The 54,919-nt window shown below is 70.2% G+C and carries 54 protein-coding genes and 1 tRNA gene (2 of these 55 cut by a window edge); 21 read left to right on the top strand and 34 right to left on the bottom strand.

The annotated features are described in order from the left end of the window. The 3 genes from KAK03_RS17895 to KAK03_RS17885 all read right to left on the bottom strand — a co-directional run. Positions 1-308: the 5' portion of a hypothetical protein gene (locus KAK03_RS17895; protein ID WP_210855881.1), read on the bottom strand. The gene continues 91 nt to the left of window position 1, outside the view; only the first 308 of its 399 coding nucleotides appear in the window; it begins with the start codon at positions 306-308; its stop codon lies off the left edge, out of view. 99 nt (positions 309-407) lie between these two features. After that, entirely contained in the window at positions 408-1,442 is a 1,035-nt protein-coding gene (locus KAK03_RS17890) for a serine/threonine protein kinase (protein WP_210855879.1), read from the bottom strand. Positions 1,443-1,472: 30 nt separating this feature from the next. Further along, positions 1,473-2,165, bottom strand: coding sequence for a GNAT family N-acetyltransferase (locus tag KAK03_RS17885; protein WP_210855877.1), 693 nt, complete (start codon positions 2,163-2,165; stop codon positions 1,473-1,475). Between the two features lie 303 nt (positions 2,166-2,468). Between KAK03_RS17885 and rplM the strand changes: the two genes are divergently transcribed. The 5 genes from rplM (at position 2,469) to erpA (ending at position 4,935) form a co-directional block, all read left to right on the top strand. Next, positions 2,469-2,897 carry a 50S ribosomal protein L13 gene (gene rplM, locus KAK03_RS17880; protein ID WP_210800381.1) on the top strand — a complete coding sequence of 143 codons (429 nt, stop codon included), beginning with the start codon at positions 2,469-2,471 and terminating at the stop codon, positions 2,895-2,897. A gap of 11 nt (positions 2,898-2,908) precedes the next feature. Beyond that, positions 2,909-3,301 (top strand): 30S ribosomal protein S9, encoded by a 393-nt coding sequence (rpsI, locus tag KAK03_RS17875; protein WP_210855875.1) that lies wholly within the window; start codon positions 2,909-2,911, stop codon positions 3,299-3,301. 80 nt (positions 3,302-3,381) lie between these two features. Then, positions 3,382-4,098, top strand: a complete 717-nt coding sequence (locus KAK03_RS17870) for a DUF6776 family protein (protein WP_210855873.1) — start codon at positions 3,382-3,384, stop codon at positions 4,096-4,098. A gap of 31 nt (positions 4,099-4,129) precedes the next feature. After that, positions 4,130-4,531, top strand: a complete 402-nt coding sequence (locus KAK03_RS17865; RefSeq protein ID WP_210855872.1) for a bactofilin family protein — start codon at positions 4,130-4,132, stop codon at positions 4,529-4,531. Between the two features lie 29 nt (positions 4,532-4,560). After that, complete coding sequence (erpA, locus tag KAK03_RS17860; RefSeq protein WP_210855869.1) at positions 4,561-4,935, top strand: iron-sulfur cluster insertion protein ErpA; 375 nt, start codon at positions 4,561-4,563, stop codon at positions 4,933-4,935. A 126-nt stretch (positions 4,936-5,061) separates the two neighbouring features. On the opposite strand, the gene KAK03_RS17855 is transcribed toward erpA, so the two are convergent. Together KAK03_RS17855 and KAK03_RS17850 are read right to left on the bottom strand one after the other, a co-directional pair. Further along, positions 5,062-6,165 (bottom strand): anhydro-N-acetylmuramic acid kinase, encoded by a 1,104-nt coding sequence (locus tag KAK03_RS17855; protein ID WP_210855867.1) that lies wholly within the window; start codon positions 6,163-6,165, stop codon positions 5,062-5,064. A 12-nt stretch (positions 6,166-6,177) separates the two neighbouring features. Then, the gene (locus tag KAK03_RS17850; protein ID WP_210855865.1) at positions 6,178-7,557 is read right to left on the bottom strand and encodes a M23 family metallopeptidase; all 1,380 of its coding nucleotides are present in this window, start codon (positions 7,555-7,557) and stop codon (positions 6,178-6,180) included. A 201-nt stretch (positions 7,558-7,758) separates the two neighbouring features. On the opposite strand from KAK03_RS17850, the gene tyrS reads away from it, so the two are divergent. Both tyrS and KAK03_RS17840 read left to right on the top strand, forming a co-directional pair. Then, positions 7,759-8,985: a tyrosine--tRNA ligase gene (tyrS, locus tag KAK03_RS17845; protein ID WP_210855863.1), complete on the top strand. Its 1,227-nt coding sequence runs from the start codon at positions 7,759-7,761 to the stop codon at positions 8,983-8,985. Between the two features lie 23 nt (positions 8,986-9,008). Continuing rightward, a complete protein-coding gene (locus tag KAK03_RS17840) occupies positions 9,009-9,449 on the top strand; it encodes an FKBP-type peptidyl-prolyl cis-trans isomerase (RefSeq protein WP_210855861.1) in 441 nt (146 codons plus the stop codon). Here KAK03_RS17840 and KAK03_RS17835 read toward each other — a convergent pair whose 3' ends face one another. Both KAK03_RS17835 and KAK03_RS17830 read right to left on the bottom strand, forming a co-directional pair. Continuing rightward, entirely contained in the window at positions 9,450-10,409 is a 960-nt protein-coding gene (locus KAK03_RS17835) for a PA2778 family cysteine peptidase (protein WP_210855860.1), read from the bottom strand. A 13-nt stretch (positions 10,410-10,422) separates the two neighbouring features. Then, positions 10,423-10,830: a PA2779 family protein gene (locus KAK03_RS17830; RefSeq protein ID WP_210855858.1), complete on the bottom strand. Its 408-nt coding sequence runs from the start codon at positions 10,828-10,830 to the stop codon at positions 10,423-10,425. Between the two features lie 86 nt (positions 10,831-10,916). Here KAK03_RS17830 and KAK03_RS17825 point away from each other — a divergent pair, with 86 nt between their 5' ends. Both KAK03_RS17825 and dtd read left to right on the top strand, forming a co-directional pair. After that, the gene (locus tag KAK03_RS17825) at positions 10,917-11,807 is read left to right on the top strand and encodes a cation diffusion facilitator family transporter (protein ID WP_210855856.1); all 891 of its coding nucleotides are present in this window, start codon (positions 10,917-10,919) and stop codon (positions 11,805-11,807) included. Further along, the gene (dtd, locus tag KAK03_RS17820) at positions 11,804-12,262 is read left to right on the top strand and encodes a D-aminoacyl-tRNA deacylase (protein WP_210855854.1); all 459 of its coding nucleotides are present in this window, start codon (positions 11,804-11,806) and stop codon (positions 12,260-12,262) included. The genes KAK03_RS17825 and dtd overlap by 4 nt, the downstream gene beginning before the upstream one ends. A gap of 72 nt (positions 12,263-12,334) precedes the next feature. Here dtd and KAK03_RS17815 read toward each other — a convergent pair whose 3' ends face one another. Next, the gene (locus tag KAK03_RS17815) at positions 12,335-13,312 is read right to left on the bottom strand and encodes a tripartite tricarboxylate transporter substrate-binding protein (RefSeq protein ID WP_210855852.1); all 978 of its coding nucleotides are present in this window, start codon (positions 13,310-13,312) and stop codon (positions 12,335-12,337) included. A gap of 109 nt (positions 13,313-13,421) precedes the next feature. Between KAK03_RS17815 and KAK03_RS17810 the strand changes: the two genes are divergently transcribed. The 3 genes from KAK03_RS17810 to KAK03_RS17800 are packed head-to-tail and all read left to right on the top strand — an operon-like array spanning position 13,422 to position 17,293. After that, the gene (locus KAK03_RS17810; RefSeq protein WP_210855850.1) at positions 13,422-13,784 is read left to right on the top strand and encodes a cupin domain-containing protein; all 363 of its coding nucleotides are present in this window, start codon (positions 13,422-13,424) and stop codon (positions 13,782-13,784) included. Between the two features lie 52 nt (positions 13,785-13,836). Further along, entirely contained in the window at positions 13,837-15,579 is a 1,743-nt protein-coding gene (locus KAK03_RS17805; RefSeq protein ID WP_210855847.1) for a tetratricopeptide repeat protein, read from the top strand. A 34-nt stretch (positions 15,580-15,613) separates the two neighbouring features. Next, entirely contained in the window at positions 15,614-17,293 is a 1,680-nt protein-coding gene (locus KAK03_RS17800) for a toll/interleukin-1 receptor domain-containing protein (protein WP_210855845.1), read from the top strand. 3 nt (positions 17,294-17,296) lie between these two features. Here KAK03_RS17800 and KAK03_RS17795 read toward each other — a convergent pair whose 3' ends face one another. From KAK03_RS17795 to KAK03_RS17760, 8 genes are all read right to left on the bottom strand, one after another. Next, the gene (locus KAK03_RS17795) at positions 17,297-18,571 is read right to left on the bottom strand and encodes a phenylacetate--CoA ligase family protein (RefSeq protein ID WP_210855843.1); all 1,275 of its coding nucleotides are present in this window, start codon (positions 18,569-18,571) and stop codon (positions 17,297-17,299) included. Further along, on the bottom strand, positions 18,564-18,866 hold the full coding sequence (locus KAK03_RS17790; protein WP_210855841.1) for a hypothetical protein: 303 nt from the start codon (positions 18,864-18,866) through the stop codon (positions 18,564-18,566). Before KAK03_RS17790 ends, KAK03_RS17795 begins: the two co-directional genes overlap by 8 nt. A gap of 24 nt (positions 18,867-18,890) precedes the next feature. Then, the gene (locus KAK03_RS17785) at positions 18,891-19,697 is read right to left on the bottom strand and encodes an ABC transporter ATP-binding protein (protein WP_210855839.1); all 807 of its coding nucleotides are present in this window, start codon (positions 19,695-19,697) and stop codon (positions 18,891-18,893) included. A gap of 105 nt (positions 19,698-19,802) precedes the next feature. Beyond that, on the bottom strand, positions 19,803-21,131 hold the full coding sequence (locus tag KAK03_RS17780; protein ID WP_210855927.1) for an ABC transporter substrate-binding protein: 1,329 nt from the start codon (positions 21,129-21,131) through the stop codon (positions 19,803-19,805). A gap of 96 nt (positions 21,132-21,227) precedes the next feature. Next, positions 21,228-22,286: a branched-chain amino acid ABC transporter permease gene (locus KAK03_RS17775; RefSeq protein WP_210855837.1), complete on the bottom strand. Its 1,059-nt coding sequence runs from the start codon at positions 22,284-22,286 to the stop codon at positions 21,228-21,230. A gap of 25 nt (positions 22,287-22,311) precedes the next feature. After that, positions 22,312-23,241, bottom strand: a complete 930-nt coding sequence (locus tag KAK03_RS17770) for a branched-chain amino acid ABC transporter permease (RefSeq protein ID WP_210855835.1) — start codon at positions 23,239-23,241, stop codon at positions 22,312-22,314. A 20-nt stretch (positions 23,242-23,261) separates the two neighbouring features. After that, positions 23,262-24,047 (bottom strand): ABC transporter ATP-binding protein, encoded by a 786-nt coding sequence (locus KAK03_RS17765; RefSeq protein ID WP_210855833.1) that lies wholly within the window; start codon positions 24,045-24,047, stop codon positions 23,262-23,264. 1 nt (position 24,048) lies between these two features. Next, positions 24,049-25,998, bottom strand: a complete 1,950-nt coding sequence (locus KAK03_RS17760) for an AMP-dependent synthetase/ligase (RefSeq protein WP_210855831.1) — start codon at positions 25,996-25,998, stop codon at positions 24,049-24,051. A gap of 183 nt (positions 25,999-26,181) precedes the next feature. On the opposite strand from KAK03_RS17760, the gene KAK03_RS17755 reads away from it, so the two are divergent. Together KAK03_RS17755 and KAK03_RS17750 are read left to right on the top strand one after the other, a co-directional pair. Further along, a complete protein-coding gene (locus tag KAK03_RS17755; RefSeq protein ID WP_310738651.1) occupies positions 26,182-26,901 on the top strand; it encodes a Crp/Fnr family transcriptional regulator in 720 nt (239 codons plus the stop codon). A gap of 61 nt (positions 26,902-26,962) precedes the next feature. Next, entirely contained in the window at positions 26,963-27,721 is a 759-nt protein-coding gene (locus KAK03_RS17750) for an MgtC/SapB family protein (RefSeq protein WP_210855827.1), read from the top strand. A gap of 24 nt (positions 27,722-27,745) precedes the next feature. On the opposite strand, the gene msrQ is transcribed toward KAK03_RS17750, so the two are convergent. Both msrQ and msrP read right to left on the bottom strand, forming a co-directional pair. After that, a complete protein-coding gene (msrQ, locus tag KAK03_RS17745; protein ID WP_210855824.1) occupies positions 27,746-28,333 on the bottom strand; it encodes a protein-methionine-sulfoxide reductase heme-binding subunit MsrQ in 588 nt (195 codons plus the stop codon). Next, entirely contained in the window at positions 28,333-29,307 is a 975-nt protein-coding gene (gene msrP / locus KAK03_RS17740; RefSeq protein WP_210855823.1) for a protein-methionine-sulfoxide reductase catalytic subunit MsrP, read from the bottom strand. Before msrP ends, msrQ begins: the two co-directional genes overlap by 1 nt. A gap of 272 nt (positions 29,308-29,579) precedes the next feature. Here msrP and KAK03_RS17735 point away from each other — a divergent pair, with 272 nt between their 5' ends. Then, complete coding sequence (locus KAK03_RS17735; protein WP_210855821.1) at positions 29,580-31,889, top strand: S8 family serine peptidase; 2,310 nt, start codon at positions 29,580-29,582, stop codon at positions 31,887-31,889. 84 nt (positions 31,890-31,973) lie between these two features. Next, on the top strand, positions 31,974-34,487 hold the full coding sequence (locus KAK03_RS17730; RefSeq protein WP_210855820.1) for a putative bifunctional diguanylate cyclase/phosphodiesterase: 2,514 nt from the start codon (positions 31,974-31,976) through the stop codon (positions 34,485-34,487). A gap of 6 nt (positions 34,488-34,493) precedes the next feature. Here KAK03_RS17730 and KAK03_RS17725 read toward each other — a convergent pair whose 3' ends face one another. The 4 genes from KAK03_RS17725 to KAK03_RS17710 all read right to left on the bottom strand — a co-directional run bounded on the left by KAK03_RS17725 (position 34,494) and on the right by KAK03_RS17710 (position 39,044). Next, positions 34,494-34,814 (bottom strand): hypothetical protein, encoded by a 321-nt coding sequence (locus KAK03_RS17725; RefSeq protein WP_247661242.1) that lies wholly within the window; start codon positions 34,812-34,814, stop codon positions 34,494-34,496. A 45-nt stretch (positions 34,815-34,859) separates the two neighbouring features. Continuing rightward, complete coding sequence (gene ccsB / locus KAK03_RS17720) at positions 34,860-36,200, bottom strand: c-type cytochrome biogenesis protein CcsB (protein ID WP_210855818.1); 1,341 nt, start codon at positions 36,198-36,200, stop codon at positions 34,860-34,862. After that, positions 36,197-38,317, bottom strand: coding sequence for a cytochrome c biogenesis protein ResB (locus KAK03_RS17715; RefSeq protein ID WP_210855816.1), 2,121 nt, complete (start codon positions 38,315-38,317; stop codon positions 36,197-36,199). Before KAK03_RS17715 ends, ccsB begins: the two co-directional genes overlap by 4 nt. A 100-nt stretch (positions 38,318-38,417) precedes the next feature. Beyond that, positions 38,418-39,044: a c-type cytochrome gene (locus KAK03_RS17710; RefSeq protein ID WP_210855814.1), complete on the bottom strand. Its 627-nt coding sequence runs from the start codon at positions 39,042-39,044 to the stop codon at positions 38,418-38,420. A gap of 146 nt (positions 39,045-39,190) precedes the next feature. On the opposite strand from KAK03_RS17710, the gene yihA reads away from it, so the two are divergent. Then, positions 39,191-39,901: a ribosome biogenesis GTP-binding protein YihA/YsxC gene (yihA, locus tag KAK03_RS17705; RefSeq protein ID WP_210855812.1), complete on the top strand. Its 711-nt coding sequence runs from the start codon at positions 39,191-39,193 to the stop codon at positions 39,899-39,901. Further along, positions 39,894-40,772 carry an alpha/beta fold hydrolase gene (locus KAK03_RS17700; RefSeq protein WP_210855810.1) on the top strand — a complete coding sequence of 293 codons (879 nt, stop codon included), beginning with the start codon at positions 39,894-39,896 and terminating at the stop codon, positions 40,770-40,772. Before yihA ends, KAK03_RS17700 begins: the two co-directional genes overlap by 8 nt. A 157-nt stretch (positions 40,773-40,929) precedes the next feature. Here the strand turns inward: KAK03_RS17700 and KAK03_RS17695 are convergent, their stop codons facing one another. From KAK03_RS17695 to ispB, 12 genes are all read right to left on the bottom strand, one after another. Further along, on the bottom strand, positions 40,930-43,173 hold the full coding sequence (locus KAK03_RS17695) for a patatin-like phospholipase family protein (protein ID WP_310738650.1): 2,244 nt from the start codon (positions 43,171-43,173) through the stop codon (positions 40,930-40,932). After that, positions 43,170-44,546 carry a cytochrome P450 gene (locus KAK03_RS17690; protein ID WP_210855806.1) on the bottom strand — a complete coding sequence of 459 codons (1,377 nt, stop codon included), beginning with the start codon at positions 44,544-44,546 and terminating at the stop codon, positions 43,170-43,172. Before KAK03_RS17690 ends, KAK03_RS17695 begins: the two co-directional genes overlap by 4 nt. A gap of 164 nt (positions 44,547-44,710) precedes the next feature. After that, positions 44,711-46,354, bottom strand: a complete 1,644-nt coding sequence (groL, locus tag KAK03_RS17685; protein ID WP_210855804.1) for a chaperonin GroEL — start codon at positions 46,352-46,354, stop codon at positions 44,711-44,713. Between the two features lie 53 nt (positions 46,355-46,407). After that, entirely contained in the window at positions 46,408-46,698 is a 291-nt protein-coding gene (groES, locus tag KAK03_RS17680) for a co-chaperone GroES (RefSeq protein ID WP_210800418.1), read from the bottom strand. Positions 46,699-46,900: 202 nt separating this feature from the next. After that, a complete protein-coding gene (locus tag KAK03_RS17675; RefSeq protein WP_210855802.1) occupies positions 46,901-47,098 on the bottom strand; it encodes a DNA gyrase inhibitor YacG in 198 nt (65 codons plus the stop codon). A gap of 7 nt (positions 47,099-47,105) precedes the next feature. After that, complete coding sequence (zapD, locus tag KAK03_RS17670) at positions 47,106-47,861, bottom strand: cell division protein ZapD (protein ID WP_210855800.1); 756 nt, start codon at positions 47,859-47,861, stop codon at positions 47,106-47,108. Between the two features lie 40 nt (positions 47,862-47,901). Further along, entirely contained in the window at positions 47,902-48,525 is a 624-nt protein-coding gene (coaE, locus tag KAK03_RS17665) for a dephospho-CoA kinase (protein ID WP_210855798.1), read from the bottom strand. After that, complete coding sequence (locus KAK03_RS17660; RefSeq protein WP_210855796.1) at positions 48,525-49,451, bottom strand: prepilin peptidase; 927 nt, start codon at positions 49,449-49,451, stop codon at positions 48,525-48,527. The genes coaE and KAK03_RS17660 overlap by 1 nt, the downstream gene beginning before the upstream one ends. Positions 49,452-49,457: 6 nt before the next feature. Beyond that, positions 49,458-50,681 (bottom strand): type II secretion system F family protein, encoded by a 1,224-nt coding sequence (locus tag KAK03_RS17655; RefSeq protein WP_210855795.1) that lies wholly within the window; start codon positions 50,679-50,681, stop codon positions 49,458-49,460. Positions 50,682-50,713: 32 nt separating this feature from the next. Next, on the bottom strand, positions 50,714-52,432 hold the full coding sequence (pilB, locus tag KAK03_RS17650; protein WP_210855793.1) for a type IV-A pilus assembly ATPase PilB: 1,719 nt from the start codon (positions 52,430-52,432) through the stop codon (positions 50,714-50,716). A 228-nt stretch (positions 52,433-52,660) separates the two neighbouring features. Then, a tRNA-Pro gene (locus KAK03_RS17645) sits at positions 52,661-52,737 on the bottom strand. Between the two features lie 24 nt (positions 52,738-52,761). Further along, on the bottom strand, positions 52,762-53,703 hold the full coding sequence (gene ispB, locus KAK03_RS17640) for an octaprenyl diphosphate synthase (protein WP_210855923.1): 942 nt from the start codon (positions 53,701-53,703) through the stop codon (positions 52,762-52,764). Between the two features lie 337 nt (positions 53,704-54,040). On the opposite strand from ispB, the gene rplU reads away from it, so the two are divergent. From rplU to cgtA, 3 genes are all read left to right on the top strand, one after another. Continuing rightward, positions 54,041-54,352, top strand: a complete 312-nt coding sequence (rplU, locus tag KAK03_RS17635) for a 50S ribosomal protein L21 (RefSeq protein ID WP_210855791.1) — start codon at positions 54,041-54,043, stop codon at positions 54,350-54,352. Between the two features lie 26 nt (positions 54,353-54,378). Further along, a complete protein-coding gene (rpmA, locus tag KAK03_RS17630) occupies positions 54,379-54,636 on the top strand; it encodes a 50S ribosomal protein L27 (protein WP_210800428.1) in 258 nt (85 codons plus the stop codon). 106 nt (positions 54,637-54,742) lie between these two features. Then, positions 54,743-54,919 carry the 5' end (the start) of an Obg family GTPase CgtA gene (cgtA, locus tag KAK03_RS25070; RefSeq protein WP_247661241.1) on the top strand. Its footprint extends 1,182 nt past the window's final position, so only the first 177 of its 1,359 coding nucleotides appear in the window; its start codon is at positions 54,743-54,745; its stop codon lies beyond the right edge, outside the window.

Genomic DNA, 54,919 nt, shown 5'->3' with positions numbered 1-54,919 from the left:
CCATTCTTGCCAGCCAGGCCGTACAGGCACATTGGCTCGACGCCGAACAATGGGAACCGCACATCGGTCATGCCGGCGCCGTAGCAGGTATAGCGGCCACCGGTCGTGTCCGAGCCATCGGCCAGCGTGAAGGCGCCATTGGGACCGAAGGTGGCGGTGTAGCTGACACTGCTCCAGCCATTGCTGAAATTCAAGGTCAGGCACTGGGTCCGGCCGGCCAGGGCTTGGCAGGTGTCGGTTTGTGCCTGGACGGCGATGGTCGTCAGCGCGAAGAACGCCGTGGCGAAGAGTCGGGTGCAGCTGTGCATGTTCTGGATCCCTGAGTGATCGTGGTGTGACAGACGCCGCGCAGTACGGGCGCCGCTGTTCAATATACCGAAACAAGCGGGCCCGCCCGTGCCAGTTGCTCAGCCACCCTGCATGCGCTCGATCTGCTCGTCCAGCTCGGTGGCCTGCTGGGCCCAGTAGCTGGGCGAGGCGAACCAGGGGAAGGCGGCCGGGAAGGCCGGGTCGTTCCAGCGCTCGGCGATCCAGGCGCTGTGGTGGACCATGCGCAGCGTGCGCAGCGGCTCGATCAGCCGCAGCTCGCGGTCGTCGAAGTCAGCGAAGTCGGCGTAGGCGTCCAGCAGCGCCCACTGGGCCGCCTGCACCGCGTCGCGCTCGCCGGGCAGCAGCATCCACAGGTCCTGGATCGCCGGGCCGGTGCAGCAGTCGTCGAAGTCGACGAAGTTGGGGCCGGCGAACGCGCCCTCGTCGCGCCACAGCACGTTGCCCGGGTGGCAGTCGCCATGCAGGCGCAGCGTGGCCAGCGGGCCGTGGCGCGCGAAGGCGGCGTCCACCAGGGCCAGCGCGCGCTCGCTGCTGTGGATCCAGCGGCCGGCGGTCTCGGGGCTGACCAGGCCGCTGTCGATCAGGCGCTGGCGCGGCGCGTGGCCGAAGGTCTGCACATCCAGCCGGCGCCGGTGCTCGAAGTGCCCGCGCCGGCCCACGGTGTGCAGCCGGCCCATCAGCCGGCCCAGCCAGGCCAGGGTGTCGGGGTGTTCCAGCTCGGGGGCGCGGCCCACGCGGCGCTCGGTCACGGCCAGGCGGAACTCGCCGCCCTCGGGGCAGCGCCAGTGGGCCAGCGTGGGGGTCAGGGCGGACAGGCGCAGCTCGTCGGCCACGCCGTCGCGCGGCTGCAAGGGCAGCGGCGCCACCACCGGCAGGTCGGCCTCGGCCAGTTCGGCACAGAAGGCATGCTCCTCGGCGATCTGGGCATCGCTCCAGCGGCCGGGGCGGTAGAACTTGGCGACCACGACGCGGCCGTCGTCCAGATGGGCCTGGACGACGCGGTTTTCGTAGGAATTGAGCTGCAGCAGCCGGCCGTCGGGCTCCAGGCCGGCCAGGAACAGGGCCTGCAGGATCCCTGCGGGATCGAGCGTCGCATAGGGGGCGTCGGTCATCGGGGCATGGTACGCCCCGTGTCCGCAGCGCTACTCGATCGTGCTGCGGCGCACGCGGGCGATGCCGTCCTTGACGTCCTGGATCAGGCCCAGCAGCGCATCCACCGTGCGAGCACCCTGCTTCAGGCCGTAGTTCAGCTCGGCCGCCTGCTCCTCGATCAGTTCCTCGAAGTGCGAACCCACGGTCTCGGAGGGCAGCTTCAGGCGCGCCTCGGCCTCGCCGCCCTCGCGCTCCAGCGTGGCGCCGGCATTGCGGGCGATGCGCAGCATGGCGGTGTTCTCGCTCAGCGCGTGGATGATCAGGGTGTCGATGTGGCGGTTGCGGGCGTGCAGCACCGCGTGGTCAAAGAGGCGCGCGCCGAAGCCGCGGCCGCGGGCCTGGGGCGAGACCGAGACGCCGAACTCCGCCATCGGCCGCTCGCCCGGCACGTCGGGCAGGTAGGCCAGGTGGGCCATCGCGATCAACTCGAGGCGGCGGTTGAAGACGCCGAAGACCTCGTCGCGGCGGAAATCCAGCAGGTCGACATAGCGGCCGATCTGGGCGTCGTTGGCGGCGTAGCCGAAGCGCAGGTAGCGGTCGTGTCCCTCCAGGCCCAGCAGGTGGGTCAGCACGCGCGGCCGCTGCCGCTCGGACAGCGAGCGGATCGGCACCCAGCGGAAGGCCGGGGCGTGGGCCTCGGGCCGGGTGGCCGGCTCGGGCGGGGGAAACACGGGGTCGCTCATGGAGGGGCGCTCCGGTGACTAAGGGATAACCCGCACTGTACACAGATCCATCCCGTCACGGTGAGGAGGAGACCCTGTATTTCCGGTCAGATGACCGCCTGGTGTGGTTCCGGTGCCTGTGTTATGATCCGCGGCTTCGCCCGTTTTCGGCTGGGGTGAGGTTCACAACTGCGGTGCCTTTTTGGGCGGTTGCAGGCGTGAATGCCGGTGCCACACCGGGGGGCCTGAGAGGCTGCAGCAAGCAGCACCGATGGTGCCCGGAGCCCGGTTCACAGCCGTTTCTTCTCACTCAAGAGATCCCTCATGAAGACCTTCAGCGCCAAGCCGGCCGAGGTGACGCACGAGTGGTTTGTGATTGACGCCACCGATAAGGTGCTCGGACGTGTCGCCAGCGAAGTGGCACTCCGTCTGCGCGGCAAGCACAAGGCCATCTACACGCCTCACGTCGATACCGGTGACTTCATCGTCATCGTCAACGCCGACAAGCTCCGTGTCACCGGCAACAAGGCCAACGACAAGATCTACTACCGTCACTCGGGCTTCCCCGGCGGCATCTACGCCACGAAGTTCAAGGACATGCAAGCCAAGCACCCCGGCCGCGCGCTGGAGAAGGCCGTCAAGGGCATGCTGCCCAAGGGCCCGCTTGGCTACGCCATGATCAAGAAGCTGAAGGTGTACGCCGGTGCCGAGCACCCGCACGCCGCCCAGGCCCCCAAGGCCCTGGAAATCTGAGGAGCGGTTGAATGATCGGTAACTGGAACTATGGCACCGGCCGTCGCAAGTCGTCGGTCGCCCGGGTCTTCCTGAAGAAGGGCACCGGCCAGATCGTCGTCAACGGCAAGCCCGTCGACAAGTACTTCGGCCGCCAGACCTCCATCATGGTGGTCCGTCAGCCCCTGGTGCTGACCGAGAACAACGAAGCCTTCGACGTGCAGGTCAACGTGCACGGCGGCGGCGAGTCCGGCCAGGCCGGTGCGGTCCGCCACGGCATCACCCGCGCCCTGATCGACTACGACGCGGCCCTCAAGCCCGCCCTGAGCAGCGCCGGCTACGTCACCCGTGACGCCCGCGAAGTCGAGCGCAAGAAGGTCGGTCTGCACGGCGCCCGTCGTCGGAAGCAGTTCAGCAAGCGCTGATCGATCACCCGGTTTTTGCGGGTATCCACGGAAGGCCGCCGCAAGCGGCCTTTCGCGTCTTCGGGCCACACTGCCGCACCATGCGCTGGAAGCTCCTTCGCCGCCGCTTCTCGATCTCCGCCCCGCGGATGATCGTGCGCAGCCACCTGCCCTGGCCGCTGCGCTGGGCGGTGGCGGCGCTGGCGCTGGGCTTCTCGGCGGCGATCGCGCTGTGGGCCTTCGAATTCGGCAAGGACCTGGCGGGCCTGGACAAGGACGCCAAGGTCGAGCTCGAGCAGCTGCGCGCCGAGGTGCGCACGCTGCGTGACGACAAGGACAAGGCGCAGTCCATCGCCAACACGGCCGAGAGCCTGCTCAAGGCCGAGAAGGTCGCGCAGGAGCGGCTGGCGGTGCAGTTGCGCCAGGTCGAGGCCGACAACCTGCAGCTCAAGGCCGACCTGGGCTTCTTCGAGCGCCTGCTCCCAGCCGCCGGCCAGAATGGCGACGCGCCCCAGGTGCGCGCCTTCCAGGTCGAGGCCGACGGCCCGGGCAAGCTGCACTACCAGGTGCTGGTGATGAGTCCGGCGCGCGTGGCCGCGCCCAGCGAGGGGCGCTACGAGCTGACGCTGTCGGGCACGCAGGACGGCAAGCCCTGGACGCAGCCCATGCCCGGCGGGCCGCAGCCCTTCCAGCTGCGCCAGTACCTGCGCCTGGAGGGCCATCTGGACCATCCGCCTGCGGCGGTGGTAAAACTCGTGCAGTTGCGGGTGCTGGACGCCCGCGGCGCCGTGCTGGCCAGCCAGACGGCTCGCCTGTGACAACAACGTTGGGAACCTGGAGACGATCACCATGTGGTTCAGCCGCAAGAAGCAACCCCCGATCCGCAGCCTGATCGGCGAGGGCACCGCCGTGCATGGCGAGCTGCGTTTCAGCGAAGGCCTGCGCGTGGATGGCGAGGTCATCGGCGACGTCATCGCCGCCGGTGACGGCGCCAGCCTGGTGGTGATCTCCGAGAATGCCCGCATCATGGGCAAGGTGATCGCCGGCCATGTGATCATCAACGGCGAAGTGCACGGCCCGGTGGCCTCGAGCGAGCTGCTGGAGCTGCAGCCCAAGGCGCGCATCGTCGGCGACGTGCACTACCACGCCCTGGAAATGCACCAGGGCGCCAAGATCGACGGCGAACTGCGCCACGCCAGCGCCACTGACGACAAGCCGACGCTCAAGCTGGCGGCGTCGAACGACCACTGACCCCTTCCATTGCCTCAAAGGACCGATCCATGAACGCCGTGACCGAGAACCTGGCCCCCGCCGCCGGCGAGATGCCCGCACCGCTGGTCTTCACAGACAGCGCCGCCGCCAAGGTGGCCGATCTGGTCGCCGAGGAGGGCAATCCCGAGCTGAAGCTGCGCGTCTTCGTGCAGGGCGGCGGCTGCTCGGGCTTCCAGTACGGCTTCACCTTCGACGAAGTCGTCAACGAAGACGACACGCAGATGAGCAAGAACGGCGTGACGCTGCTGATCGACGCGATGAGCCTGCAGTACCTGGTCGGCGCCGAGATCGACTACAAGGAAGACCTGCAGGGCGCGCAGTTCGTGATCCGCAACCCGAACGCCACCACCACCTGCGGCTGCGGCTCGAGCTTCTCGGTGTAAGTGTCTGCACCCGGCTGCGGGCTCCGCAGCCACCCTTCAGGAGAGGGTGCGCCGGCCGCTGCGGAGCGGCCGACACCGACCAGCCGCCCACGGGCGGCTTTTTCACGCCTGCAGCGACCGGACCGATCAGGCCGGGTAGAGCGCGCCCAGCACGCGCGGTCCGCGCGCCCCGGTGACCGCCGGCAGGTTGGCGGGCTGGCGCATCAGGTGCGCCCCGGCCAGCCAGGCAAAGGCGGTGGCTTCGACCTGCATCGGCGGCAGGCCCTCGGCCGCGGTGCTGCGCACGCGCACGCCAGGCAGCAGCCGCGTCAGGCGCTGCATCAGGTCGGCGTTGAGCGCGCCACCACCGCAGACCAGCAGATCGGTGGTCTGCGGGGCGTGGCGATGCAGCGCCTCGGTGGCGGCCCGGGCGGTGAACTCGGCCAGCGTGGCCTGCACATCCTGGGGCGACACGCCCGCGCAGCGCTGCAACTGCGCTACCAGCCAATCGGCGTGGAACAGGTCGCGCCCAGTGCTCTTGGGCGGCGCCTCGGCCAGATAGGGCTCGGCCATCAGCCCGCCCAGCAGCGCCCCGTGCACCTGACCACTCGCGGCCCACTGGCCATCGGCATCGAAATCCTGGCCGAGGTGCTGCTGCACCCACAGGTCCAGCAGGGCATTGCCCGGGCCGCAATCGAATCCCGAGACCGGCGCCCCACCCGCCGGCAGCAGCGTCAGGTTGCCGATGCCGCCGAGGTTCAGCACCGCGCGGGCCTGGTCCGTCCGCCCGAAGACCTGGGCATGGAAGGCGGGCACCAGCGGCGCCCCCTGGCCGCCGGCGGCCACGTCGCGGCTGCGGAAGTCCGCCACCACGTCAATGCCGCAGCGCTCGGCCAGCAGCGCGGGCTGGTTGAGCTGCCAGGTGTAGCCGGTGCCGTCGACCGCGCCGGGCCGGTGGCGCACGGTCTGGCCATGCGAGCCCACCGCGCGCACGTCGGCGGCGCTCAGACCGCTGTGCGCCAGCAGGGCCTGCACCACCTCGGCCTGCGCCTCGGCCAGGGCATTGGCCGCCAGGGCGGCGCGGTGCAGTTCGTCGGGGCCGGACGTGTTCAACGCCAGCAGCTCGGCCCGCAATGCGGGCGGCATCGGCCGGTGCACATGGGCCTCGACCTGCAGCTGCGGTGACAGCCGGGCCAGCACACCATCGATGCCGTCGAGCGAGGTGCCCGACATCAAGCCGATGCAGCGCATCGGTTCAGCCGATCACTCGAACTGGCCAGGGTGGCCGTCGATGCGGGTGGCCAGCGCCAGCTGGCTGGACACGGTCTGCGCTAGGCTGGCGAAACGGCCGCGCTGCGCAGGGTCGAGCTCGATCACCTCGGAGGCCTTGGCGATGACCTGCGGGTCCTGGTGCTGACCGCCCACCAGGAACTCGAAGTGCAGGTGCGGGCCGGTGGCCCAGCCGGTGGCGCCCACGGCACCCAGGCGATCACCCTGGCCGACCCGCTGGCCCTTGCGCACATCGATGCGGCTGAGGTGGGCGTAGACCGTTTCGCGGCCGCCGCTGTGCTGGATGCGCACCACGTTGCCATAGCCGTTCTGCCAGCCGCTGAAGACCACGCTGCCGTCGCCGACGCTGCGCACTGGCGTGCCGGTCGGGGCGCCATAGTCGGTGCCCAGGTGGGCGCGCCAGGTCTTGTGGATCGGGTGGAAGCGCATCGCGAAGCCCGAGGTCACGCGCGAGAACGCCAGCGGGCTGGACAGGAAGGCGCGCCGCTTGCTCTGGCCTTTGAGGTCGTAGTAGCCACCGCGGCCTTCGCCGAACCAGGCGGCCTGGTAGGTCTTGCCGTTGTTGACGAACTCGGCGGCCAGCAGCCGGCCATTGCCCCAGGGCACGGGCTCGCCGTCGGCGCTGAGCGATTCGTAGATCAGGCTGAAGCGGTCGCCCTTGCGCAGCTCGCGGCGGAAGTCGATGTCGGTGGAGAAGACCTCGGCCAGCTGCACCGCGACGCCGTCGGGGATGTTGGCCTCGTCGGTGGCGGCGAACAGCGAGCTGTCGATGCGGCCGCTGGCCAGGCGCGGCAGGCGTTCCAGCGGGCGCTGCTCGGCGCGGCTGCTGAAGTGCTCGCCCTGGCGGGTGATCTCGAAGCGGTGAAAGAACTGCGGCACCGGCGAATCGGCCTCGTCCACCGGGAAGCGCGCGACCAGGGACAGCAGGCGGCCCTGGGCATCGACCTGGGCCTGCACCAGCTTGCCGGGGCGGCCTTCGATGAGGCGGCGGGCCAGCGCGTCGCTGCGCATCCACTGCGCCGCGGCGGCGTCTTCCACGCCCAGGCGGCGCAGCAGGCTGTCGGCGGTGTCGCTGGCGCGGGTGACGTCGCCGCGCGTGAGCTGCAAGCGCAGGCCGGCCAGGGCCTCGAGCTGACCGTCCAGGCTGGGCGGCACGATGGGTTCGAGCAGCAGGCGCTGCGGCAGCTGCGCGGCGTCAGGGGCCAGCGGCGCGATGCCGAAGGCGGTGACACCGAAACCGGCCAGGCCCAGCAGGGTGCTCAGGGCCAGGCCGCGGTGGTGGGCGCGCGTCCAGCGGCCCACGCGGGCCAGCAGGTCTGCGGCGAATTCAGGCAAAGCGGTTCCCAGCGGCATCGATCAGGTCGTTGTGTGAGGTGCCGCCGGGGCGGCAGGGTCGGCGCAGGCCGGCCCTTAGAATCACGGCGCTGCTCGGGAAGCAGCAGCCTGCGCGGTGGCAGGTGCTTGCCACGGGTCTGACCCGCTGGCCCGGCAGAGTTCCCCGATTCTACCGACCCCCACGATCGTGGGGATTGTCGTGATCCCTTGGTGCCCCCGATGTCCCAGCCCGATTCCCAGAACCCCAGCGAGCGCGTGCTCGAAGCGCTGGCCGTCAGCCGCCGCGGCTGCGCCGAACTGCTGCCCGAGGCCGACTGGCTGAAGAAGCTGCAACGGTCGGAGGCCAGCGGCCAGCCGCTGCGCATCAAGCTGGGCCTGGACCCCACCGCGCCCGACATCCACCTGGGCCACACGGTGGTGCTCAACAAGATGCGCCAGCTGCAGGACCTGGGTCACCAGGTGATCTTCCTGATCGGCGACTTCACCTCGATGATCGGCGATCCGTCGGGCCGCAACGCCACCCGCCCGCCGCTGACGCGCGAGCAGATCGAGGCCAACGCCCAGACCTACTACGCCCAGGCCAGCCTGGTGCTGGACCCGGCCAGGACCGAGATCCGCTACAACAGCGAATGGAGCGACCCGCTGGGCGCGCGCGGCATGATCGAGCTGGCCGCCAAGTACACCGTGGCGCGCATGCTCGAGCGCGACGACTTCACCAAGCGCTTCCAGAGCAACACGCCGATCTCGGTGCACGAGCTGCTCTACCCGCTGATGCAGGGCTACGACTCGGTGGCGCTCAAGAGCGACCTGGAGCTGGGCGGCACCGACCAGAAGTTCAACCTGCTGGTGGGCCGTGCGCTGCAGAGCGAGTACGGCCAGGAGCCGCAGTGCATCCTGACGATGCCGCTGCTCGAAGGCCTGGACGGCATCGAGAAGATGTCCAAGTCCAAGAACAACTACGTGGGCATCACCGAGCCGGCGAACACCATGTTCGCCAAGATCCTGTCGATCAGCGACGAGCAGATGTGGAAGTGGTTCACGCTGCTGTCCTTCCGCCTCGAGCGCGAGATCGAGGCGCTGAAGGCCGAGGTCGCCGCGGGCCGCAACCCCAAGGACGCCAAGGTGATGCTGGCCAAGGAGATCACCGCGCGCTTCCACAGCGCCGCGGCGGCCGACGCGGCCGAGCAGGACTTCAACAACCGCGCCAAGGGCGGCATTCCCGACGAGATCCCCGAGCTGGCGCTCAGCGGCGCCCCGATGGCGATCGGCGCGCTGCTCAAGGCCGCCAACCTGGTGCCCAGCACCAGCGAGGGCCTGCGCATGGTCGAGCAGGGCGGTGTGCGCATCGACGGCGCGGTTGTCTCGGACAAGGGCCTGAAGCTCGACGCCGGCACCATGGTGCTGCAGGTCGGCAAGCGCAAGTTCGCCCGTGTGACACTGTCGTGATCCGTTTGACCAGGAGCCCCTTGATGAAGTCCCTTGCCGCCGCCCTGCTGGCCCTCACCCTGTTCGGCGCCGCCCAGGCCCAGGACGCCAACCCGGCGCTGGCCGCGGCGGCCAAGGAACCCGGCGCCAAGACCACCGCCAGTGGCCTGGTGTTCCGCAGCCTGAAGGACGGCACCGGCGGCAGCCCGGTGGCGGCCGACACCGTGCGCGTGCACTACCGCGGCACGCTGACCGACGGCAAGGAGTTCGACAGCTCCTACAGCCGCGGCCAGCCCGCCGAGTTCCCGCTGGGCCGCGTGATCCCCTGCTGGACCGAAGGCCTGCAGCTGATGAAGACCGGCGGCAAGGCCAAGCTGACCTGCCCCTCGGCGATCGCCTATGGCGGCCGGGCGATTGGCGACCTGATCCCGCCGAACTCGACCCTGGTCTTCGACGTCGAGCTGCTGGGCATCGTCAAGCGCTGATCACGGGTCGGGCGTGGCGGCGCGCAGCGTCGCCTGTGCCTGGGCCAGCCATTGCGGCTCGGCCGCCCGGGCGCGCGCCACGGCGCGCTCAGCCGCGTCATGCGCCGCACCCATGTCGCCGCGCATCAGCCGCAACTGGGCCAGGTTGTTCCAGGCCACCGCGCTGTCGCCCTGGGCCAGCCAGGCCTGCAGCACGGCCTCGGCCTCGGGGCCGCGGCCGGCATCGGCCAGGGCCTGCGCCCAACCCACGCTGATCGACAGCCGCTGCGGCCAGCGCGCCGCGGCCGAGGCCCAGGCGCGAGCCCGCTCCCGGGCCGGGGCCTGGGCGCGGTCCAGGCCCAGCAGCGCGGCCACGGCCGGCGCCTCGTCCACCTGCGGGGGCCAATGGCCCGGTGGCAGCACCGCCAGGGCCCAGTGGCCGCTGCGCGCCCAGGTGGCCTCCAGCGGCGACAGGTCCCACAGCGCCTGCGCCCGGGTGCCGGTGTGCAGGCGCACGGTGCCGGCGTCCAGGTCGTAGCCGGTCAGCAGCACATAGTGCCAGCGCGGCCAGATCGGCAGCGACAGGTTCAGCAGCAGCGCGGCCGGGTGGCCCTGGGCCACCAGCGCCAGCAGCGCGTCCAGCCGCGGCGGCAACTCGACCGACAGCATGGCGTGGCGGCGGGGTGCGGCCAGCATCTCGGCCTGCAGCGTGCCGCCGCGGCCAGGCAGGTAGACCTGCGCGCGCAGGGTCTCGAGCGGCACCGGCCGACCGGCAGCCGCCAGCGCGGCCGACAGCACGGCGGGCCCGCACAGCTCGTCGTCGTCGGCCACGAAGGGGGCGTCCGCCAGCCAGTGGCGGCGCGGCAGGCCCGGCGGCGACTGCGCCCGCAGCGCCGCGCCCATCGGCGCAGGCGCCAGCGTCGCGCAGCCGCTCAGCGCCGGCGCCAGCAGGCCAGCGGCCAGCGCGTCACGCCGGCGCATCGGGCCTGGCGACTCAGCGCACCGAGCGGGTGAACGGGAAGACCTTGGTCAGGCCCAGGATGTCAGTGACCAGCAGCAGCACGAAGATGAAGACCAGCACGCCGACCAGGTCGCTGGCGCCGGCCGGGGCGCTGTCGATCGTGCGGGCCAGTTGCTGGGCCTCGGCGTCGCTCAGCGCGGCCACGCGGGCGCGGGCCTGGTCGAGGTCGACGCCGCGGGCCTGCAGGCCGGCCTGCACATCGGCGCGGGCCAGCGAGGCGTCGATCAGCGCGCGGGCGTCGGCGGCCGGGCGCAGCGCCAGGCCTTCGTCGACGGCCACGGCCTCGGCCGCAATGCCAGCCGCCTGGGCGGGTTGCATGAAACCGGCGAAGCTGAGGCTGGAGGCCAGCAGCAGGGTGAAGGTGCGGTGAGCGAGGCGCATGGTGTGTATCAGAGTCAGTGGACCGCTCAATGTTACGAATTTCGCCAAGCCCCTTGTGACGACCTGTTGCGGGCGACAATCGCGGCATGCAAGTGAGTTCTTACCTGCGCCTGTCGGTCGTGGCGGCGCTGGCCACCATTGCGCTGAAGGCCGGCGCCTGGTGGCTGACCGGCTCGGTCAGCCTGTTGTCGGATGCGCTGGAGTCGCTGGTCAACCTGGCCGGCGCCACCTTTGCGCTGGCCATGGTGACGATCGCCGCGCAGCCGGCCGATGAAGACCACCCCTATGGCCACCACAAGGCCGAGTACTTCTCCAGTGGCTTCGAGGGCGTGCTGATCCTGGGCGCCGCGGCCGGCATCATGCTGGCCGCGCTGGACCGCTGGCTGCACCCGCAGCCGCTGGAGCGGCTGGACTGGGGCCTGGCGCTGTCGGTGGCCAGCTCGGCCATCAATGGTGCGCTGGCCTGGAGCATGCTGCGCGCCGCCCGCGAACACCACTCGATCGCGCTGGAAGGCGATGCGCGGCACCTGATCACCGACGTCTGGACCTCCGTGGGCGTGGTGATCGGCCTGATCGCGGTGCAACTGACCGGCTGGCTGTGGCTGGACCCGCTGGCCGCGATGCTGGTGGCGCTGAACATCATCCGCGAGGGCGTCTCGCTGGTGCACCGCTCGGCCGATGGCCTGATGGACCGCGCGCTGGAGCCCGAGCACCAGGCCGCCATTCACGCGGTGCTGAAGGACTTCGACCACGCCACCATCCGCTTCGACCACCTGACCACGCGCCGCGCCGGCGCGCGCCGCTTTGCCGACATGCACATGCACATGCCGGCCAGCTGGACGCTGCAGCGCGCGGCGGCGCTGCGCGCATCGGTGGAGCAGGCGCTGATGAGCGCGGTGCCGGGCCTGCGGGCCACGATCCAGCTGCTGCCGATGGACGTCGAAGCCCACTTCGACGACCCCAAGGACCTGCTGTGATCGCCGTGCTGCAGCGCGTGCGCGAAGCGCGCGTGGAGGTGGCCGCCCAGGTGGTGGGCGCGATCGGGCCGGGCCTGCTGGCCCTGGTCTGCGCCGAGCCGGCCGACACGCCGGCCACCGCCGCGAAGATGCTGGACAAGTGGCTCAAGCTGCGCATCTTCAGCGACGAGGCCGGCAAGATGAACCGCAGCCTGCAGGACCTGGATGGCGCGGGCACGCCGGGTGGCCTGCTGATCGTCTCGCAGTTCACGCTGGCCGCCGACACGGCGGGCGGCAACCGCCCCAGCTTCAGCGCCGCCGCGCCCGCCGCGCAGGGGCGCGCGCTCTACGACGCGCTGCTGGCCCTGGCCCGCGAACGCCATGCCGGCCCGGTGGCCTGTGGCGAGTTCGGTGCCGACATGCAGGTGCACCTGGTCAACGACGGCCCGGTGACGATCCCGATGCGCCTGCCCTGAAACGCAACGGGCGCCCGAAGGCGCCCGTGTGGGGTGTCCGTGGCCGGCGATCAGCCGGCGGTCAGGCGCCCATCAGTCCGCATACTGACCGGCCGCCTTGATCGCGGTGCCGAGCTTGTTGATCTCGGACTCGACGAACTTCTTGTGCTCGGCGGGGTTGACGCGCGCATCGGTCACGACCACCGCGCCCAGCGCCTCTTCACGCTTGAGGAACTCGGGGTCCTTCAGTGCGGCCTTCAGCGCCGCATTGAGCTTGTCCAGCACCGGCTTGGGCGTGCCCTTGGGGGCGTACATGCCGTGCCAGATCGTGACGTTGAAGCCCTTCAGGCCCGACTCGTCCAGCGTCGGCAGCTTGGCCAGCGCCGGTGCGGTCAGGTGCTTGAGCGTGCTGACCGCGAAGGCCTTGACCTTGCCGCTCTCGATCTGGCCGGTGGTGTTGGTGGTCTGGTCGCACATCAGGTCGACCTGGCCGCCCAGCAGGTCGGTCATCGCCGGGGCGGTGCCCTTGTAGGGCACGGTCGTCATGTCCACCTTGATGGCCTGCTGGAACATCAGGCCGCACAGGTGCGAGGCCGAGCCCAGGCCGGCGTTGGCCAGGTTGATCTTGCCCTTGTTGGCCTCGATCCACTTGGCCAGCTCGGCGTAGTTGGCGGCCGGCAGCGTGGGGCGGCCGATCAGGGTCATCGGCACCTCGTTGATCATGCCCAGGTACTCGAAGTCGTCCAGGGTCTTGTACTGCAGCTGGCGGTACAGCGAGGGCGAGGTGGCCATGCCCACGTGGTGCAGCAGCAGGGTGTAGCCGTCCGGGGCGGCCTTGGCCACCTTGGTGGCGCCCAGCGTGCCGCCGGCACCGCCGACGTTCTCGATCACGATGGTGCCGCCCAGCGGCTTGCGCAGCGCTTCGGCCAGGTCGCGCGCCACCTTGTCGGTCGGGCCGCCGGCCGCGAAGGGTACGACGATGGTGACCGGCTTCTCGGGGTACTCGGCCAGGGCCGGCAGGGCCAGCGCGGTCAGCGCGATGGCGGCAAGGGTCTTCAGGCGCAGTTGCATGCGATGTCTCCTGGGTACATGACAAGGGGTGGCCGGATGGTAGGGGTGCGGCAGGGACCCGCCATGTGGGGAACTACGTAATCCCTGCCGCTGGCATCACAATCGGCGCATGAGCCGCATCATCCGATTCGACCTGCCCGCCACCGCCCCGGAGCTTGACCACCCGCGCGAGGAGCGCCGGGAACAGGGCAACCCCGAACGCCACACCTGGACGCTGTATGAGCCGCCCGGCCAGGGTCTGGCCGCCGGCATCTGGGACTGCGAGCCCGGGCGCTGGCGCATCGTCTTCGGCCCGAACGAGCATGAGTACTTCGTGGTCCTCAGCGGCCGGGTGCGGGTGCATGATGCGCAGGGCGGCTTCACCGAGGCCGGCCCGGGCGAGGCCATCGTCATTCCACCGGGTTTCGAGGGCAGTTTCGAGGTGCTGGAGAAGGTCCGCAAGCACTTCGTGATCGTCGACCGCTTGTCCTGATCGCTTGACTTTGCCGGCGGCCGGTCGCAGCCTGCGGGTGGGAGGATTGCAGATGATGCGCCATGCGTTCGCGTGCGTTGCGCTGGCCGGCACGGCGGGTCTGGCGCTGGCTCAGGACTGGAGCGTGACCCGGCTGCGTCTGGGCCGCACGGCACCGGCGGAGGTCGAGGTCGGGCTGGCACTGGCTGGGCAGGCCGAGCCGGCCGCCAGCCGCCTGCGCCGTGGCCAGGTGCTGCGCGAGGGCACGCGGCTGGTGGCCCCGGCCGAGGTCGAGATCAGCGTGGCCGACGAGGTCGGCACCGAGGAACTGGTCAAGCGCCAGGGCAAGCCGGGCGAGTTGCTGCTGCGCCGGCGCAATGGCGCCGCCGACTACCAGGTCGTGCGTGGCGGCTTCAGCCTCAAGTCCGCGGTGCGCCAGTTCGAAGGTGCGTTGGCACCCACCGCCAGCGCCGGTCCGGTGCGCTTCAGCCCGATGGGCACGCAGTTCGAGATCGAGGTCTCCGACGCCGGCGATTCGGTCAGCCTGACGGTGCAGACCGGCGCCGTGCAGGTCGACCGCCGCCAGCAGGTGCAGGTGGCCGGCGCCGCGCGGACGGGCGTGGTGGATGCGCCGCGCCAGGTGGTCAAGGCCGGCGAGCCCACCGCGCGCTGGAGCCTGGTGCCCGAGGCGCACCTGCTGCGCTACGGCAGCTTCGACGAGGCTGAGAGCGCCTTCCAGGCCCAGGTGCGCCGGGCCGAGGCGCAGGGCGAACCCGGCCCGTTGTTCGACAGCCTGCTCGCGCTGGGCGACGTCTACCAGCTGATCGGCCGGCCCGCCGAGGCGCTGGCGTCCTACGAGCGCGCGGCCGGCCTGCTGAAGCTGCCCGCCGACACCTATTGGCAGGCGGTGCTGCTGGGCCGGCGCGGCGATGCGCTGCTGGATGCCCGGCGCCTGGGCGAGGCGCTGCAGGCCTACCAGGGCAGCATTGCACTGCACCGCCGCCTGCCGCCGCGCGAAGGCGAGGCGCCGGTGCTGGAGCAGACGGTCAACGTGGTGCGCGCGCTGGAGCAGCAGGGCGTGCTGACCTGCGCCGACCGCTGGGCCGCACGCCTGCTGGGCGAGCTCGACGCCGGCGGGCGCCGCTGGCGTTTCATGAACCATGTGCGCGTGCCATTGCTGCTGACCCGTGCGCATGTGCTGCAGGCCGCCGGCCAGGGCGCCGCCGCGCTGGGCCTGGGCGAGCAGGCACTGGACCTGCAGCGGCAGGTCAGCGACATCTACCCGCACGGCAACGAAGACCGCCTGCAGGTCTTGCTGACGCTGGCCCAGGCGCAGTTCGATACCCAGCAGGCGGACCTGGCGAGCACCACGCTGTCACAGGCCGAGCGCGATGCCCAGGCGCTGTTCCCGATGCGCCATCCGGTCAAGGCGGAGCTGGCGCTGGCGCGGGCCTGGCAGGCCCAGGTGCGGGGCCAGTCCGACGCCTCCCTGGCGTCGATCGCACAGGCCCTGGCGCAGCTCGACCCGCAGCAGCCCGACCGCCTGCTGCGCGGCCAGGCCCTGCTGCAGCGGGCTACGCTGGCGCAGGCGCGCGGCGATGCGGCCAGTGCGCTGGCGGACTTCCGCGCCGCGCGCGAGGACTGGCTGGCGCTGGACCCCTCCGAAGCCGCGCCGCGCCACCAGCAGGTGCTGGACGGCCTGGCCTGGGCACTGGGCGCCACCGGCGCGCCGGCCGACGAACTGGCGGCCGTGCGCGAGGCCGGCCGCCGCCGCGCGCAGGCCTTGCAGGCACTGGAGCAGGCCTGTCCGGCCTGAATGACCTGGCTTGGCCGGCGCGCGGGAACCGTCGATGAGCCTGGCACCGCCTGTCGGCTCCGGCGCTGCGGCCTGGCGCGGCCTGCGAAGCTGGCTGCGCCGCGGCCTGCAGGTGCTGCTGTTCTGCGCGCTGATGGTGGTGCTGGCCTTCTTCATCCAGCCGCTCAAGCGCTTCGACTGGTGGGTGGCCGAGCGCCTGGCGCCGCCGCCACGGGCCTGGCCCGCCCAGGTCGAGCTGATCGACCTGAACGGCACGCTCGATCCGCTGTTCGCGGTGCGGGAGCGCACGGCGCTGCGCACGCTGCTGTGCCAGGTCGCGGCGCTGCCCGACCGGCCGGCGGCGGTGCTGCTGAGCTTCGCGCTGCCGCCCTGGCCGGGTGAGGCGCAATCGGCGCTGACCGGACCCTGCGACGGCCGCCCGGGCGAGTCGGCATTCCAGGCCCTGGCCGCTCGTGGCGTGGCATTGATGGTGCCTCCCGACGAGGCCCAGCGCGGCTGGGTTCTCGGGGCCGACGACTGGCGCGAACGCAGCGGCGATGCCGAGGTCTTCGGCGGCGTCGCGCAGTTCGGCCATGGCGCGCTGACGCTGCAAGGCCGCTACTACTGGTACAGCCACTGCGGCTGCCTGGGCGCGAGCTGCGACTTCCCGGCCCTGGCAGTGCTGGCGCGGCGCGCACTGCTGGGCCTGGAGCCGCCGGCCGCCGGCACCTGCGACGACCCGTCGCAGACCACGGCACTGAGCGGCGACCGCCAGAGCGTGGCCGCGCACCGCTGGCGCTTTGATGGCCGCACGCTGCAGCCCGAGCAGGCCGGTCGCAGCCCCGCCGAATGGTCCGGCCGGGTGCTGGTGCTGGGCCACCTGAAACGCGACCGCATCGGCACGCTGCCGCGGGCCGAGCTGCTCGGCTGGGCGATCGGCGACGGTCTGCCCGCCAACGCCGTGGGCGAGGGCCACCTGCGGCCGCTGGACAACGCCTGGTGGGCCGTGGCCTTCGCGCTGGCCTTCAGTGCGCTGGCCGCTGCCAGCTTCGAGCTGCTCTCGGCGCGCCTGCATCCGCTGCACCGCTGGCTCCACGTCGCGGCCGTCGGTGCCGCACTGACCGCGGTGGGCGCGCTGGCACTGACGATCCTGCTGCTCGACCAGTTGCTGCACCTGCTGTACTTCCAGGTCATCTACGTGCTGATCGGCATTGCGCTGGCCACCTGGCTGAGCTGGCGCCAGATGGCCAGCCGGCTGCGCGACCAGGCGCTCTACACCGACGTCAGCCGGCTCGCGCCCGGCGACGGCCACGACTACGACGTGTTCGTCAGCTACTCACACACCCCGCGCGCCAACATCGACTGGGTGCGCGAGCAGGTGGTGGCGCCGCTGCAGGCGCAGGGCCTGCGCGTGTTCTTCGACGAGCGCTCGATCCGGGTGGGCACCGCCTGGTACTTCGAGCTGGCCTCGGGCATCCAGCGCAGCCGCTGCATGGTGGCGATCTGCAGCGACGACTACTTCGCCAAGGGCTTCTGCCGCTTCGAGCTGAGCAAGGCGATGGTGCGCGAGATCGGTGGTGCCAGCAGCGGCTTCAAGGTGCTGCCCTACCTGAGCCACCCGGGGGTGAACTTCCCGGTGGAGTTCAACCACGTGCAGTACGCCAGCTGGGTGGACAGCCGGGCCATGCTGGTGCGCGTGCTGGAGGTGCTGGACGCCGCGCGCGCCCAGCCCTGAGGCTCAGCGGTAGCTGCGCGCGTCCTCGATGACCTTGCCGTCGTTGGGCAGGCTGCCGGGCGCCAGCAGCTGCACCTCGCTGCGCAGCTTGGTGATGTCGCGCACCGTGTCGGCGATCGCGGCGGCCAGGCCCTCGGGCGTGCCGGCCACCTCGACCTTCAGCGTCATGCGGTCGCTGGCCATTTCGCCCTCGACCACCAGGCGGGCGCGCAGCACCTCGGGGTGGCGGCGCAGCACCTGCGCCACCTGGCTGGGGTGGACGAACATGCCACGTACCTTGGCGGTCTGGTCGGCCCGGCCCATCCAGCCCTTGATGCGGCCGTTGGTGCGGCCGCTGGGGCAGGGGCCCGGCAGCATGGCCGACAGATCGCCAGTGCCGAAGCGCACCAGCGGGTAGTCGGGGTTCAGCGTGGTCACCACCAGCTCGCCCACCTCGCCCTCGGGCACCGGGTCGCCGGTGCCGGGGCGCACGATCTCGACGATCACGCCCTCGTCGATCACCAGGCCTTCGCGGGCCGGGGTTTCATAGGCGATCAGGCCCAGGTCGGCGGTGGCGTAGCACTGGTAACCGGTGATGCCGCGCTCGGCCAGCCAGTCGCGCAGCGAGGGCGGGAAGGCCTCGCCCGAGACCATGGCCTTGGTGATCGACGAGATGTCCACGCCGCTCTCGGCCGCCTTCTCGACCAGGATCTTCAGGAAGCTGGGCGTGCCGATGTAGCCATGGGGTTTCAACTCGGCCACCGCCTGCAGCTGCAGCTCGGTGTTGCCCACGCCGCCGGCGAAGGTGGTGCAGCCGATCGCGTGGGCGCCGGTCTCCATCATCGAGCCCGCGGGCGTCAGGTGGTAGCTGAAGCTGCAGTGCGCCAGATCGCCGGCCCGAAACCCGGCGGCCCAGATCGCGCGGGCCATGCGCCAGTAGTCGGCAGCCGTGCCCTCGGGTTCATAGATGGGGCCGGGCGACTGGAACACCCGGCGTGCGCCCTGGGCGGCGCGCAGGCCGCGCCAGCCGATCGCCGAGAAGCCGCCGAACGGGTCCCACTGCGCCGCGTCGGCGCGACGGGCCTGCTGCTTCTCGAGCAGCTCGTGCTTGCGTGTCACGGGCAGCGCGGCCAGGGCGGCGCGGCTGTTCACCGCCGTGGCGTCCACGCCGGCCAGCAGCTCACCCATGGTCTGGCTGCCCTCGCGGGCGCGGGTCACCACGCGCGGCAGCGCGGCCATCAGCGCGGCCTCGCGCTCGGCCGGGTCGCGTGCCTCCAGGGCATCGTAGAAATCACTCATCGCTGTCGCTCCAGCCGGCAAGGTTCTTCTTCACCAGCGCGACGAAGTCGCGCACCTGGGCGCTCTCCTTCAGCGCCTTGGTCATCCATTCGGGGCTGGTGCGCGATGGCCGCTTGACAATCGCCACCGTCAGCACCGCGCCGTCCACCGCCGCCCGGGCGATCGCGCTGCCGCGTCGCTCGAAGCGGCCCTCGCGCTCGGTCAGCCCCAGCGCGCGCAGGTCGCGGCGCAGCCGCTGCAGCGCGTCCTCCGGCTTGAAGGCCGGCAGCGCAAAGCCCCAGTCCTCGTCACTCACGGTCCGCTCCTGCGTGGCCCGCTGTCAGGCCAACCAGCGCTTGCGGCGCTTGTAGCTCTTGACGTCCTTGAAGCTCTTGCGGTCGCCGCCGCCCATGCCCAGGTAGAACTCCTTGACGTCCTCGTTCTCGCGCAGGGCCTTGGCCTCGCCATCCATCACCACGCGGCCGTTCTCCAGGATGTAGCCGTAGTCGGCGTAACGCAGCGCGATGTTGGTGTTCTGCTCGGCCAGCAGGAAGGTGACCTTCTCCTTGGTGTTCAGGTCCTTGACGATCTCGAACACCTCTTCGACGATCTGCGGCGCCAGGCCCATGCTGGGCTCGTCCAGCAGCACCATCTTCGGGTTGGCCATCAGCGCGCGGCCGATCGCGCACATCTGCTGCTCGCCGCCCGAGGTGTAGGCGGCCTGGCTGGTGCGGCGCGTCTTCAGGCGCGGGAAATAGGCGTAGACCTTCTCCAGCGTCTGCGCCACGGCGGCCTTGCCGTCCTGGCGGGTGTAGGCGCCGGTCATCAGGTTCTCTTCGATGGTCAGGTGGGCGAAGCAGTGCCGGCCCTCCATCACCTGGATCACGCCGCGGTCGACCATCTGGGCGGGCGAGAGCTTCTCGATGCGCTCGCCGCGCAGCTCGATGCTGCCCTTGGTGACCTCGCCTCGCTCGCCCGCCAGCAGGTTGCTGACCGCCCGCAGCGTGGTGGTCTTGCCGGCGCCATTGCCGCCCAGCAGGGCCACCACCTGCCCCTCGGGCACCTGCAGGCTCACGCCCTTGAGCACCAGGATCACATGGTTGTAGATGACCTCGATGCCGTTGACGTTCAGAAGGATGTTGCTCATCGCGGTGTCCTTGTTGACTCATTCAAGCGCCGCGCGCGGCGCTTGAATCAGGCCCCCGGCCGAAGTCGGGGGGAGGGAGGCGGCGCCAGCCGCCTCGGGGGTGGGTCAGGACTGGCAGTCCGCGGCGTCGCGGCGCGAGATCTTCTTCTCGGCGGCGTACTTGTCGGCGGCCTGCTTGACCATGGGCTTGAGCACCTGCTCGTCGGCCTGCAGCCAGTCGGAGCTGAACTTCCAGGCCTTGCCGTCCCAGGTGTGCATGCGCGCCCAGTTGGCGCCCATGTGGTCGGCGCAGGAGGTGGAGATCGGGCGCAGCACGCCAGCGAAGCCCAGCGCGTCGAGCTTCTTCTGGTCCAGCGCCAGGTTCTCCAGACCCCAACGGGTCTGGTCGCCGCTCATGACCTTGCCCTTGCCGAAGCGCTCCTGGGCGCGACGCACGCCCTCGACCGCCAGCATCGCGTGGACCATGCCGCGCATGTACAGCACCTGGCCGACTTCTTCCTTCGGGCCCGTGCCCTGGCCCTTGCCGTGCACTTCCTTCAGGATGTCCTGCACGATCTTGGACTGCGGCTCGGCGCCGTGCTGCATGGTCACGGCGTTGTAGCCCTTGGCGCCCTCACCGACGTCCTTGACATCGGGTTCGGCACCGGCCCACCACACGCCGTACATCTTCTCGCGCGGGTAGCCGGTGGCCACGGCTTCCTTCAGCGCGGCCGAGTTCATCACGCCCCAGCCCCACAGCAGCACGTAGTCGGGACGGCTCTGGCGCACCTGCAGCCAGGTGGCCTTCTGCTCCACGCCCGGCGCGGTCACCGGCAGCAGCTGCAGCTCGTAGCCCAGCATCTTGGCGCGCTCCTGCAGCAGCGGGATCGGCTCCTTGCCGTAGGGGCTGTCGTGGTAGACCAGGGCGATCTTCTTGCCCTTGAGCTTGTCCAGGCCGCCGTTGGCCTTGCCGATGTGCTGCAGGATGGCGTCAGCCGCCACCCAGTAGGTGCCCAGCAGCGGGAAGTTCCACTTGAACACGTTGCCGTCGGCCGATTCGCTGCGGCCATAGCCGGCGGTGATCAGCGGGATCTTGTCGGCCGGGGCCTTCTCGGTCAGCGCGAAGGTGATGCCGGTGGACAGCGGCTGGAACACCGTGGCGCCCTTGCCCTTGAGGCGCTCGTAGCACTCCACGCCCTTGTCGGTGGCGTAGCCGGTTTCGCATTCCTCGTAGGTGATCTTGACGCCGTTGATGCCACCCTTGGCATTGGTGTACTTCAGGTAGTCGACGTAGCCGTTGGCCCAGGGCACGCCATTGGGCGCATAGGCACCGGTGCGGTAGACCAGCACCGGGAAGAACTGCTCCTTGGCCTGGGCGAACGCCGGCGAGGTGGCGATGGCGGCGAATCCGGCCGACGCGATCAGCGCGGCCTGGGCCAGGGTCTTGAACTTCAACATGTTGTCTGCCTCCAGAGGAAGGTGAGGAAACGCACTCGTCAGTGCAAGGTCAGCCGGTCCGGGTTCATCGCCCGGGCCATGCGGATTCGGGGGTCAATGCGGGAAGGGCCACAGCCGCAGCTTTTCCTTGGCGGTGGACCACAGGCGCGCCAGGCCGTGCGGCTCGACGATCAGGAAGAACACGATCAGCGCGCCGAAGATCATGTAGGTCAGGTGCGAGGCGGTGGCGGTGGACAGACCCACCATCACCGTCAGGTTGTCCAGCACGATCGGCAGCACGACGATGAAGGCGGCGCCGAAGAAGCTGCCCATGATCGAGCCCAGGCCGCCGATGATCACCATGAACAGCAGGTCGAAGGAGCGGTTGATGTTGAAGGCCGCCGGCTCCCAGGAACCCAGGTAGACGAAGCCCCACAGCGCACCGGCCATGCCGACGAAGAAGGAGCTGACCGCGAAGGCGGTGAGCTTGGCGTAGACCGGACGGATGCCGATCACCGCCGCGGCCACATCCATGTCGCGCATCGCCATCCATTCGCGGCCGATGTGGCTGCGCACCAGGTTCTTGGCCAGCCACGCGCAGACCACCACGAAGCCCAGGCAGAACAGGTACTTCTCGGTGGGCGAGTCGATCACCCAGCCCAGCAGGTTGAGTTCCGCCACGCTGACCGAGCCCGAGGCCGAGTCGTTGGTGAACCACTTGATGCGCAGGAAGGCCCAGTCGGTGAAGAACTGCGCGGCCAGCGTGGCCACCGCCAGGTACAGGCCGCGGATGCGCAGTGACGGGATGCCGAACAGCACACCCACCACCGTGGCGCACAGGCCGCCCATGATGATCGCCAGCAGCATCGGCATGCCGTCGATGCGGATCATGAAGTTGTAGGCCGCATAGGCGCCCACCGCCATGAAGCCGCCGGTGCCCAACGAGATCTGGCCGCAGTAGCCCACCAGGATGTTCAGGCCGATGGCCGCCAGCGACAGGATCAGGAAGGGGATCAGGATCGCGCGGAACAGGTACTCGCTGGCCAGGAAGGGCACGGCGAGGAAGGCGAAGGCCACCAGCGCGCCGATGACCGCCTTGTCCTGCGCGATCGGAAAGATCTGCTGGTCGGCCCGGTAGCTGGTCTTGAACTGGCCATTCTCACGGTAGAGCATGTTGTTCTCCTTGTGCGCTCAGGCGTTAGACGCGGTCAATGATCTTCTCGCCGAACAGGCCTTGCGGCCGCACCAGCAGGAAGCCCAGCGCCATCACGTACGCAAACCAGATCTCGATGCCGCCGCCCAGCATCGGGCCGATGTAGACCTCGGAGAGCTTTTCGCCCACGCCGATCAGCAGGCCGCCGATGATGGCGCCCGGCACGCTGGTCAGGCCGCCCAGGATCACCACCGGCAGCGCCTTCAGCGCGACCTGCGACAGCGAGAACTGCACCCCCAGCTTGGAGCCCCAGATCATCCCGGCCACCAGGGCCGAGAAGCCGGCCACCGACCAGACGATGACCCAGATGCGGTTGAGCGGAATGCCGATCGACTGCGCCGCCTGGTGGTCGTCGGCCACCGCGCGCAGCGCGCGGCCGGTGGAGGTGTACTGGAAGAACGCTGCCAGCACGGCCACCAGTGCGGCGGCGATCACCGCGGCGAACAGGTCCTCCTGGCTGACCAGCACGCCGCCCTGGAAGGTGCTCTCGAACAGGAACATCGGGTCCTTGGGCATGCCCACGTCGATCTTGTAGATGTCCGAGCCGAACACCGTCTGGCCGAAGCCGTCGAGGAAGTAGGTGATGCCCAGCGTGGCCATCAGCAGCGTGATGCCCTCCTGGTTGACCAGCTTGCCCAGCACGAAGCGCTCGATCACCCAGGCCAGCGCCACCATGCAGGCCATGGCCAGCACGAAGCCGATGATGTTGGCCAGCAGCTTGGAGTCGGAGCCGGTCCAGCCCGGCGCCCATTCCGAGAAGCGCGCCATCGCCAGCGCGGCGAACAGCACCATCGCGCCCTGCGCGAAGTTGAAGACGCCGGAGGCCTTGAAAATCAGCACGAAGCCCAGCGCGATCAGCGAATACAGCATGCCGGCCATCAGGCCGCCGATGAAGGTCTCGAGGAAGAATCCCATGGTCTGTGGTCTCCGGGCGCTCAGTGGGAAGTGCCGAGGTACGCGCGGATCACGTCCTCGTTGCTGCGCACCTCGCTGGGGGTGCCGTCGCCGATCTTCTTGCCGTAGTCGAGCACGACCACGCGGTCGGAGATGTCCATCACCACGCCCATGTCGTGCTCGATCAGCACGATGGTGGTGCCGAACTCGTCGTTGACGTCCAGGATGAAGCGGCTCATGTCCTGCTTCTCCTCGACGTTCATGCCGGCCATTGGCTCGTCCAGCAGCAGCACCTGCGGCTCCATCGCCAGCGCGCGGCCCAGATCGACCCGCTTTTGCAGGCCGTAGGGCAGGCGGCCCACCGGGGTCTTGCGCCAGGCCTGGATTTCGAGGAAGTCGATGATGCGCTCGACGAAGGCGCGGTGCTCGCTCTCCTCGCGCTCGGCCGCCCCCCAGCGGATGGCCTGCTGGAAGAGGTTGGTCTTCATCTTCAGGTTGCGCCCCGACATGATGTTGTCGATGACGCTCATGCCCTTGAACAGCGCCAGGTTCTGGAAGGTGCGCGCCACCCCCATCTCGGCCACCTGGCGGCTGTTCATGTGGCTGAAGGTCTGGCCGCGGAAGGTGATCTTGCCCTCCTGCGGCGTGTAGACGCCGTTGATGCAGTTGAGCATCGAGCTCTTGCCGGCGCCGTTGGGGCCGATGATGGCGCGGATCTCGTGCTCGCGCACATTGAAGCTGATGTCGGTCAGCGCCTTCACGCCGCCGAAGCGCAGGCTGATGTTCTGGACGTCGAGGATGACGTCACCGATCTTTCTTTCGGCCATCTCAAGCCACCTTCCTGGTTTGCGCCGGGAACGTCTTCACGTCCGTGATCTTCAGCGTGGCCGACACGCTGCCGCTGCGACCGTCCTCGAACTTCACCACCGTCTCGATGAACTGCTCGGACTTGCCGGCGTACATCGCGTCGACCAGCACCTGGTACTTGTCGTTGATGAAGCCGCGCTTGACCTTGCGGGTGCGGGTCATCTCGCCGTCGTCGGCGTCGAGTTCCTTGTGCAGCACGATGAAGCGGGCGATCTGGCTGCCCGCCAGCAGTTCGTCGCGCGCCAGGTCGGCGTTGACCTTCTCGACGTTCTCGCGGATGAGCTCCAGCACCTCGGGCTTGGCCGCCAGGTCGGTGTAGCCGGCATAGGGCAGGTTGCGCCGCTCGGCCCAGTTGCCCACCGCCTCGAAGTCGATGTTGACGAAGGCGCAGACCTTCTCGCGCTGGTTGCCGAAGGCCACCGCCTCCTTGATGTGCGGGAAGAACTTCAGCTTGTTCTCGACGTACTTGGGCGCGAACATCGCGCCGTCGTTGGCACCGCCCTTGATGCGGCCGACGTCCTTGACGCGGTCGATGATCTTCAGGTGACCGTTGGCGTCGATGAAGCCGGCGTCGCTGGTGTGGTACCAGCCGTCGGGGGTCAGCACCTCGGCGGTGGCCTCGGGGTTCTTGTAGTACTCCTTGAGCAGGCCGGCGGACTTGACCAGCACCTCGCCGCTGTCGCTGAGCTTGATCTCCACGCCATCGCAGGGCACGCCCACGGTGTCGGCGCGCACCTCGTGGTCGGGCTGCAGGCAGACGAACACCGCGGTCTCGGTGGAGCCGTAGAGCTGCTTGAGGTTGATGCCGATCGCGCGGTAGAAGGTGAACAGGTCGGGGCCGATCGCCTCGCCGGCGGTGTAGGCCACGCGCACCCGGCTCATGCCCAGCGTGTTGCGCAGCGGGCCGTAGACCATCAGGTTGCCCAGAGCGTAGTGCAGCTTGTCGAGCAGGCCCACCGGCTTGCCGTCCATCAGGGCGGGGCCGACGCGGCGTGCCACGTTCATGAAGTGGTGGAACATCCCGCGCTTGATCGTGCTGGCGTCCTCCATGCGGATCATCACCGTGGTCAGCAGGCCTTCGAAGATCCGCGGCGGCGCGAAGTAGTAGCTCGGGCCGATCTCCTTCATGTCGATCGACACGGTGGCGCCCGACTCCGGGCAGTTGACCACGTAGCCGCAGGCCAGCCACTGCGCGTAGCTGAAGATGTTCTGGCCGATCCAGGCCGGCGGCAGGTAGGCCAGCACCTCTTCCCGGTCGGTCAGGCGGTCGAACTTCTGGCCGGCGGCGGCGCGGTCGAGCAGCGACAGGTGGGTGTGGACCACGCCCTTGGGGTTGCCGGTGGTGCCTGAGGTGAAGAACATCGCCGCCACGTCGGTGGGCTTGGCCTGGGCGACCTCGGCCTCGAAGAAGCCGGGGTGGGCGGCCAGCCAGGCGTCGCCGGCCTCGGCCAGCGCGTCCAGCGAGGCCAGGCCCGGCTCGTCGTAGTTGCGCAGGCCGCGCGGGTCGTCGTACCAGACATGGGCCAGCGCGGGGCACTGCTCGCGCACCTCCATCATCTTGTCGACCTGCTCCTGGTCCTCGACCACGGCGAAGGCCACCTCGGCATTGCTGACCGGGAAGACGAACTCGGCCGCCACCGCGTCCTGGTACAGCGGCACCGGCACCGCACCCAGCGCCTGCGCGGCCAGCATGCTGGCGTTCAGGCGCGGGCGGTTGTCGCCCACCACGATCAGGTGCTGGCCCCGGCGCAGGCCGGCCGCGGCCAGGCCGCCGGCCAGGCGCTTGACCAGCGTGGCCAGGTCGGCCCAGGTGGTGGTCTGCCAGATGCCGTATTCCTTCTCGCGCAGCGCCGGGGCCTGGGGCCGGCGGCTGGCGTGTTCAAGCAGGAGCTGGACGAAGGTGGTCTGCACGCGTTTCTCCAAGAAGGCGGCGTGGCCGGACAGGCCGGCCCCGGAATGGACGCGATCCTAGGGCGACCTTTGACGTCATGTTGTCCGTTGGACGACAATCTACGGGTGAGCCCTGAGCGGACTTTCCCGGGTCCGTGCGGGGCCAGCACCGGTGTCGCCGATTGCCGGAGAAGGAGCCTTGCGGTGAGTCAACGTTCCCATGCCTTGCGCGAACGCGCCCGCGCACTGACCGAGGCCGAGCTGGCCAACGTGCCCTGGCTGCGGGTGCTGGATGCCGAAGACCAGCGCCGCGCGCGGGCCGCCATCGTCATTGCCGAGGCCGAGCCCGGCGACCTGATCTGTCGCATCGGCCGCCCCGCCACCTACTGGTTCGGCGTGGTCGATGGCCTGCTGAAGATGAGCAACGATCCCAGCCAGGGCCCGGCGATCACCTTCACCGGCGTGCCGCCCGGCGCCTGGTTCGGCGAGGGCACGCTGCTCAAGCGCGAGCCCTACCGCTACAACATCGAGGTGCTGCGGCGCAGCGCCGTGGCGGGCCTGCCGGTGGACAGCTTCCATGAGCTGCTGGACCGCAGCATCCCCTTCAACCGCTTCGTGCTGAACCAGCTCAACGAGCGCCTGGGCCAGTTCATCGCCGCCCGCGAAACCGACCGCCAGGGTGACCCCGACACCCGTGTGGCGCGCAACCTGGCCTCGTTGTTTCACCCGGTGCTTTACCCGGGCGTGGGCCAGTTGCTGCGCATCACCCAGCAGGAGCTGGGCTACCTGGTCGGCCTGTCGCGCCAGCGCGTGAACGAGGCGCTGCGCACGCTGCAGCAGCGCCAGCTGATCCGCATCGAGTACGGCGGCGTGCGGGTGCTGGACCTGCAGGGCCTGCGCAGCTACCGCCACCGCGACGAGTAGGGCGGGCTTCGCCGCGCTTATCGGCGCTTGGCCGTGCGCAGGCGCGAGGGATGCTCGCGCGATGAGTTCGGACGCCTTTGTCCGTCAGCTCGCCGCCTACTGGAGCGGCGATGCGCTGGCGGTGAACCTGCTGATCTTCCTGAACCTGGCCGGTGCGCTGCTGCTGGGTTCGCTGGTGGGCTATGAGCGCGCCTACCGCGGCCGCGCCGCGGGCATGCGCACCTACGGCCTGGTGTGCATGGCCTCGACCGCGCTGACGGTGTTCGCCGGCTACCCGGCGCTGTGGTACGGCGGCCAGGCCAGCTTCACCGCCGCGCTGGCGCACGACCCGACGCGGGTGATCCAGGGCATCGTCACCGGCATCGGTTTCCTGGGCGCCGGCGTGATCATGAAGGACGGGCTGAACATCAGCGGCCTGACCACCGCCGCATCGATCTGGTCGGCCTCGGCGATCGGCGTGCTGATCGGCGTGGGTTTCTATGGCGCCGCCATCCTGCTGGCCGCACTGTCGGCCTCGGCGATGATGTGGGGCAGCCGCATTGAGGCTTGGCTGCCCTCGCACCAGGCGGTGGGCATCGAGCTGCGCCTGCGCCCGGGCGTGTCCAGCGACGCCGCGACGATCGACCGCTTCCTGCGCCAGCAGGGCTTCATGCTGGCCACCGGCTCGCTGGCGATCTGCCACGACGACGGCCAGTCCACCTGGAAGTTCGTCGCGGTGGTGCAGGACCGCCGCCAGGCCACGCCGCTGGACCGCCTGGCGGCGGCGCTGCAGGGTTGGAGCGACGTGGTGAAGTTCAGCCTGGCCCACGCCAGGAACTGAACGGCCCCGCCGGCGCTGCGCCGCTCAGGCGCGCCAGCGCCGCGCCGCCAGCAGCCCACCGATCACCAGCGCATAGATCGCCGGCTCCAGCAGGTTGTTCTTGCCCGCGCGCATCCACCAGAAATGCAGCAGCGCCACCGGGCCGATCACATAGGTCAGCTTGTGCAGGTCGCGCCAGGCCCGGCCACCCATCCAGCGCACCGCGGCGTTGAACGAGGTGGCGGCCAGCGGCAGCAGGGCCAGCCAGGCGGCGGTGCCCACCAGGATGAAGGGGCGCTTGCCGATGTCCTTGAGCAGTGCGTCGAGTGCCCATTCCATGTCCAGCCAGGCGTAGGCCGACCAGTGCAGCGTGGCATAGACGAAGGTGGCCACGCCCACATTGCGCCGAAAGCGCGCCAGGCCGCTCCAGCCGGTCAGCTGGCGCAGCGGCGTGATCGCCAGCGTCAGGCACAGGCCGCGCAGCGTCCAGTCGCCCAGGCTGCGGATCAGCGCCTCGGCGGGGTTGGGGCCCAGGCCGCCGTACAGCGCGGCCCAGACCAGCGAGGCCGCCGGCAGGCCGAGCAGCAGCCAGACCACCGGCTTGGCCAGTGGGTGAAGCAGCCAGCGGTTCATCAGTAGTGCTTGCGCAGGTCCAGGCCGGCGTAGAGCTGGCCCACCTGGGCCTCGTAGCCGTTGAACATCAGCGTCGGGCGCTTCTTGGCGAACAGGCCCTGGGCCTCGCCGATGCGGCGCTCGCTGGCCTGGCTCCAGCGCGGGTGGTCAACCTGCGGGTTGACGTTGCTGTAGAAGCCGTATTCCTGCGGCGCCGCCTGCTCCCAGCTGCTCAGCGGCTGCTTCTCGACCAGCCGGATGCGCACGATGGACTTGGCGCTCTTGAAGCCGTACTTCCAGGGCACGACCAGGCGCAGCGGCGCGCCATTCTGGTTGGGCAGCACCTCGCCATACAGGCCGAAGGCCAGCAGCGTCAGCGGGTGCATGGCCTCATCCAGGCGCAGGCCCTCGCGGTAGGGCCAGTCCAGCACGCCCGAGCGCAGGCCCGGCATCTGGGCGCGGTCGGCCAGCGTGGTGAACTCGACGAACTTGGCGTTGCCGGTGGGCTCGACCTTCTTCAGCAGCTCGGCCAGCGACCAGCCCACCCAGGGGATGACCATCGACCAGCCCTCGACGCAGCGCAGGCGGTAGACACGCTCCTCCATCGGCGCGAGCTTGAGCAGCTCGTCCAGGTCGAAGCGCCGGGGCTGGCGCACCTCGCCATCGACCATCACCGTCCAGGGGCGGGGCTTGAGCGAGCCGGCGGTGCGGGCGGGGTCGGACTTGTCGGTGCCGAACTCGTAGAAGTTGTTGTAGCTGGTGACGTCGGCGTAGGCGGTGGCCTGCTCCATCAGCATGGCGCCGGCCACGTTGGAGCGCGCGCCCGGCAGCGGCGCCAGGCGGCCCGGGCCGCGGGTCTGGGCCTGGGCGCCGTGCACGCCGGCACCGGCCAGCGCGGCGGCGGCCAGCCAGTCGCGTCGGCGCAGCCAGGTCTCGCGCGGGGTGATCTCGGAGGGGCGGGGCTGGTCGAAGCCGGGGCGGGGCAGTAGGGGCATGGTCGGCCTGAAGGTCGTGGAGGATGAACCTGAGTCGTGCAACGCAGGCCAGACCTTACGCGCAAGCCGGAGGTCCGGTCGGGCGCAGGGGCTCAGCGGTGTACGACCGCGGCCCGCCAGGGCTTCCCTGGGGCCGGCACAGCCCCGATTGTCGTGACGGTCGTCACGGGGGCGGCGGACCCGATGCCGCCCAGGCTCAACCCCTGGCCGGGCCGGCCGACACCCCGTACGACGAACCGGGGAACCCGGTCCGCCTTGATGGAGTGCCTGCCTTGATCCTGACCGCCCTGTTCCGCCGCCTGTGCGCCGCCACCCTGCTGGCCTGTCTGCTGGCTGCGCCAGCTGCCGCCCAAACCACCAAGCTGGCCGCCGAGCTGCAGCCCTACGCCGCTGGCCGCGCGTCGGGCCTGCCGGCCGTCACCTGGGCCCAGGCGAAATCCAATGGCCCGCTGGTCAAGGTCCTGATCGTGGCGAGCAGCACCGACAGCAGCCTGGCCGCCCTGCGTGCCGAGGTGCTGGCGCGCGGCGGCTCGGTCCACCACAATTTCCTGTCCACCCGCGCACTGGCGGCCATGGTGCCGGCCGCGGCCCTGTCGCGTCTGGCTGCGCGGTCCGACGTGGTGAGCATCGTGCCCAACCGTGCCGTGTCGCGCCAGGCCAGCCTGCTGGAGACCGCCGCTGGTGACGGCGCGGCCCTGGCCGCCCTGCCCAACGGCACCGGCTATGACGGACGCGGTGTCGGCATCGCGGTGCTCGACTCGGGCATCGACTTCCGCCACCGCCACTTCAGCGACGGCGCCGGCGGCTCGCGGGTCAAGCTGGCGGTCGATATCGTCGCCACCTCTCGGCGGCTGCTGGGCGAAGGCTGGAGCGCCGGCCTCGACTACTCGGCGGTGTCGCGCGCCGGCATCGACGGCACCAAGTACCGCCAGCTGTTCGCCAAGCTGGCGCCGGTGGCCCCGGACCCCGATCCCTACGGCCACGGCACGATCGTCGCCGCCGCGGCGGCTGGCCAGGGCCGCTACCAGTCGCCCGATGCCAGCGGCGTGGCCACCGGCGCCACGCTGGTCGATGTGCGCGTCCTGGATGCGCAGGGCAACGGCAACCTGGCCGACGTGCTGCTGGGCATGGACTGGGTGCTGCAGAACGCCCGGCTGGCCGGCATCCGGGTGGTCAACCTGAGCCTGGGCGGCTCGTCGGCCGACAGCTTTCTCAATGACCCGCTGGCGCGGGCGGCGCGCAGCGCGTCGGCGGCCGGTCTGGTGGTGGTGGCCTCGGCGGGCAATGCGGGTCGCAACAACTCGGGGCAGGAGGTCTTCGGCGCGATCTCGTCGCCGGGCAGCGACCCGTCGGTGATCACCGTCGGCGCGTCCAACCCCTTTGGCACCGGACCGCGAAGCGACGACGCGGTCACCGGATTCAGCTCTCGCGGCCCCACCCGGGGCAGTGTGCTGTACGCCAGCGGCCGGCGCTGGAGCGACCACCTGCCCAAACCCGACCTGGTGGCGCCGGGCAACCGCATCCTGGGCGCGCTGGGCGCCGACCGCGACGGCCGCTGGAACCTGCTGGCGCGCAGCCACCCCGAGCTGACGCAGGTCAGCGGCGCCTCCCAGGCCAAGGGGCAGGCGCTGATGTCGCTCTCGGGCACCTCGCTGGCCGCGCCGGTGGTGGCCGGTGCGGCAGCGGTGGTGCTGCAGGCCAACCCCGGCCTGACGCCGCCGCTGGTCAAGGCCATCCTGCAATACACCGCCACCCCCTTGGCGCAGGGCAACCTGCTGCAGCAGGGGGCCGGCCAGATCAACGTGGCCGGCGCGGTACGGCTGGCAACCGCCCTGCGCACCGACATCAGCGCTGCCGCCGACGCCGGTCAGCTGCTGCCCGGTGCCAGCCTGCTGGCCGTGGGCCGCACGATGCCGATGCCGTTGACCGTCCTGGACGGCGTGGCACGTCCCTGGAGCCAGATCCTCACCGTCGGCGGCACCCATCTGGCCACCGGCGCCGAGGCCATCGCGCGCTGGCAGCCGATTTTTGATGGCCGGCTGACCTGGGCGCGGCAATGGGTGCTGCGGCGCGATGTGAGCTGGCAGCCCATGTCACTCAAGGACGGCGTGCCGCCGCTGACCGTGCCGCGCGCCATCGTCGAGCGCAATGCCGGTGCACAAGGCTTGCTGAGCGCGGGCGTGCGTCTGCTCGATGCGCTGGCCCCGTCTGCCGCAGACGGCACCGCGGCGCTGCTGACGCCGGTGGCCCGCCTCTCTGCGCTGGCGGCCAGCGGCCAGGGCCTGAGACTGCGCCGGGGCTTTGGCTTTGACAGCCTGGGCCTGCGCGGCGAGGGTTTCCTGCTCAGCCAGGGCTTCCTGTTGTCCGAAGGCTTCCTGCTCAGCGAAGGCTTCCTGCTGTCCGAGGGTTTCCTGCTCAGCGAAGGCTTCCTGCTGAGCGAGGGCTTTCTGCTCAGCGAAGGCTTCCTGCTGTCCGAAGGCTTTCTGCTCAGCGAGGGTTTCCTGCTGAGCGAGGGCTTCCTGCTGTCCGAGTCGGTCGGCGACGTGGCTGGCGGCCAGGACCGGAGCTGGGCCGGCGATTGAACCCCGGCGCCGCCCGGCGTCCGGCCGGGTTCAAGTTGGCGCCCGACCTGGCCGATGTTGGAAGGACATCCCGGGCCCGCCGCCATGACCACCTCTTCCCCCGCCCCACGCCCGCCGGCCGACCCCGGCGGCTGGCTGGCGCGGTTCCACGCGCAGCACCTGCCCGACTACAGCCCGGCTTCCACCCGGCTGTGGTGGGCGATTGCACTGTCCGGCGCGCTGGCGCTGGGCATCGCGCTGGACGCCTTCCTGGGTTGGCCGGCCGAGCGGCAGATGCAGGTGGTGGGCGCACTGGCCCTGGTGGTCACGGCCGCGCTGCTCTCGCTGCAACTGCCGCGAACCAGCTTCTCGTTCAGCATTGCTGACGCCTTCAATTTCACGCTGCTGGTGATGTACGGCCCGGCCGCCGCGGTGCTGGGTGCCGGCGCCGAGGGCCTGGTGGGCACGATGCGGACCTCGCGCCGGCTCTCCAGCCGTGTCGCCAGCCCGGCCGCGGCGATGGCCAGCTGGTCACTGGCCGGCGCTGCCCATGCGGGCCTGGCGGCCCTGCTGGTGGTCTCGAACCTGCCGCCGGCGGTGGCCGAGGTGCTGGCGCTGCTGCTGGCCTCGCTCGTGACCTACGTCGGCACCACGCTGCCGCTGATGGCCATGATGACGCTCAAGCGCCAACAGTGGCCCGCGCCCAGGAGCTGGCTCAACGGCACGGCCTGGGTCGGCGGGGTCTACATCGGCTCGGCGCTGCTGGCGGCGATGGCCTGGCTGCTGGCACGTCAGCACGGTGCCGGCCTGATGGCTCTGCTGGGTGTGGCGGTGCTGGGCGTGCTGGCACTGGTGCGCGTCACGCTGGCCCATCAGGAGGCCGAGCATGCCCGCCAGGAGCAGTGCATCGACGAGGCGCGCCGCGAGGCCGAGCTGAACCAGCAGCGCTTCAGCGCCGCCTTCACCCATGCCGCAGTGGGCATGGCCATCGCCGATGCACAGGGGCGCCTGCTGCGCGTCAACCAGGCCCTGGCGACGCTGGTGCAGGCGCCGGAGGGCACCCTGCCTGGCCGCACGATGCTCGACCTGCTGCACCCCGCCGACCACGCGGTCTTCGAGCGCAAGACCCTGGAGATGAAGGCCCATGCACGCAACGATTTCGCGCTGGAGCTGCGCTGCCGCACGCCGACGGGTGGCGACACCTGGGTGATGATGCATTGCGGCCGCTTCGCCGACCCCGGCGGCGAGGGCAACGCGCTGATCTACCAGCTGCACGATGTCAGCGCGCGGCGCGCCGCCGAGGCACGGCTGCAGCACATCGCCTACCACGACAACCTCACCGGCCTGGCCAACCGCGCGCGCTTTCACGAACAGCTCGAGGGCGCCGTGGAGCGCAGCCTGGTCGACCCGCAGGTCTACTTCGCGGTGATGTTCCTGGACCTGGACCGCTTCAAGATCGTCAACGACAGCCTGGGCCACGAGGCCGGCAACCTGATGCTGCGCGAAGTGGCCAGACGCCTGCAGTCCTGCGTGCGGCCCAGCGACCTGGTGGCGCGCCTGGGCGGCGACGAATTCGCGGTGATGCTGCTGGGCCTGCAGGACAGCGCGGACGGACTGCGTCTGGCGCGGCGCATGCTGGCCGAGCTGATGCAGCCGATGCCGGTGTGCGGCACCGAGCTGGTTCCGGGCGCCAGTCTGGGCATCACCTTCAGCGACCTGGGCTACCGCACCGTCGACGAGTTGCTGCGCGACGCCGACGTGGCGATGTACGAGGCCAAGGCCGGCGGCCGCGGCCGGGTGGCGATCTTTGACCGGACGATGCACGAGCGCATCGCCTACCGGCTGGCCCTGGAGGCCGACCTGCGCCGCGCACTGGCCGAGCAGCAGCTGTCGCTGGTCTACCAGCCCCTCTACGAGATCGAGGGCGGTCGCCTCACGGGCTTCGAGGCGCTGGCGCGCTGGCACCACCCGGTGCGTGGCGCGGTCAGCCCGGCCGAGTTCATCGCGCTGGCCGAGGAGTCAGGCCACATCGAGACGCTGACCACCTGGCTGATCGGCCAGGCGGTGGCGCAGATGGCCCAGTGGCACCGGCTGGCGCCGCACCTGGCGCAGGCGTCGATGCACCTGAACCTCTCGGGACGCGACCTGGTGCGCAGCGACATCGTCGACACCGTGCGCGATGCCCTCCAGCGGCATGGGCTGCCGCCGGCCCGGCTCACGCTGGAGATCACCGAAACCGTGCTGATGGAGCGCCTGGACCTGGCGCTGGAGACGGTCCGCCGCCTGCGCGAGCTGGGCGTGCGCCTGTCGATCGACGACTTCGGCACCGGCTACTCGTCCCTGAGCTACCTGGGCACGCTGCCCATCGACAGCCTGAAGATCGACCGCTCCTTCGTGATGCGCATGGAGCAGCAGCCCGAGAGCATCGAGATCGTGCGCGCTGTCGTCACGCTGGGCCACGCGCTGGGCAAGCGCGTGATCGCCGAGGGGGTGGAAACCGCGGCTCAACTCGAGCAGTTGCGTCAGCTGGGCGCCGATGAGGCGCAGGGTTATCTGCTGTCGCGGCCGGTGACGGCGGCCGAGGTGCCCCGCCTGCTGTACGCGCCGGCGCTGGCCTGAGGCCGCTCAGGCCGGGAAATCGCCGTCGCCGAACAGCGTCAGGGCCTGCGTGCCGCGGCGCTCGCGGTAGGACTTGCGCGAGAACAGCTTGGTCTGCGCCTCGGGCGGCAGGTCGGTGATGGTGATCACGTGGCGGGCGATCAGGGCGTCGATCACGTCTTCCAGCACGCGCACGAAATCGGCGTCCAGGCGCTGGAAATCGCCGCCGGCGCCGACGAAGGCCTGCACCTCGGGGTGGTCGTCGGGCAGGAGTTCGGCGCCCTCGGTGGGCGCGTCCCGGTGCAGGCTGGCCAGGCGGCCGTGGTCGTCGCGGATGACGTAGGGCATGGGCCGACTATAGCGACGCCCTGCCGGGGCGAGAAGCGACCTTCGTCACAGCGTGCCGTAGCTGTGCAGGCCGCTGAGGAACATGTTGACACCCAGGAAGGCGAAGGTGGTGACCACCAGGCCGCCGAGCGACCACCAGGCCGCGGCGTGACCGCGCAGGCCCTTCATCAGGCGCATGTGCAGCCAGGCGGCGTAGTTCAGCCAGACGATCAGCGCCCAGGTCTCCTTCGGGTCCCAGCTCCAGTAGCCGCCCCAGGCCTCGGCGGCCCAGAAGGCGCCCAGCACGGTGGCGATCGTGAAGAAGGCGAAGCCCACGGCGATCGCCTTGTACATCACGTCGTCCATCAGCTCCAGCGAGGGCGTGCGCGCGTTGACCGTGCCGCGCACCGCCACCATCAGGCCGAAGAGCGCCATCAGGCCGCCCAGCAGCGTGGCGCTCTTCTTCAGCGCCGGGGCCAGCTCGGCCGGGCCCAGTGCCAGGCCCGCCAGCACCGCCAGCAGCACGCCGCCGGGCACCCAGACCAGGCCGGTCCACAGCGCGCGCGGCGTGGCGGTCTTCAGCAGATAGGCCAGCGACACCATGGCCGCCAGCGCGAAGGTGCCGTAGCCGATGAAATTGGCCGGCACATGCAGCTTCATCCACCAGCTCTGCAGCGCCGGCACCAGCGGCTGGATCTCGTGCGCCTCGCGCGCCACCGTGTACCAGAGCAGGAAGGCCACCGAGGCGCTGATCACCAGCATCACGAAGCCGCCCAGCGTGCGCACCTGGTAGTGCGCCTCGTAGTACAGGTAGAACAGCGCGGTCAGCCAGGCGAACAGCACGAAGACCTCGTAGAGGTTGCTGACCGGGATGTGGCCGATGTCCGGGGCGATCTGGTGGCTCTCGAACCAGCGCACGAAGGTGCCCACCAGGGCCATGAACACCGCGGCCCAGGTCAGGCGCGAGCCGATGCGCAGCGCGGCGTTGTCGTCGCCCCGGGCGAAGAAGCCGATCCAGTAGAACAGCGTGGCCATGAAGAACAGCGTGCTCATCCACAGGATCGCGCTCTGGCTGGACAGCAGGTACTTCAGCCAGAAGACCTGCTCGGCGGCGGCCAGGTCGGCGCCGAAGGCGTCGGTCTGGCGCAGGTACAGCGAGATCGCCAGCAGCACCGTGGCGCCCACCGCCAGGCTGAGCCCGCGCAGCGGCCGCCAGAACCAGCCCAGCGCCACCAGCGCCGGCACGCTGCCGACCAGGATGCCGCGCTCATAGCCGTCCATCGACGCGCCATAGCGCTGCCAGGCGTAACCGGCGCCCAGCAGCAGCAGCGCGGCAAACAGCCAGTCGAAGGCGCTGCGGCCGGACAGCAGGCCGGGCTTGCCGAGGTCGAGGGTGGTGGTGGTCATGCGGTGGTGCCTCCGGGGCCGGCGAGCAGGCTGCTGCGCAGGCGGTCGAAATCCTGGTCAATGTCGAGGGTGCGACGCGGCGTGGACATGGCCAGCTGCACCCGCGTGGCGCCTGGGCGCTCGGGGTCGTCGGACAGCCAGATCCACAGCCGACGCTCACGGATGTAGAGCATGGCGAAGACGCCGACGATCAGCAACACGGCCCCCAGGTAGACCAGGGTCTTGCCAGGGGCACGCGCCACCTGGAACACGCTGGCCTGCACCTGCTCGAAGCTGTCAAGCTGCAGCATCACCGGCGCCGGGTAGAACGAGGCGTCGGACATCGACAGCACGGCCTGGGTCAGGAAGCGTTCGGTTTCGGGGCCGGGCGGCAGCGGCGGCTGGGCGGCGCGGCCACGCGAGATCTGCGCCAGCTCGTAGAAGGCGCCGTTGAGGATGCGCAGCAGCACCTCGGCCACCTTCTGGCGCTCGGCCTCGGGCACGCTGTGCTCGACAAAGCGGCTGAAGGCGTCCAGGCCGCCGGTCACCGGCTGGCCGTCGCCGGGGCTTTCGGCACCGGCGAACAGTGCCAGCGCGCGCTCGGCGGTGATGCGCAGCTGCTCGGCCATCTCGGGGCGGCCGTCGGGCGTGGCGGCCTTGGCGTACAGGCGGGCGGCGCTGCTGCGCGCGGCGGGGTCGCGCAGGGCGTCACGCAGGCGCAGCCAGCCACCCATCGAGCCCTCGCTGTCGGCCGGGATGCGCAGGTAGCGGAAGTTCTCGGACAGCGCCTCGCGCATGCCGACCAGGAAGACGCGCTGGCCCTCCAGCTCGACCGGCACCATGTAGTTGTGGAACTCGCGCCGCTGGCCGCTGGCGTCGACCAGCTTGTAGGTGATGGCCGGGCCGATGTTGTGCAGTGTCTTGGCGCGGCCGTCGGGCTTGGCGCCGCTGCCCAGGTGCTTGGACAGCGTGGCGCCCAGGTCGACGCGGCGCACATCGGTGCCCGGCTCGCCCTCGCGGTCGCTGCCCAGGTTCTCGACATTGATGACCTTCAGGCCGGTCAGCTCCACGGTGAGCTTGTCGTTGCCATTGGTCAGTTGCAGCGTGTCGCCCACGCGGCCCTGCACGTCGAAGGCGGGGCCGCTGCGGGCCATCGGCACGGCCTTGAGCTTGAGCAGCGAGCCGCCGTCCTCGAAGCTGCTCTGGTAGATCGCCACGCCCTGGTGGATCGCCGGCTCGTTGACCTTGACGGTGGCTTCGGTGGCCTGCCCGGTGGCGTTGTCGTGGATGACGATCTGGCTGGCGAACAGCTTGGGCATGCCGGTGTCGTAGTACTCGACGATGAACTTCTTGAGCTCGACGTCGAAGGGCAGGTCCTGCAGCACGATGCCGTCGGGCATGCTCAGCACCGCCACGCCGGCGCGGGTGCCCTCGGTGACCAGCAGGTTGCCGCGGAAGGTGGGGTTGGTGGCCGGCAGGCGGTGCTCGGGCGGCACGTCCTTGATCAGGCCGCCGCCTTCAAACGTGCTCTTGCCGCCCAGGGCCATCTGCAGGCGCACCACCAGGTCGCCGTCGGACAGGCCGCCCAGGCAGATCAGCACCACCGCCGAGTGGGCCGCCAGGTAGCCCAGCTTGTTGGCGCGACCGGCGCGGGCGGCAACCATCGTGCCGCCCTCGCGCAGCTGGGCGCGGGCCTGCCAGCCGCGGCCGGCCAGCACCGCCGAGGCATGCTGCATCGCCGCCTCGCGCGACAGCGCCAGCGTGCCTTCGCCCTTGTGGTGGAAGGCCTTGAGCGCGCCTTCGCGGATGTCTTCCTTGAAGCTGCGCAGGTCGGCGACGATCTTCGGCGCGTTGCGGGCGATGCACAGGCTGGTGGACAGCACCAGAAAGCCCAGGATCGCCAGGAACCAGCCGGCGCTGTACACCGTGAACAGGCTGAAGCGGCCCAGCACCTCGGTCCAGAAGGGCCCGAACTGGTTGATGTAGTTGTTCAGCGGCTCGTTCTGCTTGACGACCGTGCCGATCACCGAGGCGATGCAGATCACCGCCAGCAGCGTGATCGCGAAGCGCATCGACGACAGCAGCTCGTAGGCGGTGCGCAGCGGCGAGGGTCGGCGCAGGAGAGCGGAATCGGACATGGGGCGCGATTATCCGGGTGGCGAAAGCCCCCAAAAAAAAGGGCCGGTCAAGGACCGGCCCGGGTTTGCGTGCGAGCGGCTGTGCCAGCGGCAGTGCGGCTCAGCGCAGGCCGGTGGCGTAGTCGGTGACGGCCTTGATTTCCTTGTCGCTCATCTTGGCGGCGATGGCCGTCATCTGGGCGCTGTTGGCGCGCTCGCCCGAGCGGAAGGCGTTCATCTGGGCTTCCAGGTACTCGGTGTGCTGGCCGCCCAGGCGCGGGTACTGCGCCGGGATGCCGGCACCGGCCGGGCCGTGGCAGCCGGCGCAGGCGGGCACCTGCTTGTCGGCGATGCCACCGCGCCAGATCTTCTCGCCCAGGGCCAGCGTGTCCTTGTTCTTGGCAGCGCCAGGCACCGGCTTCTTGCTGCCGTAGAAGGCGGCGACGTTCTTCATGTCGGCCTCGGTCAGCGGGGCGGCCATGCCGTTCATCACCGCGTTCTTGCGCTTGCCGGCCTTGAATTCGGTCAGCTGCTTGACGATGTAGTCGGGGTGCTGGCCCTGCAGGATCGGGTTGGCGGTGATGCCACGCGAGCCGTCGGCGGTGTGGCAGGCGCTGCAGATCGCAGCGGTCTGCTCGCCCTTGGCCAGGTCGGCCTTGGCCGGCGCCGGGGCGGCCTCGTTGGCGAAGGCGGGCGCCGCCACAAGGGCGGCAAGCACGGTGGCGGTGAGCGCGACGAAAGGCTTCATGGAGAAGGGCCTGCTGTGGTTCGAAGTGGGTGCAAGGGGGGAATTCACCACGGTATCCCGCGGGCCTGACGGCATGCCGACAAGGCGACAAACCAGCTCGCGCACGGTTTGCTGGGAAACCAAACCGGCGGATTTTACAATGCTCCATGCCCCCGCCCTTGCGACCCGTCACACCGCCGCCATCCGACGCCGAGCGCGCCGCCCTGGCCTGGGCCCACAGCGCCCGCTTCCTCACCACCGCCAGCCAGCTCGACCAGCTGCCGCCGGGCGACCTGCCGGAGATCGCCTTCGTCGGCCGCAGCAATGCCGGCAAGTCCACCGCCATCAACACCCTGGCGCAGCGCCGGCAACTGGCCTTCGCCTCGAAGACCCCCGGCCGCACCCAGCACATCAACCTGTTCGCGCTGGGCCCCAAGGACCAGCCCGACGCCTACCTGGCCGACCTGCCCGGCTACGGCTATGCCACGGTGGCGCGCACCGCCAAGCTGCGCTGGCAGAAGGTGATGGCCGACTACCTGGAGGTGCGCCGCAACCTGCATGGCGTGGTGCTGCTGGTCGACAGCCGCCACGGCCTGACGCCGCTGGACCAGCAGCTGCTGGAGTTCATCGCGCCGCGCGTGGTCAACGGTGAGGTGCGGCTGCTGGTGCTGCTGACCAAGGCCGACAAGCTCAGCCGCAAGGAACAGGACGCCGCCGTGCGCGCCGGCCAGGACGCGCTGGCTGATCTGGCCACCGAGGAGGCCGATGTCGGCCTGCTGCTCTTTTCGGGCCTGAACCGCACCGGCCTGGCCGACCTGGCCAGCACCGTTCACGACTGGACCCACAGCGGCCGGCCTGTCCCGGGCCCCGATGCGTGAAGCCATGGTCGCGCTGGCCGCCACCGGCCAGCGCCTGCACACCTGGCGGGCCGGCGAGCAGGGTCCGCGGGTGCTGCTGCTGCACGGCTTTCCCGAGGCCGGCTTCATCTGGCAGCCGGTGATGCAGCGGCTGCAGGGCCAGGCCCGGCTGCTGGCCCCCACCCAGCGCGGCTATGCGCCCTCCAGCTGTCCGGCCGGCGATGCGGCCTACCGGCCGCGGGCGCTGGTGGCCGACCTGGTGGCGCTGATCGAGCAGGAGGGCGCGCCTGTCGATCTGGTCGTGGCCCACGACTGGGGCGGTGCGCTGGCCTGGAACCTGGCCGCCCAGCGGCCGGACCTGCTGCGCCGGCTGCTGATCGTCAACGCCACCCACCCGGTGCCCTTTCTGCGCGCGCTGCGCGAGGACCCGGCGCAGCAGGCCGCCAGCGCCTACATGAACACGCTGTGCGCGCCAGGCGCCGCCGAGCGGCTGGCGGCCGATGATTTCCGGGCGCTGTGGCCCTTCTTCGAGCACTTCGGCCCGGGCAGCGCCCAGTGGCTGGATGTGCCGCTGCGCGCGCGCTACCGCGCGCTGTGGGGCGCCTCGCTGGACAGCATGCTGGCCTGGTACCGGATGTCGCCGCTGCGCCCGCCGCTGAGCCCCCAGGACCCGGTGATGACCCTGCAGCTGCCGGCCGAGGCGGTGACGGTGCGCGTGCCCACCCGCGTGCTGTGGGGCGAGGCCGATCGCGCGCTGCCGCCCGCGCTGCTCGACGGCCTGGAGGCCTTCGTGCCCGACCTGACGGTGGAGCGGGTGCCTGGCGCCAGCCACTGGATCATCCACGAGCAGCCCGAGCGCGTGGCGCAGGCGATCATCGACGCCCTGACCTGAGCCTGCAGGCCAGCGCACGGCCGCGCCACGGGCTCGCAGCGCTCGCCCGGCTCCTCAGGCGAGGCGACGTCCTCAGGACCTCGCCTCGTCCGGACTCGCCCAACGCGGCCTGCGCATCCTCTCGGAGGGTGGCTGCGGTACCCCGCAGCCGGGTGCACTACGGCCTGCCAATGAAGAAAGCCAGCCCGGCCTCGCCGCGCGGCGCCCAGGTCAGGCCCAGGTACATCGGGCCCAGGCCGGTGTCGGCGCCCAGGTAGAGGCTGGCGCCGCCGCGCAGACCGCCCAGCGCGATCGCGTGGCGGTCGGCCCAGGTGTTGCCCAGCTCCAGCGAGGCGCCGACGAACAGCGCCCGTGCGAACACCGGCGGCTCGGCCAGGCGACGGTACCAGCCGCCGCGCAGCAGCAGCAGCGCGTTGCCGCTGAGCTGGCCGGCGCGGTAGCCCGACAGGTTCTGGAAGCCGCCCAGGGTGTACTGGCCGGCCAGCGCGCCCTGGCGCGAGTCGGCCGCCTTCAGCACCGCATACAGGTTCAGGGTGTCGCTGCCGTCGGTCCAGGCGCCGCTGGCGTCGGCCTCCACGCGCACCAGGTTCTGGCCCTCCTGGCCCTGCTGCGAGCGGCGACCGAACTGCAGCTCGCCGGTGAGGCGGTAGCCCGACAGCGGGAAGTTGGCGTAGTCCAGCTGGTCGATCACCATGCGCGTGCGGGCGGCGGTCTCACGCCAGATCTGCGGCGCAGCGATCAGGCCGTCGGCCAGCAGCAGCGGCTCGTCGCGGCCCAGCACATGGCGCAGGCCCAGGCGCAGCTCGCCCAGGCGGCCCCAGGGCTGGCCCAGGTCCAGGCCCACCGCGGCCAGGTTCTGCCGCACCTGGGCACGCTCCAGCCCGCTGCCGCTGTCGTAGACCGAGACGATGCGCCGCTGCACACCGCCCCAGGCGGCGACGAACCAGTCGTCCCACAGACCCAGGCGCCATCCCAGCGGGTGGTAGAGCTCGCTGAACAGCGAGGGCACCTCGCCCAGCTGCAGCCGGTTGCGCCATTCGGTGCCCGAGGGCGTCAGCCAGTGGCGGTTGTGGCTGATCTTGATGTTGAAGGCGCTGCGGCCGCTGAAATCGGTCCACAGGTCCAGGCCGACGTGCAGGTAGTTGGGCCCCCAGGGCTTGTCCTCGACCTCGAAGACCAGCAGCGCGTCGCGGCCCGGCTCGCCGTCGACCAGGTGGTAGTCGGTGCGCACGTAGTCACCGCTGGCAGCCAGGAAGCGGGCATCGGCGGCGGCGCGCTCGGGGTCAAAGGCCTGGCCGGGGCGGGACTGCAGCTGGGGCAGCAGGCGCTGCGGGTTGGTGACGCTGCTGCCCTCGAAGGCCACCGCGCCGACCACCGGACTGGGTGGGGCATCGGCGCGGCGCGCGGCGCGCCACTGGCGGTAGCCGTCCTCGTCCAGCGCCAGCGCGCGCAGCTGCGGCAGCGCGGCGCGGGCGGCGGCCTCGCCCAGCGCGATCAGCTCCTGGGCCTTGTCGAAATCGCCCGAGCTGAGCCGGCCCAGGTCGGGCGCGATCAGCAGGTCCTGCGGCCCGAGCGTGGCCAGGCTGCGGCGCACGTTCTGCTCGGTCAGGATGTTGATCATCTGCGCCGTCAGGCCGATCGCCGAGTTCAGCGTCTCGCGCGGCGCCAGCGGCGTGCCGATGTTGACCACCAGCAGGCGCTGGGCGCCCATGGCGCGGGCGATGTCGACGGGCACGTTGTTGACCAGGCCGCCGTCGCCCAGCACCCGGCCGTCGATCTCGGTGGACGGGAACACGCCCGGCACGCTCATGCTGGAGCGCAGCGCCATCGCCAGGTCGCCGCTGTCCATCACCACCATGTCGCCGGTTTCCATGTCGGTGGCGACAGCGCGGAAGGGAATGGGCAGCTCGTCGAAGTGGCTGATGCGGCGCACCGGCAGCGTGTAGCGGCGCAGCAGGGTCTCCAGGCCGCGGCTGGAGACGGCGCCCTGCGGCGCGTGGAAGCTGCCTTCGCGCCAGCCCAGCTCGATCGCCGCCGGGATCTCGAAGTCCTCTTCCTTGCGCCGCTGCGACAGCATCTGCCGGCTGACGCGGGTGGCGAAGAGCTTGTTCCAGTCGACCTGCAGCAGGTCGGCCTCCAGCGCCGCGGCACTCATGCCGCTGGCATACAGGCCACCGATGATCGCGCCCATCGAGGTGCCGGCGACCAGGTCCACGGGAATCCGCTCCTGCTCCAGCACCTTCAGCACACCGACATGGGTCAGGCCGCGTGCGCCACCGCCGGACAGCACCAGGCCCAGCCGCGGTCGCGCCGTGGCGCTGCTGGCGGGCGGCTCCTCGGCCGCGGCGGGGCGCGGTGCCAGGGCCAGGGCGAGCAGGCAGGCGCCCAGCAGGGCCCTCACGTCCGGCGCTCCAGGCGCACCCATACGCCGTGCTGCGAGCGCAGGCTCAGCCGCGCGATCGGCTCCGGCGGCGGCTTGTCGGCCGGCAGCACGCGGTAGGCGCGCAGCACCAGGGCCAGCACCAGCACCGCCTCCTGCATCGCGAAGTTGGCGCCGACGCAGACCCGCGGTCCCATGCTGAAGGGCAGGTAGGCCTGGGCCATGGCCTGGCGACCGGCGGGTTCCAGGAAGCGGTCGGGGTCGAACTCGTCGGGGCGCTCCCAGAAGCGCTGGTGGCGGTGGATCAGCCAGGGCGAGACGATCACGGTCTCGCCCGGCTCGGTGGGCACGTCGCGCAGGCAGCCCGGGGCGGCGGCCTCGCGCACCAGGAAACCCAGCGGCGGGTACAGGCGCATCGTCTCGCGGAAGATGCGGCGCAGCAGGTCCAGCTCGCGCAGCTGCTCCAGCCGGGGGGGGCCGTCGCCGATGACGCGCTGGATCTCGTCCACCGCGCGCTGCTGCACGTCCAGATCCAGCGTCAGCAGGTACAGCGCCCAGGCCAGTGCGCTGGCCGAGGTCTCATGGCCGGCCAGGAAGAGCACGGCGATCTCGTTGACCAATTCCTCCACGCCCATCGCGGCGCCGGTCTCGGCGTCGCGCGCTTCCAGCAGCGCGCCCAGGATGTCCTGCGGTGCACCGGCCTGTCCGGCGTGGAAGGCGGCATGGCGTGGCGCGATGTGCCGGCGCAGCAGCGCGCGGATGTCCTGGCCCGCCTGCTGCGCGCGCGTGGCCGAACCGCGGCGCGGCCACCAGGCGCGGCGGTAGCGCGGCATGGTGGCATCAGGCGCCTCGCGCTGGTAGTGCGCGAAGGCCTCGAAGATGGCCTGCGAGTCACCACGCTCCAGCGGCAGGCTGAGGATGGTGCGCAGGATCACGTCGGCGGTGACGTGGGTGGTCTCGTGTTCGATGTTCAGCGGGCGGCCGTCGGCCAGCGGCGCCAGGCGCTCCACCAGCGCCTGAACGGCGGCCGTCATCGGCGCAAACGCGTGCGTCATGCGGGTGCGCTCGAAGGCCGGCTCCAGCAGGCGGCGCTGGCGCGCCCAGGTCTCGCCATTGGAGGTGAAGATGCTGACGCCCAGCAGCGGCTCCAGCAGGTCGTGCATGAAGCGGTGCTTGGGGTAGTGGGGTGCTTCGTCGACCAGCACCTGGCGCACCGCAGCGGGGTCGTTGACGATGCGCACGGCATGGCCGGCCACGCGGCGGCGGCCCATCAGCATGCGGTAGGAGCCCTCGGTGAGCTGCGACAGCAGGTTGCTGCGCTGGGTCAGCCAGCGCCACCAGCGCGTCCAGGGGTGGCGCACCGGGGCCGGGTAGTGGGGGCAGGGGTGGGGCACGGGGAGGACTTCTGGCGGCGCCGGGTGCCCGGCGACCGGGCGGGCGCATGGGCGTGCGCGATTCTGCCAGCCCGCCCCATGAAAAACGGCGCACGGCCGTGAGGCTCGTGCGCCGTGGGGGATGCGACGCAGGCGGCCAGCCGCCTGCGGGCATGGCCCGGGACTTACATGCCCATGTCCATGCCGCCCATGCCGCCCATGCCACCGCCGGCGGGCATCGGGGCCTCGTCCTTCGGGGCTTCGGCGACCATGCACTCGGTGGTCAGCATCAGCGAGGCGACCGAGGCGGCGTTCTGCAGCGCGGTGCGGGTGACCTTGGTCGGGTCCAGGATGCCCATCTCGATCATGTCGCCGTAGGTGTCGTTGGCGGCATTGAAGCCATGGTTGCCGGTGCCGGCCAGCACGGCATTGACCACCACGCTCGGCTCGCCACCGGCGTTGGCGACGATCTCGCGCAGCGGGGCTTCGATGGCCTTCAGGACCAGCTTGATGCCGGCGTCCTGGTCGGCGTTGTCGCCGTGGATCGCACCAGCGGCCTGACGGGCACGCAGCAGGGCCACGCCGCCACCGGCGACGATGCCTTCCTCGACGGCGGCACGGGTGGCGTGCAGCGCGTCTTCCACGCGGGCCTTCTTCTCCTTCATCTCGACTTCGGTGGCGGCACCGACCTTGATGACGGCCACACCGCCGGCCAGCTTGGCCACGCGCTCTTGCAGCTTCTCGCGGTCGTAGTCGGAGGTGGCTTCCTCGATCTGGATGCGGATCTGCTTGACGCGGGCTTCGATGTCGCCAGCGGCACCGGCGCCGTCGATGATGGTGGTGTTTTCCTTGGCCACTTCGACGCGCTTGGCCTGACCCAGGTCGGTCAGCTGCACCTTCTCGAGCGACAGGCCCACTTCCTCGGCGATCACCTTGCCGCCGGTCAGGATGGCGATGTCTTCCAGCATGGCCTTGCGGCGGTCGCCGAAGCCCGGGGCCTTGACGGCGACGACCTTCAGGATGCCGCGGATGGTGTTGACCACCAGGGTGGCCAGCGCTTCGCCATCGACTTCTTCAGCGATGATCAGCAGCGGACGGCCGGCCTTGGCGACGGCTTCCAGCGTCGGCAGCAGGTCACGGATGTTGCTGATCTTCTTGTCGTACAGCAGCACGAACGGGTTCTCGAGGATCGCGGCCTGCTTCTCGGGGTTGTTGATGAAGTAGGGCGACAGGTAGCCGCGGTCGAACTGCATGCCTTCGACGACGTCCAGCTCGTTGTTCAGCGACTTGCCGTCTTCGACGGTGATCACGCCTTCCTTGCCGACCTTGTCCATCGCCTCGGCGATGATGCCGCCGACGTCAGCGTCGGAGTTCGCCGAGATCGTGCCGACCTGGGCGATTTCCTTCGAGGTGGTGGTGGCCTTCGAGGCCTTCTTCAGCTCGGCGACCAGGGCGGTGACCGCCTTGTCGATGCCGCGCTTCAGATCCATCGGGTTCATGCCGGCGGCCACATACTTCATGCCTTCGCGCACGATGGCCTGGGCCAGCACGGTGGCGGTGGTGGTGCCGTCGCCCGCGTTGTCAGAGGTCTTGGAAGCGACTTCCTTGACCATCTGGGCGCCCATGTTCATGAGCTTGTCCTTGAGCTCGATCTCCTTGGCGACCGAGACACCGTCCTTGGTGACGGTGGGGGCGCCGAACGAGCGCTCGAGCACCACGTTGCGGCCCTTGGGGCCCAGCGTGACCTTGACGGCGTTGGCGAGGATGTTCACGCCCTCGACCATGCGATGACGGGCGTCAGCGCCGAAGACAACGTCTTTTGCAGCCATGTGTGTAACTCCGGAAATTCAGTGTTCTGTGGGGGGATGACCAGGCGGGTGGATTACTTTTCCACCACGGCGAACAGGTCGTCTTCCTTCATGACCAGCAGCTCTTCGCCATCGACCTTGACGGTCTGGCCCGAGTACTTGCCGAACAGCACGCGGTCACCGACCTTGACGTTCAGGGCGACGAAATCACCCTTGTCGTTGCGCTTGCCCATACCGACGGCCAGCACCTCGCCCTGGTCGGGCTTCTCGGCGGCGCTGTCGGGGATGACGATGCCCGAGGCGGTCTTGGTTTCGTTCTCCAGGCGCTTGACGATCACGCGATCGTGCAACGGACGAAGCTTCATTGCATCTCCTAAATGCGTTGGCAATGTGGACAATTGGAGTGCTCGTTAAAAGTGAGCACTCAATCACTTCAGGCGGTCCGGCGAGGCGCGAGGCCTGTCTGCCGGTGCTAGCACTCGGCTTGCCTGAGTGCTAACAGCCATTATAGGGTGGGGGACCGGGCTTTCAAGAGGGTCGGGATGACCCCGAGCCGGCGCCGGGTACTCAGCGCTCGGCCTCGTCCTGGTCTTCGGTGGTGGGCGGCGCCTCGACGCGGTAGGCCTCGTTGGCCCAGGCGCCGAAGTCCTGGCCCTGGCAGCGGGCGCTGCAGAAGGGGCGGAAGGGGTTGCTGGCGGCGTAGAGCGTGGTCTCGCCGCAAGTGGGACAGGCGACCTCGATCGGCCGCGGGGCGGGCGTGGTCATCGCAGGCTCAGGTGCACAGCGCCAGGTCGAAATCGACGTCCTGCGCCAGCGGGCGCAGCCGGCCGTCGGCGTCGGCGCGCATCAGGCGCACCGAGACCATCAGCCGGTGGCCGGTGATCTCGGGGACGACGTCGACCTCGGTGTCCAGGCGCAGGCGCAGCAACTGGTAGGTGCGGCCCTGCGGCAGGCTCTGCTGGTACTGGCCGGCCTGGGCCGCCACGCGGTGCGGCACGCCGCTGTCACGCAGCAGGCCCAGCAGCAGGCGCAGCGCATCGGCCAGGGGTTGCAGGGTGTCCAGCCAGCGGCCCAGGTCGGCCTGGCGGCGCGCGGCCGGGTGCTGCTGCCAGGCGTAGTAGCCGGGCAGGTCGAAGCTGCAGGTGCCACCGGGGATGCTGATGCGGCTGCGCACGCTGGTCAGCCAGTCGTTGCCCGACAGGGCCTGGCCGGCCTTGCCGGCCACCGCATTGAGCGCCTGGAAGGCCTGGTCGATGCGGCCCACCACGTCGTCCAGCGCCGCTTCGGAGACATGCGGGTTGCCGCGGTAGCTCTGGAACTGCGCCTTGTGGCGCTCAAGTTCCTTGAGCAGGTCGGATTTCAGGTCGGCACGCGCGGCGACGTCCATGATCTCGAACATCGTCGCCAGCGCGAAGTGGTGGTCGATCGCCTCGGTGCGTGCGGCGAGCACGTCGAGCCGCCCGAACAGCTGTTCGAGCCGCAACATGGTGCGGATGCCTTCGTTGAACGGGTATTCGTACAGGACCAAGATGGCAGTTCCGGTGCGGCAAGGCAATCGCCGGATTGTTTCACACCTGCGCTGCCGGCCAGGCCCACAGCCGCCACAGCGCGGCCACCTCGGCCTGCAGCGCCTCCAGGCTCAGGTCCTGGTTGACGATCACCGCGTCGGCGATCGCGCGGCGCTGTTCGCGGCGCGCCTGCTGGGCGATGACGGCGCACACCTGCGCCTCGGGCCAGCCGTTGCGGGCCTGCACCCGCTGCACCTGGGTGGCTTCGTCGCAGTCCACCACCAGCACACGGTCGACCTGGCGGCGCCAGTGCGCCCCCCGCTCGGTCAGCAGCGGGACATCGAAGACCACCGGCTGGCCGGCCGCCGCTGCCGCCGCCTCGGCCCCGGTGCGCTGGCCGATCATCGGGTGCAGGATGGCTTCCAGGCGCTGGCGCTGGGCCGGATCGCCGAACACGCGCTCGCGCATCCAGGCGCGGTCCAGCGCGCCGTCGGCCCCGATGGCCGACGCGCCGAAGGCCTGGGCGATCGCCGGCAGCGCGGCACCGCCGGGAGCGGTGAGGGCCCGCGCGATCGCGTCGGTGTCGACGATGCAGGCGCCGTGCGCCGCCAGCGCGCGCGCCACCGTGCTCTTGCCGCTGCCGATGCCGCCGGTCAGGCCGAGCGTCGGTCCGGCGCGGTGCATCACTGGCCGATCCAGCCGAGCACGCGCTGCGTGCCGAGCAGGATGATGGCGATGCCACCGCCGGCCAGGAAGGGCCCGAAGGGCATCGGCCGGCCGCTGCCCAGCCGGCCGCTGAGCTTCAGCGCGATGCCCACCGTGGCGCCGATCACCGAGGACATCAGCACGATCGGCAGGATGGCCTGCCAACCCAGCCAGGCGCCCAGCGCGGCCAGCAGCTTGAAGTCGCCATGCCCCATGCCTTCCTTGCCGGTGACCAGCTTGAACAGCCAGTAGACCGACCACAGCGACAGGTAGCCCACCACCGCGCCCACCACCGCGGTGGGCAGCGGCAGGGTCCAGCCTGCCAGTGCGGCCAGCAGGCCGGCCCACAGCAGCGGCAGGGTCAGGCTGTCGGGCAGCAGCATGGTGTCCAGGTCGATCGCGGTCAGCGCCACCAGCGTGGCCAGCACCGCGCACCAGGCCAGGCTGACCGGCACCGGTCCGAAGCGCCAGGCGGCCAGCGCGAACAGCACGGCGGTCAGCAGCTCGACCAACGGGTAGCGCACCGGGATGCCGGTGCCGCAGGCCGAGCAGCGGCCGCGCAGCGCCAGCCAGGACAGCAGCGGCAGGTTCTCGTACCAGCGGATGCGGTGGCCGCAGGCCGGACAGGCCGAGGCCGGGCGCGCCAGGCTGTAGGGCGGCAGCGCCTCCAGCGTGCGCGCCATCTGCGTGGCCAGCGGCGCCGCGGCCGGGGGCAGGGCCTGGCCGGCCGTGCGCTGCCAGGACTCGGCATCACCCAGCTGGGCGACGCCGTCGTGCCACCACTGCCGCTCCATCATGCGCGGCAGGCGGTGGATCACGACGTTGAGGAAGCTGCCGATGCACAGACCGAGCAGACCCAGCACCCATGGCGACAGCCAGAGTGCGTCAATGGCCGGGAACCCCATCGGTGATCAGACCACCTGGCCGAGCTTGAAGATCGGCAGGTACATCGCCACGACGATGCCGCCGATCAGCGTGCCCAGGAAGACGATGATGATCGGCTCGAGCAGCGTGGACAGGCCCTTGACCATCTCGTCGACCTCTTCCTCATAGAAGTCGGCGGCCTTGGACAGCATGGCATCGAGCGAGCCGGATTCCTCGCCGATGGCAGCCATCTGCAGCACCAGGCTCGGGAACACGCCGGTGGTGGACATCGAGGTGGTCAGGCCCGAGCCGGCGGCCACATCGCGCTGGATCTGCTCGGTGGCGCGTGCATAGATGATGTTGCCGGCGGTGCCGCCCACCGAATCGAGCGCCTCCACCAGCGGCACGCCGGCGGCGAACATCGTGGCCAGCGTGCGGGTCCAGCGGGCCAGCACCGACTTGCGGACCAGCTCGCCAAAGACAGGCAGGCGCAGCAGCAGCCGGTCCATGATGAACTGCAGGTTCTCGGAGCGCTTCCAGGTGCGGTAGAACATGTAGCCGCCACCGAAGATCACGCCGAAGATCACCCACCAGTAGCTCACGAAGAACTTGCTCATCGCGATCACCAGCATCGTCGGCGCCGGCAATTCGGCCCCGAAGGACTTGAACACCGACTCGAAGGACGGGATCACGAAGATCATGATGATGGTGACCACGATGAAGGCCACCACCAGCACCGCGATCGGGTACATCAGCGCGGACTTGACCTTCTGCTTGATCGCCAGGATCTTTTCCTGGTACTGCGCCAGGCGCGACAGCAGCTCTTCCAGGATACCGCCCGCCTCGCCCGCCTCGACCAGGTTGCAGTACAGGGCATCGAAGTACTTGGGGTGGCGGCGGAAGGCCGAGGACAGGCTGGTGCCGGTCTCGACATCGGCGCGGATGTCCAGCAGCAGGCGCGTCAGCCGCGGGTTCGGGCTGCCTCGGCCGACGATGTCGAAGGCCTGCAGCAGTGGCACGCCGGCCTTCATCATCGTCGCCAGCTGACGCGTGAAGGTGGCGATGTCGCGCTGGCCGATCGAGCGGCCGCCGCTGGCGCGCCGCTTCTTGATCTTGGTGACCAGGATGCCCTGGCGCCGCAGGCTGGCGCTGACCGCGGCTTCACCGGCCGAGCGCAGTTCGCCCCGCACGACCTTGCCGGCGCGGTCCTTGCCTTCCCACTCGAAGATGAACTCCTGAACCCTGGCTGTCGCTGCTGCTGCTGTGGCCATTGCGCCTCCGGCGGTCTCGTGTGTCGGTCGGATTATTCGTTGGTCGAGGCGATCACTTCCTCGAGGGTCGTGACGCCCAGCTTCACCTTGACCAGGCCCGATTGGCGCAGGTCGCGCACGCCCTCACGCCGGGCCTGGTTGGCCAGGTCGGTGGACGAGCCCTGGTTCAGGATCAGCTGCTGGATCTCATCGGAGATCGGCATCGCCTGGTAGATGCCCACCCGGCCGCGGTAGCCGTTGTTGCAGCTGCTGCAGCCCACCGCGCGGTAGGGGCGCCAGCCGCCTTCCAGGTCGGCGTCGGTGAAGCCGGCGTCGAGCATGGCGTCGCGCGGATACTCGGCCGGCACCTTGCAGTTCTCGCACAGGCGGCGCACCAGGCGCTGAGCGGTGATCAGCAGCACGCTGGCGGCGATGTTGAACGGCGCGACGCCCATGTTGAGCAGTCGGGTCAGCGTGGACGGGGCGTCGTTGGTGTGCAGCGTGGACAGCACCAGGTGGCCGGTCTGGGCGGCCTTGATCGCGATGTCGGCGGTTTCCAGGTCGCGGATTTCGCCGACCATGATGATGTCCGGATCCTGGCGCAGGAAGGCCTTCAGTGCCGTGGCGAAGTTCAGGCCGGCCTTGTCGTTGACGTTGACCTGGTTGATGCCCGGCAGGTTGATTTCGGCCGGGTCTTCCACGGTGGAGATGTTGACGCCCGGCTGGTTCAGCAGGTTCAGGCAGGTGTAGAGCGACACCGTCTTGCCCGAGCCGGTGGGGCCGGTGACCAGCACCATGCCGTAGGGGCGCTTGATCGCCTCGAGCAGCCGGCTTTTCTCGTCGGGCTCATAGCCCAGCGCCTCGATGCCCAGCTTGGCGCTGGACGAGTCGAGGATACGGATCACGATCTTCTCGCCGAACAGCGTGGGCAGGGTGCTGACGCGGAAATCGATCGAGCGGTTGCCGAAGCGCAGCTTCATGCGACCGTCCTGCGGCACCCGCTTCTCGGCGATGTCCAGCCGCGAGATGACCTTGATGCGCGAGGCCAGCTTGTCCTTGATCGCGATCGGCGGCTGGGTGATCTCGCGCAGCTCGCCATCGATGCGGAAGCGCACCCGGTAGTTGTACTCGTAGGGCTCGAAGTGCAGGTCGGAGGCGCGCATGTTGATCGCGTCGATCAGCATCTTCTGCAGGAAGCGCACGACCGGCGCGTCCTCGACCTCGGCCACCACCTCCTGGTTGCTGGCCTGCTGCGGCTCTTCGTCGTTGACCTCGAAATCGAAGTCGCCGCCGGCCATGCTCTCGATGACCTGGGACGCACTGGCCGACTGCGCATCGACGATGCGCGCCAGCTTGTCATGTTCGACCAGCACCCACTCGGGCGTCAGCTGGGTGGCGAACTTGATGCGCTCGCCGGCCTCCTGGTCGGTGGGGTCGGAGCAGGCCAGGAACAGCCGGCTGGCGCGGCGCCCCAGCGGCAGCACCTTGTACTGGGTGACCAGCTTGGCATCGATCAGGTTGGCCGGCAGGCGCTGGATGTCCACCGCGTCCAGATCGAGCAGCGGCACCGACAGCGCCGACGACAGCGAATGGGCCAGGGCCTGGGCCGACATCGCGCCCGAGCTGACCAGGGCCTCGACGAAACTCTGCCGCTTCTCCCGCGCCGCGAGCACCAGGTCCTCGGCCGCCTTGGCCGACAGCTTGCCGCCGTGCACCAGCACGCGGGCAACGCCCGAAAGGGCTGGGGACGGGGCTTCGGCGATGGTGTCCACGGACGCTGGGCTGCTGGAAAGAGGTGCCGGGCCGCGCCATGGGATACACGGCAAGGCCCAGCCGGGCTTGCAAACGCTTGATCGTACCGCGGTCCGTGACCGCTGCCGCCACAGGCGGCGCCCCGCCATGCCTTTTGCCCGCCGCCCCGGGGTCCAGGGTGGGGCAGAAACGACGAAGCCCCGAAAACGACGAAGCCCCGGCGGGGGCCGAGGCTTCGAAGAAGATCCTGGTCGGGGTGAGAGGATTCGAACCTCCGGCCTCTACGTCCCGAACGTAGCGCTCTACCAGGCTAAGCTACACCCCGATGTCGAACTGGTCTTGGTGCGGCTCAGGAAGAGCGCTCAACCGATCGAACCGCTAATTCTAGCAGAAAAATTTTCGCTTCTGACGCCGGCAGGGCCGACAAGCAGGCGCGGGCCCGTTCGGCCTCGTCGCGGGCGGCCTGGCGGGTGGCCTCGATCGCGCCGGTGGCGCGCACGATGGCGATGATCTCCGGCAGGCGCTCGACCTCGCCGTGCTCGATGGCGTGGCGGATCAGCTGGCGCTGCTCGTCGGTGCCGTGGTCCATCGCGAACAGCAGCGGCAGCGTGGGCTTGCCCTCGCGCAGATCGTCGCCGACGTTCTTGCCCAGCGCCTCGCGGTCGCCCTCGTAATCAAGCAGGTCGTCGACCAGCTGGAAGGCGGTGCCCAGCGCGCGGCCGTAATCGGCGCAGGCTTCCTCGATGGTCGGATCGGCGTCGGCCACCACCGCGCCCAGGCGGGCGCTGGCCTCGAAGAGCTTGGCGGTCTTGAAGCGGATGACGCGCAGGTAGTCCTCGACCGTGGTGTCGGGGTCGTGCATGTTCATCAGCTGCAGCACCTCGCCCTCGGCGATCACGTTGGTGGCGTCGGCCAGCACCTCCAGCACCCGCATGCGGTTGACCGAGACCATCATCTGGAAGGCGCGCGAGTACAGGAAGTCGCCCACCAGCACGCTGGCGGCGTTGCCGAACATCGCGTTGGCGGTCTGGCGGCCGCGGCGCAGCGAGGACTCGTCGACCACGTCATCGTGCAGCAGCGTGGCGGTGTGGATGAACTCCACCGTCGCCGCCAGCTCGTCGGCCTGCGGCCCTTCGTAACCCAGGCCCTGGGCGAACAGCAGCACCAGGCGCGGCCGGATGCGCTTGCCGCCGGCACCGATGATGTAGTGCGAGATCTGCTCGATCAGCGCCACGTCCGACGACAGGCGCTGGCGGATCACCTCGTCCACGCGCGCCATGGCCGCGGCCATCGGGTCGGCCGGGGCGGACGCCGAGGCGTTGGCCGCGCGGGCGTCGGTGTCGGGCAACGGGGGGCTGGCGGTCACGGTACGGCGTCGGCGAGACAAAAGTCGCAGATTATAGGAACGCGCGGAGGCAGCCGCCGGGCGTGGCGCCGCCGCCGCCCGGCGGATCCCCGCAGGGGCTCTGGCACGCGATGGCCTGACGTGCTAGAATGCCCGGCTTCGCCCGAATGGTTCGGGTGAATCCGCAAGAACGTTGGAAACTGCTTGTGGCGCAGGGCGCGGTTTGTGCTGGCGCGGTGAGCGGTGCGCAAAGGTTTCAGCGGGCATTTTGCAAAGGGTCCTTATGTACGCGGTCGTAAAAACCGGTGGCAAGCAATACAAAGTTGCCGTCGGCGAGAAGATCAAGGTAGAACAGATTGCTGCGGACGTTGGCCAGGAAGTGGTGATCGATCAGGTGCTGGCCGTGGGCAACGGCGCGGATCTGACGGTCGGTGCTCCTCTGGTGAGCGGTGCCAGCGTGAGGGCCACCGTCGTGGCGCACGGTCGTCATGACAAGGTCCGCATCTTCAAGATGCGTCGCCGCAAGCACTACCAGAAGCACGGCGGTCACCGCCAGAACTTCACCGAGCTGTCGATCACCGGCATCACCGCCTGATCGGCATCATCCAGGAGCACTGAACCATGGCACAGAAAAAAGGCGGCGGTTCCACCCGGAACGGCCGTGACTCCCAGCCGAAGATGCTCGGCGTGAAGGCCTACGGTGGCCAGGCCATCTCGGCCGGTTCCATCATCGTGCGCCAGCGCGGCACCAAGTTCCACGCCGGCACCAATGTCGGCATGGGCCGTGACCACACGCTGTTCGCGCTGGTCGATGGCACCGTGTCGTTCGCCGTCAAGGGCGAGCGCAACCGCCACACCGTCAGCGTCACCCCGCTGTAAGCAGCCCCCCGCCGCCTTCGGGCGGCCGCTGCCAAGCCCCGGCTCGCCGGGGCTTCGTCGTTTTCGGGCCCGCCCCAGGCGCCGCCCGGTACCATCTGCATCCACCATGAAATTCGTCGACGAAGCCACCATCGATATCGCCGCCGGCAACGGCGGCGCCGGCTGCGTGAGCTTCCGGCGCGAGAAGTTCATTCCCTTCGGCGGCCCGGACGGCGGCGACGGCGGCAAGGGCGGCAGCGTCTATGCCGTGGCCGACCGCAACCTCAACACGCTGATCGACTAC

It is taken from the genome of Ideonella alba, from assembly GCF_018069845.1.
Classification (GTDB): Bacteria; Pseudomonadota; Gammaproteobacteria; order Burkholderiales; family Burkholderiaceae_C; genus Ideonella; species Ideonella alba.
The sequence above is the reverse complement of the archived record's forward strand: the minus strand, read 5'-3'. Positions and strand labels throughout refer to the sequence as shown.

Excerpts from the sequence above, each read along its gene's own strand:
- KAK03_RS17890 (WP_210855879.1), bottom strand. The coding sequence starts at position 1,442 with ATGACCGACGCCCCCTATGCGACGCTCGATCCCGCAGGGATCCTGCAG.
- KAK03_RS17885 (WP_210855877.1), bottom strand. The coding sequence starts at position 2,165 with ATGAGCGACCCCGTGTTTCCCCCGCCCGAGCCGGCCACCCGGCCCGAG.
- rplM (WP_210800381.1), top strand. The coding sequence starts at position 2,469 with ATGAAGACCTTCAGCGCCAAGCCGGCCGAGGTGACGCACGAGTGGTTT.
- rpsI (WP_210855875.1), top strand. The coding sequence starts at position 2,909 with ATGATCGGTAACTGGAACTATGGCACCGGCCGTCGCAAGTCGTCGGTC.
- KAK03_RS17870 (WP_210855873.1), top strand. The coding sequence starts at position 3,382 with ATGCGCTGGAAGCTCCTTCGCCGCCGCTTCTCGATCTCCGCCCCGCGG.
- KAK03_RS17865 (WP_210855872.1), top strand. The coding sequence starts at position 4,130 with ATGTGGTTCAGCCGCAAGAAGCAACCCCCGATCCGCAGCCTGATCGGC.
- erpA (WP_210855869.1), top strand. The coding sequence starts at position 4,561 with ATGAACGCCGTGACCGAGAACCTGGCCCCCGCCGCCGGCGAGATGCCC.
- KAK03_RS17855 (WP_210855867.1), bottom strand. The coding sequence starts at position 6,165 with ATGCGCTGCATCGGCTTGATGTCGGGCACCTCGCTCGACGGCATCGAT.
- KAK03_RS17850 (WP_210855865.1), bottom strand. The coding sequence starts at position 7,557 with ATGCCGCTGGGAACCGCTTTGCCTGAATTCGCCGCAGACCTGCTGGCC.
- tyrS (WP_210855863.1), top strand. The coding sequence starts at position 7,759 with ATGTCCCAGCCCGATTCCCAGAACCCCAGCGAGCGCGTGCTCGAAGCG.
- KAK03_RS17840 (WP_210855861.1), top strand. The coding sequence starts at position 9,009 with ATGAAGTCCCTTGCCGCCGCCCTGCTGGCCCTCACCCTGTTCGGCGCC.
- KAK03_RS17835 (WP_210855860.1), bottom strand. The coding sequence starts at position 10,409 with ATGCGCCGGCGTGACGCGCTGGCCGCTGGCCTGCTGGCGCCGGCGCTG.
- KAK03_RS17830 (WP_210855858.1), bottom strand. The coding sequence starts at position 10,830 with ATGCGCCTCGCTCACCGCACCTTCACCCTGCTGCTGGCCTCCAGCCTC.
- KAK03_RS17825 (WP_210855856.1), top strand. The coding sequence starts at position 10,917 with ATGCAAGTGAGTTCTTACCTGCGCCTGTCGGTCGTGGCGGCGCTGGCC.
- KAK03_RS17815 (WP_210855852.1), bottom strand. The coding sequence starts at position 13,312 with ATGCAACTGCGCCTGAAGACCCTTGCCGCCATCGCGCTGACCGCGCTG.
- KAK03_RS17810 (WP_210855850.1), top strand. The coding sequence starts at position 13,422 with ATGAGCCGCATCATCCGATTCGACCTGCCCGCCACCGCCCCGGAGCTT.
- KAK03_RS17805 (WP_210855847.1), top strand. The coding sequence starts at position 13,837 with ATGATGCGCCATGCGTTCGCGTGCGTTGCGCTGGCCGGCACGGCGGGT.
- KAK03_RS17800 (WP_210855845.1), top strand. The coding sequence starts at position 15,614 with ATGAGCCTGGCACCGCCTGTCGGCTCCGGCGCTGCGGCCTGGCGCGGC.
- KAK03_RS17795 (WP_210855843.1), bottom strand. The coding sequence starts at position 18,571 with ATGAGTGATTTCTACGATGCCCTGGAGGCACGCGACCCGGCCGAGCGC.
- KAK03_RS17785 (WP_210855839.1), bottom strand. The coding sequence starts at position 19,697 with ATGAGCAACATCCTTCTGAACGTCAACGGCATCGAGGTCATCTACAAC.
- KAK03_RS17775 (WP_210855837.1), bottom strand. The coding sequence starts at position 22,286 with ATGCTCTACCGTGAGAATGGCCAGTTCAAGACCAGCTACCGGGCCGAC.
- KAK03_RS17770 (WP_210855835.1), bottom strand. The coding sequence starts at position 23,241 with ATGGGATTCTTCCTCGAGACCTTCATCGGCGGCCTGATGGCCGGCATG.
- KAK03_RS17765 (WP_210855833.1), bottom strand. The coding sequence starts at position 24,047 with ATGGCCGAAAGAAAGATCGGTGACGTCATCCTCGACGTCCAGAACATC.
- KAK03_RS17750 (WP_210855827.1), top strand. The coding sequence starts at position 26,963 with ATGAGTTCGGACGCCTTTGTCCGTCAGCTCGCCGCCTACTGGAGCGGC.
- msrQ (WP_210855824.1), bottom strand. The coding sequence starts at position 28,333 with ATGAACCGCTGGCTGCTTCACCCACTGGCCAAGCCGGTGGTCTGGCTG.
- msrP (WP_210855823.1), bottom strand. The coding sequence starts at position 29,307 with ATGCCCCTACTGCCCCGCCCCGGCTTCGACCAGCCCCGCCCCTCCGAG.
- KAK03_RS17730 (WP_210855820.1), top strand. The coding sequence starts at position 31,974 with ATGACCACCTCTTCCCCCGCCCCACGCCCGCCGGCCGACCCCGGCGGC.
- KAK03_RS17725 (WP_247661242.1), bottom strand. The coding sequence starts at position 34,814 with ATGCCCTACGTCATCCGCGACGACCACGGCCGCCTGGCCAGCCTGCAC.
- ccsB (WP_210855818.1), bottom strand. The coding sequence starts at position 36,200 with ATGACCACCACCACCCTCGACCTCGGCAAGCCCGGCCTGCTGTCCGGC.
- KAK03_RS17715 (WP_210855816.1), bottom strand. The coding sequence starts at position 38,317 with ATGTCCGATTCCGCTCTCCTGCGCCGACCCTCGCCGCTGCGCACCGCC.
- KAK03_RS17710 (WP_210855814.1), bottom strand. The coding sequence starts at position 39,044 with ATGAAGCCTTTCGTCGCGCTCACCGCCACCGTGCTTGCCGCCCTTGTG.
- yihA (WP_210855812.1), top strand. The coding sequence starts at position 39,191 with ATGCCCCCGCCCTTGCGACCCGTCACACCGCCGCCATCCGACGCCGAG.
- KAK03_RS17700 (WP_210855810.1), top strand. The coding sequence starts at position 39,894 with ATGCGTGAAGCCATGGTCGCGCTGGCCGCCACCGGCCAGCGCCTGCAC.
- groL (WP_210855804.1), bottom strand. The coding sequence starts at position 46,354 with ATGGCTGCAAAAGACGTTGTCTTCGGCGCTGACGCCCGTCATCGCATG.
- groES (WP_210800418.1), bottom strand. The coding sequence starts at position 46,698 with ATGAAGCTTCGTCCGTTGCACGATCGCGTGATCGTCAAGCGCCTGGAG.
- KAK03_RS17675 (WP_210855802.1), bottom strand. The coding sequence starts at position 47,098 with ATGACCACGCCCGCCCCGCGGCCGATCGAGGTCGCCTGTCCCACTTGC.
- coaE (WP_210855798.1), bottom strand. The coding sequence starts at position 48,525 with ATGCACCGCGCCGGACCGACGCTCGGCCTGACCGGCGGCATCGGCAGC.
- KAK03_RS17660 (WP_210855796.1), bottom strand. The coding sequence starts at position 49,451 with ATGGGGTTCCCGGCCATTGACGCACTCTGGCTGTCGCCATGGGTGCTG.
- KAK03_RS17655 (WP_210855795.1), bottom strand. The coding sequence starts at position 50,681 with ATGGCCACAGCAGCAGCAGCGACAGCCAGGGTTCAGGAGTTCATCTTC.
- ispB (WP_210855923.1), bottom strand. The coding sequence starts at position 53,703 with ATGGCCGCGGCCATGGCGCGCGTGGACGAGGTGATCCGCCAGCGCCTG.
- rplU (WP_210855791.1), top strand. The coding sequence starts at position 54,041 with ATGTACGCGGTCGTAAAAACCGGTGGCAAGCAATACAAAGTTGCCGTC.
- rpmA (WP_210800428.1), top strand. The coding sequence starts at position 54,379 with ATGGCACAGAAAAAAGGCGGCGGTTCCACCCGGAACGGCCGTGACTCC.